Consider the following 57,219-nt stretch of genomic DNA (forward strand, 5'->3'; position numbering starts at 1 on the left):
GGTCGTACGACATCGATGGGGCGAAGCTTTCGAACCCGAAGAAGCTGATCGACATGACGCTCGACGGCAAATCAGGCTTCCCCGACGGCCTGCGCGTCGACACCGAAGGCAACATCTGGGTCGGCGCCGGCTGGGTCGGCCCCGGCTATGACGGCGTGCAGGTGTTCGCGCCAAACGACGGCGCGCGCATCGGGCAGATCCTGTTGCCCGAGACCTGCGCCAACGTCTGCTTCGGCGGCAAGAAGCGCAACCGCCTGTTCATGACCGCGAGCCAGTCGCTCTATGCGGTGTATGTGGAGACGCAGGGCGCGCATTTCTGTTGAGTGCAGCGAATGGTGAGTGGCGAATGGATTCCACTCGCCACTCACCATGTCTCTACCCCGTATTCCTCAATCCCGCCGAAATCCCGTTGATCGTCAGCTGAATCCCGCGCAGGACCTGCTCGTCCGGGTTCTGCGCGCGGTGCTCCTTCAGCAGCTCGACCTGCACGTGGTTCAGCGGGTCGAGATAGGGGAAGCGGTGGCGCACCGAGCGCTCCAGCAGCGGGTTGCCTTGCAGCAGGCGGTCCTGGCCCATGATGTCCAAGAGCGTCTCGATGCAGGAATGCCATTCGCGGCGGATGCGGCCGAATATCTTTTCCCGGAGCGCCTCGTCGGGCACGAGCTCGGCATAGCGCGACGCGATCGCGATCGAGCTTTTCGCCAGCACCATGTCCATGTTCGACAGCAGCATGCGGAAGAACGGCCATTCCTTGTAGAGCTCCTTGAGGAACGGCATGCCCTTGTCGGGATGCTCCGCGATCCATTGCTCGACGGCGCTGCCAAAGCCGTACCAACCGGGCAGCATCAGGCGGCATTGCGCCCAGGAGAACACCCAGGGGATCGCCCGCAAATCCTCGATCGCGCGGGTCTTCTTGCGCGAGGCCGGGCGGCTGCCGATGTTGAGCGTCGCGATCTCGTTGATGACGGTGGACGCCCAGAAATAATCGACGAAGCCGTCGGTCTCGTAGACGAGGCCGCGATAGGCCTTGAAGGCCAGGCTTGAAAGCTCGTCCATCGCGGTCAGATATTCGCGGCGCGGCGCGCTCTGGCGCGGATGCAACAGGCTCGCTTCCAGCGTCGCGGCTGCCAGGATCTCCAGATTGCTGCGGCCGACTTCGGCGTTGGAATATTTCGACGAGATGATCTCGCCCTGCTCGGTGATGCGGATCTGGCCGTTCACCGCGCCGCCGGGCTGGGCGATGATGGCATCGTAGCTCGGGCCGCCGCCGCGGCCGACCGAACCGCCGCGGCCATGGAACAGACGCAGGCGCACGCCGTGGCGCTCGAACACGTCGACGAGGCCGATCTCGGCCTTGTAGAGCTCCCAGCCCGAGGTGACGAAGCCGCCATCCTTGTTCGAGTCGGAATAGCCCAGCATGACCTCCTGCACGCTGCCGCGGCTGTCGACCAGCCGGCGGTAATCATGCAGCGAGAGCATGCGGTCCATGATGGTGGAAGACGCCTGCAGATCCTCGATGGTTTCGAACAGCGGCACGATGTTGATCGCGCTGCGCCCGGAGGGATGGACGAGACCGACCTCCTTCAGGAGCACCGCGACCTCGAGCATGTCGGACATGCCCTTGCACATCGAGATGATGCATTGGGGAATGGCGTCCGAGCCGAACTTCGCATGCGCTTCTGCTGCGGCATGGAAGACGTTGAGCTCGCCCATGGTCTCGTCGCTGTATTTGACGAATGGCGACACCAGCGAGCGCGTCGAGCGCAGCTCGTTGGTGAGCAGGGAGATGCGCGCGTCCTCGCCGAGCGCGAGATAGGACATGCCGGGGTTGGCGGCGTCCATCAGCTCGGCGATGGTGCGCTCGTGCACGGCCGAGTTCTGGCGGATGTCGAGCCGGGCCAGATGGAAGCCGAAGCAGTCCACCGCACGGCGCAGCAGCCGCAGCCGGCCGCGGGCGATGACGCCGGCGTTGTTGGAGATCAGAGAGCGGTGCAGCACGTCGAGATCGGCCTTGAGCTCCCCGACGCTGTCATACGGCGCGCCCTTGCCGACCGGCCGGCGCGTGATCTCGACCTGAAGCATTTCGGCCGTTGCAGTCAGGCGCGCATAGATGCCAGAGACCGCAAGACGATACGGCTCGCCGCTCCGGTGCGGCGAGGTATCGGGCGAGCGCTCCGCCAGCGTGCGCAGCTCCTCGGAGACGTCGGCGAGATGGGCCGCGATCGACAATTCCGAGCCGAGCACGTGCAGCTCATTCAGATAGAACTGCATCACCCGGCTCGACTGCAGCCGCAGCGTGCCGCGCATCACGTCGGCGGTGACGAAGGGATTGCCGTCGCGGTCGCCGCCGATCCAGCTGCCCATGCGCAGGAACGAGGCGAGCTCGCCGGCCGCCTGCTCGCCGCCCTCCTCCAGCCGGTCCTCCAGCGCGTTGACCAGCCGCGGCACCTCGCGGAGAAACGTGTAATCATAGAACGACAGGCCGTTGGCGACCTCGTCGAGCACGGTGAGCTTGGTCCGGCGCAGCAGATTGGTCTGCCACAGCGTCAGCACCTCGCGGCGGAGCTGCTCGTCGCTGGCGGCGGCCTCCTCCGCCGTCAGCGCGACGCGCTCGCGACGATCGAGCAGGCTAGCTACCTCCATCTCGCGGTCCATCGTGCTCTTGCGGCGGACCTCGGTCGGATGCGCCGTCAAAACCGGGCTGACCAGCGCGCTCTTGAAGAAGTTGCGCAGGGCATCGGCACCGATGCCCGCAGCCCTCGCATGGGCGAGCGTCTCGGCCAGCACGCCGGAGCCGCCGCCCTTGTTGGCGCGCATCTGGCGGATGTTGTTCTGGTCCTCGGCGATGTTGGCGAGGTGAGAGAAATAGCTGAAGGCGCGGACGATCCGCACCGTCTCGGAGGTCGACATGCTGTCGAGGATCTGCTCGAGCTCGTGGCGGGCGAGCCGGTCCTCGTCGCGGTGGAATCGGATCGAGGTCTGGCGGATGCGCTCGACCAGATCGAACAATTCCGGCCCCTCCTGGTCGCGCACCGTGTCGCCGAGAATGCGCCCGAGCAGGCGGATGTCGTCCCGCAGCCGCGCGTCCGCCTCCATCGCCTGGACGTGCTCGGGGCGGTTGGGGCGCTGATCGGCGGTGTCGGATGATATGGTCTGGAGGGACATTGGCTCGCTCCGCTGTTCGAGCTCGCTTGGCTGCCCGGCTCAGCCGAGTGTGCAAGTTTTTTGCCGCAGCGCAAGATGAAGTTGGGGGCGGCGCGGCAACATCACCGATCATGGGAGAAATGCGCCTTGCTGAACGGCGCGCGCACACGTCCGCGGTCTCGCGGCGCAGGGGCCCGAGTTTTGCTGTCCGTTTCGCCCTCATCGATAAGAAAGGGCGCAGGGAAGGCCGGGCGCCGGCTGGCACCCAGGGTCCGCACGCGAAAGACGCACGCGGGGGTGACCACAGGTGATGCCGGAACATCCCGGCCTTCCCTGCGCAATGGTTTACGGCTTATGGCGCGCTCTCCCCGGGGAGCGACGCACTATTGCCCCCGTCGCCTTGCAGATGATCGATGCGCGCACCCGGTCGGGCCGCACATCACCGCAAGCCTTGACGCACAGACCCCGGGCGTCAGGACCACACGCTTTTGCCGTCCGCGGACGTCCCTCCCCGGACATCCGGAAGCTCGCGCGTGCTCGCCCCCGAAGTCGAATAGAAACGCTGTGACCGCGCCGGGTCGTTCGCGCGGATCGCGATGGCTCACAGGCGTAGCCCGCCCTGCCACCTCGTCACGCGCCGGCGCTGCCGCGTCCATCGCATTCCGGCTCACGTATCGTGACGATCGCGAAACGCCCTTTTTAGCGGGCCGGAATATCTTGCGGTTTACCCGAAGACGCAAATTCGGTCAATCAGAATATTGGAGAACCGATCGATTGACCTGCATGTGGCGGGTTTTGCCCGTCGGGCAACGCGAGGGATTGTGGGTCGGAAGCATTGAGCGGCCACCCGACTCCAATCTCGGGACAATAGTGACGCTTACCAGTGGTGATGGTGCCGCCAGCCATAGTGATGGCCTCGGCCTCTGCCCCAGCCGTAATGATGACCACGGCCGCCGCGATGACCCCACCCGTGGCCACCGCCATGTCCGTGGCCGCCCTTGACCTCGATGGTGTCAGTCTGAAACGCGCCCAGTGTGTCCGGCTTGGCAACGGGCATCGCCGAAGCAGAAGGTGTGGGTGTCAAAGCAACGGCCCCCGCCACAAAGCCCACCAAGCAAAGCCACTTCATGCAATCGCCTCCCGATAAGAATGAACCAAGGGCCAGCCGCGGCACATTGCGGCCGCGTTCGCTCCCGCTCGTCAACAATGAAGCCGGGAAAAAGTTGCAATGAAATGTGACGCATTGCGGAGGCGTAGGATATCCTACGAGTTTGCCTTAAGCCGGCACGATCACCTTGCCGATCGGCCAGAGCGCGATGCCGGCGAGCTTGAGGTGGGCCCAGGCGAAGGGAATGCCGATGATGGTGATCGCGAGGGCCACGGCGGTGAAGAGGTGGCCGAGCGCCAACCACCAGCCGGCGAGCACGAACCAGATGATGTTGCCGATCACCCCGAGCGGGCCGGTGCCGACATCCTCGACACCGGTGACCTCATAGCGGCTGACCGCCCGCGAGCCGAACGGCATCAGCGTGTAGACGGCGATATTGAACGCCGCCCGCGCCCAGGGCAGGCCGATGATGGTGACCGCCATGATGACCGCGGCGACCAGCCAGCCGAGCGCCATCCAGGCGCCGCCAATGAGAATCCAGAGCAGGTTGAGCAGGATGGAAACGGGAGCCATGGGATGATCCGAAGGTCGATGATCCCGTGAGTATAGCACGATGCGCGAGGTTGCGATCGATAAAGCCGCTCACGTATTCGCGTGCTCGTGTAGCCCGGATGAGCGAAGCGACATCCGTTTCTTACTGGTTGTTATCCCGGGTATCGCTTCGCTCACCCGGGCTACGCACCGCTAGATCTTCCGCCCCGCCTGCTCCCAATAGGGATCGCGCAGGCGCCGCTTGAAGATCTTGCCGGAGTCTTCGCGCGGCAGCCCGGTGCGGATCTCGATGTGCTTTGGGACCTTGTAGTCGGCAAGCGAGGCCTTCAGGCGGGTGCGGATTTCGGCGGCATCCAGCGTAACGCCGGCTTGCGGCTCGACCACCGCCATCAGCGCTTCGCCGAACTCGGCATCGGGGATGCCGAACACCGCGCAATCATGCACGCCGGGCACCGCGTGCAGCACGGACTCGATCTCGGCCGGATAGATGTTGACGCCGCCCGAGATCACCATGTCGCGCTTGCGGTCGCAGATGAAGACGTAGCCCTCTTCGTCGATATAGCCGACGTCGCCGGAGGTGATGAAGCCGGCGCGATCGATTTCGGCGCGCTTCTCCGGCTTGTTGTGGTAGGTGAAATCGGCCATCCCGGCCATGCGCGAGTAGAGCTCGCCGATCTCGCCTACACCCAGCACGCGTCCGTCCTCACCGATGAAGCGCAGCTCGGCGCCGGGCGAAATCCTGCCGACGGTGCCGGGCTTCCTCAGCGCGTCCTCGGAGGTCGCGAAGGTGACGGCGCTGGATTCGGTCGAGCCGTAGAATTCATAGATCACCGGCCCCCACCATTCGATCATGGCGCGCTTGACGTCCGCCGGACAGGGTGCTGCGGCGTGAATGATGTGGCGGAGCGAGGAGACGTCGTATTGCTTGCGCACCTCCTCCGGCAGCTTCATCAGGCGGATGAACATGGTCGGCACCATGAAGATGGTGTCGATCTTGTAGCGCTCGATCAGCTCGAGAAATTCCTCGGGCTCGAAGCGGGGCATCAGCACCAGTGCGCCGCCGAGTTTTCCCGCGCGAATGCCGAACGAGTTCGGCGCGGAGTGATAGAGCGGGCCCGGCAGGATCGTGCGGGCGCCGGGCTTGAGCCCGTAGATCATCGCGCGCATGCGCTCGCCGGCAGCCGCCTGCTCCGGCGTCGGCGCGTTGCGCCGTACGCCCTTGGGGTGGCCTGTCGTGCCCGAGGTGTAGATCATGTTCATGGGCTGCGGCACGACCGGGCCGTCATAGGGCTGGTGCTCTGCGAGCCAGGATTCGAAATCGATCGCGAAGGCCGGCGTCTTCAGATGATCGGGATCGATCTTGTAGCTGGACAGGATCTCCGGCGGCGGCGGAACGCTGAGCACGGTGACGCCTTGGGGTATCGCATCGCGCAAGGCATGCAGCATGTCGGCATGGCCGATCAGCACGGAGGTGCCGGTGTCGTTCAGGATGTAGTTGATCTCTTCGGGCTTGAAGTGCCAGTTGATCGGCACGCCGTAGGCGCCCAGCCGCATGGCGGCATAGGCGGCTTCGATGAAGGCGATGTCGTTGCGCATCAGCATGCAGACGCAATCGCCCTGCCTGACGCCGATCTGGCTGAGACCGCTCGCGATGCGGTCGGCACGATCAGCGACCTCGGCATGGGAGCGGCTGCGCCCGCCGGAGACGATGCCGAGGAAATTTGAGGTTTCGCTCATTGTTGTTTTTCTTTGTTGTTGAAGTTGCCCCTCATGGTGAGGAGGCGCAAGGCGCCGTCTCGAACCATGAGAGCCCGTGGCCCATCCCTCGAGACGCCGCTTCGCGGCTCCTCGGGATGAGGTCTGCGCTAATCCGCAAACTTCGGGGCGCGCTTCTCGAGATTGGCACGCACCGCCTCGGTCTGGTTCGCGCTGCCGATCAACTTCTGCTGCTCGACGGACTCGGCGAGTAGCGCGGGGCCCGGATCGACCGAGAGATTGTTGAGCATGCGTTTCGCGGCGCGGATCGCATCGGGGCTTTTTCCCGCGATCTCGCGCGCGACGTCGAGCGCGGCAGCGCGCGGGTCGTCGCAGATGCGCGTGGCGAGACCGTAAGCCATCGCCTCCTGCGCGGAGAAGATGCGGCCGGTGTAGGTGAGATCGCGCAAGATGTCGTCGCGCACGAGCGAAGCCAGGATCGGCGTGCCCGCCATGTCGGGCACCAGGCCCCATTTGATTTCCATCACCGACATTCGCGCATCGGGCGTGAGGAAGCGCATGTCGGCGCCGAGTGCGAGCTGGAAGCCGCCGCCGAAGGCGACGCCCTGGATCGCCGCGATCACGGGGACCGGAAGCTGGCGCCAGCCCCACACGGCCTGTTGCGCAAAATTCGCCTGGCCGTGCGTGCGTTTGGTGAGGTCGCGATTTTCGCCACCCGGAATTCCATTACCCCCCTTTTCCTTCATGGCGGCAAAACGCCCCATGTCGAGACCGGCACAGAAGGCGCGGCCCTCGCCGGACAGCACCACGACGCGCACGCCTTTTTCCTTCGAAAGCCGATCCGTTGCGGCCACAAGGGCCTCGAACATGGCCTGATCCAGCGCATTCATCTTGTCCGCGCGCACCAGCCGCACGTCGGCGACGCCTTCCGAGATCGAGATCGAGACGCGCTCTTCCATGGATGAATTCTCCCCTGGTTCCCGGCTGTTCTTGTTCGGTGCCGCTTTACAGGAAGCCGGCGGCCGGATTTAGTCAATCGATCAATTAACCGACAATCGCGACGGGGGAAACAGCCATGTTCAAGGAAAATCTTCTGGCGGGGCGGCGCATCCTCGTGACCGGCGGCGGCACCGGGCTCGGCAAGTCGATGGCGGCGTGCTTTCTCCAGCTCGGCGCGGAAGTGCACATCTGCGGCCGGCGCAAGATCGTCTGCGACGAGACCGCGACCGAGCTGATGGCCGAGCATGGCGGCCGCGTCACCAGCCACGGCGTCGACATCCGCAACGCGCTCGCGGTCGAGGAGATGATCGAGACCATCTTTCGCGACGGCCCCCTCACCGACCTCATCAACAACGCCGCCGGCAATTTCATCTCGCGCAGCGAGGAGCTGTCGCCGCGCGGCTTTGACGCCGTCGCCAACATCGTCATGCACGGCACGTTTTACGTGACGCAGGCGGTCGGCAAGCGCTGGATCGCGTTGAAGCAGCCCGGCAACGTCGTCTCGATCACCACGACCTGGGTGCGCAACGGATCGCCTTACGTGGTGCCGTCGGCGATGAGCAAGTCGGCGATCCATGCCATGACGATGTCGCTCGCGACCGAATGGGGCCGCTACGGCATCCGGCTGAACACCATCGCGCCGGGCGAGATCCCGACCGAGGGCATGAGCAAGCGCATCAAGCCCGGCGACGAAGCCGGCGCGCGCACCAAGGCGATGAACCCGATGGGCCGCGTCGGCACCATGGAGGAATTGCAGAACGTCGCCGTGTTCCTGATCTCCGGCGGCTGCGACTGGATCAGCGGCGAGACCATCGCCATGGACGGCGCCCAGGCGCTCGCGATGGGCGGCAATTTCTACCAGCTCCGCGACTGGAGCGACGACGACTGGAAAACCGCGCGCGAGAGCATCATGGCGCAGAATGAAAAGGACCGTGCGAAGCGGGGCTGAGGCTCTCTCCGTAGTCGTCCTGGCGAAAGCCAGGACCCATTATCACCGAATGTTCTTTGGCGAAGATTGGCCATGGCCAGTCTTCGCCAAATTGCGTCTTGTGGCTATGGGTCCTGGCTTTCGCCAAGACGACGACGCTGAAGCCATGGCGTACCCTCTCCCATCTTGTCTTCGCCCGCGGATGACGCCACACTCCGCGGCATAAGAACAAGACGTCACGGGAGAGACATGTCCACCACACAGCCATTGGCTGACCTCGCCGACATGGTGCGCGAGCGCGCCAAGAGCCGCGGCAATGCCATCGCCTTCGAGTTCGAAGGTCGTGTCACCAGCTTCGCCGAGTTCGACATCAAGACGAATCGCGTCGCCAATGCGCTGATCGCGATGGGTGTGAACAAGGGCGAGCGCATCGCCTATCTCGGCAAGAACAGTGACATCTATTTCGAGCTGCTGATGGGTGCCATGAAGGCCGGCGTGGTGATGGCGCCCGTGAACTGGCGGCTCGCGGGCCCCGAGGTCGCCTTCATCGTGAGCGACTGCAAAGCGCCGGTGTTGTTCGTGGGACCCGAGTTCATCACCCAGGTCCGCCAGATCAAGGACCAGTTGCCGGGCGTGCGCAGCGTCATCACCACCGAAGGCGGCGCGCCGGAATGGCAGGATTTTACAGCCTGGCGCGATGCACAGAGTGGCGACGATCCCAAGGTGCCGATCGACACTAAGGACATCGCGATCCAGCTCTATACCTCGGGTACGACAGGCAAGCCGAAGGGCGCGATGCTGTCGCATGCGAACTTCCTCAACCTGGTGCAAACAGGCAATGCCGAGGACAAGCCGGAGTGGAACCGATGGTCGACCGACGACGTGTCGCTGGTCGCGATGCCGATCTTCCATATCGGCGGCTCCGGCTGGGGCGTGATGGGGCTCTACCACGGCGCCCGCGGCGTGATCGCGCGCGAGTTCGATCCGACCAAGGTGCTGGATTTCTTCGAGCAGTCCGGCATCACAAAGCTGTTCATGGTGCCGGCGGCGATGCAGTTCGTGGTGCGGCAGCCGCGCGCGAGGACTGTCGATTTCTCCCGGTTGAAATACATGCTGTACGGCGCCTCGCCGATACCGGCGGCGCTGCTGAAGGAATGCATCGAGATCTTCAAATGCGGGTTCGTGCAAATGTACGGCATGACCGAGACCACCGGCACCATCGTCGCGCTGCCGCCGGAGGATCATATCGAGGGCTTGGAGCGGATGCGCTCGGCCGGCAAGGCGCTGCCGGGCGTCGAGATCGCGATCCTAGACGTTGACGGCAAGCCGCTGCCGCCGCGCGAGGTCGGCGAGATCGCGACGCGCTCGGGCTCCAACATGGCCGGCTACTGGAACCTGCCGGAAGCGACCGCCGCGACGCTGCGCGGCGACGGCTGGCTGCGCACGGGTGATGCCGGCTACATGGACGAAGACGGTTATCTCTACATCCACGACCGCATCAAGGACATGATCATCTCCGGGGGCGAAAACATCTACCCGGCCGAGGTCGAGAGCGCGCTGTGCGATCATCCCGACGTCGCGGAAGCTGCCGTGATCGGCATACCCGACGACAAATGGGGCGAGGCGGTGAAGGCCGTTGTGGTGATGAAGCCCGGGAAGCAGGCGACCGCCACCGACATCATCAACTTCACGCGCGAGCGCATCGCCGGCTTCAAGACGCCGAAGAGCGTGGAGTTTTTGCCGGCGCTGCCGCGCAATTCCTCAGGCAAGATTTTGCGACGGCAGTTGCGGGAGCCGTATTGGGCGGGGAAGGATAGAAGGGTGAATTAGCACCACTCCAGCCACATCGTCGTCCCGGCGAAGGCCGGGAGGTGGATTCACACTCGAAGTGCAACAGTTGAGAGGAGAAGGCCTCTGCCGGGGTTCTGAAGTCAAGGCATTTGCGCGGGGTGTTGTTGTAGGCGGCAATGGACTGACGGAAGCGCCTGGTTGGGAGCTTTTCGAGGTCGGTCTTTCGGGGGATGAAGCGGCGCAAGCGGCCGATGGCGTTCTCGATGCCGCCCTTTTGCCACGGCGCGTGCGGGTCGCAGAAGAAGGTCTTCATCAAGAGGCTCTGCAAGGAAAGGTGGGCGGCGAACTCGGTGCCGTTGTCGAAGGTGACGGTACGGCGCAGTGCCTCCGGTACGGCTTTGAACAGGCGTACGAGATGGCTAGCGATACCGGCGGCGAACTTGCGTTCGATGGGAACGGCGAGCAGCAGGCGCGAGGTTCGCTCGTGGACGGCCAGGATGGCCTGCCGGTATTTGGAGAACATCATCAGATCGGCTTCCCAGTGGCCCGGGACTTTGCGATCGGCGACCTCGGCAGGCCGTTCTGCCAGCGAAACACGGCCTTCGATGAAGCTTGCGGGGCTCCCGCCTCGTTTGCCGCGGTGGCCTCGCTTGCTCTTGCCTCGAGGCAGATAGCGCCGCCAGGTGAAGTCCGTCGTGCGTGTGATCTGGGCGTAGATGAAGCGGTAGATGCTCTCGCAGGAGATCACCCTACGGCCACGTTCCCGGGCCAGCCTGCCTGCGACCTGTTCGGGTGACCAACCGCGGCTCAAGCCTGCCAAGACCTCGCGGCGCAAGCTGGCGTCCCGCTCGAGGCGAGAGCCCTTCCAGCGCCGCGCCCGGGTCTGCTGCTGAGCATAGCTTGGCTTGTAGCCGACTTGCCTGCCACGGTTCCGCCTCAGCTCCCGAGAGATCGTTGATGGCGGCCGATCCAAAGCTGCCGCGATTTGCCCGACCGAGCCGCCATTGGCCGAAAGGCGGGCAATCTCGCATCGATCGTCAAGGGAGAGCTGTTTGTAAGTCCGCCCCATGGCAACACCTCCAGATGGAAGTGTTGCACTTCGTTTGTGAACTCAGGGGACCCATAGCCACAGGATTGGGTTTTGCGAAAACTCGGAGTTGCCGTCTCGCGCAACGACTTCTCCGTGGGGTAATGGGTCCCGGCCTTCGCCGGGACGACTCCGGGGAGAGACTGCGCGCAACAATCCCTCAATGCTTCCCCGGCCCCATATAGCCGAACAAAAATCCCGCTACCTTGCGGATCTGGATCTCCTCGCTGCCCTCGGTGATGCGATAGCGGCGGTGATGGCGGTAAATGTGCTCGAACGGCTTGTGGCGTGAATAGCCCATGCCGCCGTGAACCTGCATGGCGCGGTCGGCAGACTCGCAACACAGGCGGTTTGCCCAGTAGTTGCACATCGAGACGCGGTCGGAGAGCGTGCGCTCGATCTGCTCCTCGGTGAGCTTGTCCATTTCCCAGGCGGTCTTGCGGATCAACAGGCGCAGCATCTCGGCCTGCGTCGCAAGCTCGACCAGCGGGAATTGGATCGCCTGGTTCTCGGCCAGCGCCTTGCCGAACGGTTTTCGCTCGCGCGCATACTTCACGCTCTCGTTGATGCAGTAGACCGCTGCCCCCAACGAACTCGCTGCCTGCCGGATGCGGTTTTGATGGACAAAACATTGCGCCAGCGACAGGCCGCGACCGTCCTCGCCGAACAGCGCATCCTCCGGCACGAACACGTCCGTAAAGCTGACGCGGGGATGATCGGTCGGCATGTTGAAGGTCCACATATACTCTTCGATCTTCACGCCATGGCTCGTGGCCGGCACCAGGAAGCAGGTGATGCCGCGGGCATCGCCGTCATTGCCTGACGTGCGCGCGAACAGCGCGCAATGCGTGGCGACGTGCATGCCGGTCGTCCACATCTTCTCGCCGTTGATGATCCAGCCCTTGACGTTGTCACGGGTCGCGGGCACCGCGCGCGCTTCCATATGGGTGGCGTCGGAGCCGTGATTTGGCTCGGTCAGGCCGAAGGTGATGCGGTACTTGCCCTTGATCGAGCCGTCGATCATCGCCTTCTGGTCGTCGCGTCCGTAGCGATCGAGCATGGTGGCGACGGGGAAGTTGCCGACGATGGAATGCTCGTTCTGGAGGTCGTTGTGCAGGCCGAGCCCCTTGGCGGCAAAGTGCTCGCGGATGACCGCCATCCAGAGGTTGGAGCCATTCTTGCCGCCATATTGCTTCGGCACCGCAAAACGCAAATGACCGGCGGCGTCTGCGAGATCCTTGGCCTTGCGCAGCAGCGCCTCCCATTCGTGGCGCGGCAGGCCGCCATTCTCGAAATCGGTGCGCGTCCATTCGCGGCGGTGATCGAAGAAGCGGATGTTATCGTCGACCGCCTCCAGCGGCTTGATCTCGCGTTCGATGAAAAGGTCGAGCTCTGCGAGATAGGCGACGAGATCGGCAGGCAGCGAGAAATCCACGGCTCTCTCCCGGATGATTTTTTCGTTTGCGTTAAGGCGCTGGGCGCAGCTTTGCTTCGCACGATTAAGGTGAGAAGAGCGCCGCCAAGTCAAGCAATGGGAGGCGTGCCGGATGCGCAAGGCGCATTGCGCAATTCGATGGTGCTCCAGCGCGGAGGCGCGGTAGTATTCCGGCAATATTCCTTCACGAGAAACTGCGGGAGCGCGCGATGGAGCTGAAATTTTCCAAGGTGGAACGCAAGGGGCCGATCACGATCGTGACGCTGTCGCGGCCCGAGGTCTACAACGCGCTGCACACCGACGCGCATTTCGAGCTGCAAAAGGTATTTGACGATTTCTCCGCCGACCCCGAGCAATGGATCGCGGTCGTCACCGGTAGCGGCGATAAGGCGTTCTGCGCCGGCAACGATCTGAAGTGGCAGGCGGCCGGCGGCAAGCGCGGCTGGGACAAGGGCGGCTTTGCCGGCCTCACTGCGCGCTTCGACTGCGACAAGCCGATCATCGCCGCGGTCAACGGCGTCGCCATGGGCGGCGGTTTCGAGATCGCGCTCGCCTGCGACCTCATCATCGCCTCGGAGAACGCGACCTTCGCCCTGCCCGAGCCCCGCGTGGGGCTGGCCGCACTCGCCGGAGGGCTGCATCGGCTGCCGCGGCAGATCGGACTCAAGCGCGCCATGGGCATGATCCTCACCGCGCGCCATGTCAGCGCCAAGGAGGGTCTCGAACTCGGCTTCGTCAACGAGGTGGTGCCGCAGGGCGAGGCGCTCACGGCCGCGCTGCGCTGGGCCGAGATGATCACCAAGAATTCGCCGATGTCGATCCGCGCCTCGAAGCAGGCGATCCAGAAGGGCCTCGGCGTGTCGCTGGAGCAGGCGATCGAGGAGCAGCGGGACTATCCGGCGGTGAAGGCGATGGTGGCCTCGCAGGATTACATCGAGGGACCGAAGGCGTTTGCGGAGAAGCGGCCGCCGAAATGGGTGGGGAAGTAGGGCGGTCTCTCTCCGCCAGTCACGACTCCCAACACCACCGGTGTCATGCCCCGGCTTGACCGGGGCATCCAGTACGCCGCGGCTTCTCGGCTCAATCAATGCCGTCTCTGGAATACTGGATCGCCCGCCTTCGCGGGCGATGACAGCAGAGAGTGTAGTACCGCCTACCCGCCACGCGAGAGTTCGCGTTTGTACGACGCGTAATTCGGCTGATCCACCGCAAGCTTGTCCATGGTCGTCGCCCACAGATGCTCGGCAAGGCCCGGCGTTGCCAGATCGACCTCGCCCTTGGCGATGCGCTCGGCGAGTGCGCGGTTGAGATCGGTCACCGAGCCGTCGGTGCCGAGCAGAGCACGCAGCCGCTCCACCTCCGCGGCGTCGCTCCCCTCCTCCCGCGTCAACTGCCTTGTCACGAGATCGAGGATGTTGATGGCCACGCGCAGCTTGAAGGCCTGGTGGCCGGAGATCAGCGGCGCGATGTCGTTGCGGAGGAAATCGGCGACCGACTTCGTCAGCTCGATCGGGGTCGGCTCGTCCTGCATGGTCAACTCCCCCGCGGCGCCAGCAGCCGCAACAGATCGATCTCGGTCTCGGAAGCGCGACGGCCGATCATGGCGCGTTCCATCGAATGGTCCGGACTTTCGCGAAAGCGCTGCATCATGCCGCCGCACATGATGCCCCAGCGCAGCGTGCCCATCACTTCCCAGAATTTGACACGCGATGGATCGACCTTGCGCCCAGCCGCCTCATAGCCGGTAAACAGCTCCTGACGCGAGCCAAAGCCGCCGACCGGCTTGTCGATCTCGCCAAAGCGCCAGGAGTTGACGCAGACCCAGCCGAGATCCTCCATGGGATCGCCGAGATGGGCGAGCTCCCAGTCCAGCACCGCGCGCACGCCGTCGGCGCCAATGATGAGATTGCCGTTGCGGAAATCGCCATGCACCAGCGTCGTCTCGGCCGAAGGGCCCGGATCGTGGTCGCGGAGCCAGCGCAGCGCCAGCTCGAAGACGGGTTTGGGCCAGTCCAGGCTGCGATAATCGCGTTCGAACTCAGAGATCTCCTCCGTCGCGGACCGGCTGCGCAGCTCGGGCAATTTGTCCCGCGGCAGCCCGTGCAGCTTCGCGAGCACGCCGCCGATCTGCCGTGCGAGACGCGGCCGCGCCGCCGCAAACTCGTCGTCGCGCAGAATCTTGCGCGCGATGGTTTCGCCCTCGACCCGCTGCATGATGAAGCCGGTGCCGAGATCGTCGTCCGGCGTGAGCACATGCATCACGCGCGGCGACGGCACGCCGGCCTCATAGGCAAGCTGCATCAGCTGCGCTTCCGCGTCGAGACCTGCCGCGCGCGTCGGCGCCGCGCCATACCCCTTCGGCGAGCGGCGCAGGATCGCACCGATCGGCCCGTCGGGATGCACGATGTCGAAGCGCCAGGTCTCCTGGCTGGCGCCGCCGGACAGCTTGGCCGCGCCGGTCACGCCGGTCGCCCCCTCGCACCAGCGCGCAACGCTGCGGGAAAGCTCAGCCTCGATCATTTGCCCTTGAACTGCGCCGGACGCTTCTCCAGGAAGGCGCCAACACCTTCGCGGAAATCATCCGTGTCGCCGGCACGGAGCTGGCACTGAAATTCGAGATTGAGCTGATCCTCGAAGGAATTCTCCGGGCTGTCCCAGTACAGCTTGCGGATCAGCGACAGCGCGACCGTCGGGCCGCTGGCGAGGTCGCGCGCAAGCTTCATCGCCTCCTCCATCAGCACGCCGTCATCATAGACGCGATTCACAAGGCCCCATTCCAGCGCCTTATCGGGCGGGAGCCGCTCGCCCATCAACGACAATTCGATCGAGCGTGCCTTGCCGATCAGCCGCGGCAAGAGCCAGGTCGAGCCGCAATCCGGCACCAGACCGATGCGGCGGAACGCTTGCAGGAAATAGGACGAGCGCGCGCACAGGATCATGTCGCCGAGCAGCGCGAAGCTCATGCCGGCGCCGGCCGCCGGGCCGTTGACCGCGGTCACGATCGGGCAATGCAGATTGCGGATGCGGCGCAGGAAGGGATGGAAGCCGGTCTCGAGCGTCAGGCCGGCCTTGGTCTTCTTCGACTGGTTGTTGCGGCCCTGGAGATTCGCCCCGGTGCAGAACGCCCGCCCTGCGCCCGTCAGCACCACGCAGCGCACCTCGTCCTTCTTCTCCTCGATCGTGTCGAGCGCTTCTGAGAGACCGCCCAGCATGTCCACGGAGACCGCGTTCATCACCTCCTGATGGTCGAGCTTGAGGATCGCGACCGAACCATCGAGATCGAGCGTGACGTGTTTGAACTGCATGGTTTCCTCGTGAGTTGCGGCCTGCACCAGTTTCGCAGACCGGAATTGCTTTTGCCGGGGCGCATATTTGATTTTTGGCGCGGTCTTGTCCATGGTGATCGGAGCATAGCAAGCAATCTTGCGCGCAGCGGCTGATGCGCACGAAGCAAAAAACAGGAAACGCGCCATGAACCTTTTCGACCTTTCGGGACGCGTCGCCGTGATCACCGGCGGCAATGGCGGCATCGGGCTGGGCATCGCGCAGGCGCTCGCCGGCCAGGGCTGCAACGTCTCGATCTGGGGCCGGAATGCTGACAAGAACAAGGCCGCTGCCGCGAGCCTGGCCGGGCTATCAGGCAAGGTCGACACGCGGGTCTGCGACGTCACCGACCCGACCTCGGTCAACGCCGCGATGAAGGCCACGCTCGACACATTCGGCCGGGTCGACGGCTGCTTCGCCAATGCCGGCATCGGCGGCGGCGGCCGGCGCTCCTTTATCGAACGCACCGAGGAAGAATGGCGCACGATGTTTGCGACCAATCTCGACGGCGTGTTCCACGCGTTCCAGGCTGCCGCAAAACACATGACCGCGCGCGCCGAGGCCGGCGATCGCTTCGGCCGGCTGGTGGCGACTTCGAGCCTCGCCTCGATCTTCGGCACCGCGCGCAACGAGCACTATGCCGCGACCAAGGCCGCGATCAACGCGCTGGTGCGTGCGCTCGGCGTCGAGCTGGCGCGTCACGGCGTCACCGCGAACGCGATCCTGCCGGGCTGGATCAAGAGCGACATGACCTCGGGCCTGATGGCCAACGAGAAATTCGTCGCCAACGTGATGCCGCGAATTCCGGTGCGGCGCTTCGGCGAGGCCAGCGACTTCGGCGGCATCGCGGTGTATCTGATGAGCAAGGCCTCGTCGTACCACACGGCGGATACGTTCGTGATCGACGGCGGTTATACGGCGTTCTGATTCTCGTAGCCCGGATGGAGCGCAGCGCAATCCGGGACCGCCAAAAGCAAACAAGACCCGGATTACGCTTCGCTCCATCCGGGCTACAAATCATAATGAGGGGAACGGCAAATGTTTTCACACGTGATGATCGGCACCAACGACCTCGACAAGGCCAAGACGTTCTACGACAATTTGCTGTCCACGCTCGAGGTGCGGCCGGCGCGGGTCGACGGCCATCGCATCTTCTACATTACCAAGACCGGCGTGTTCTCGGTCACAAAGCCGATCAACGGCGAAGCGGCGACGCCTGCGAATGGCGGCACCATCGGCTTTGCCGCCAACTCGCCGGAACAGGTCAATGCATGGCATACGGCCGGCATCGCCGCCGGCGGCGTTCCTTGCGAAGATCCTCCTGGTATCCGTCAAGGCCCGGGCGTCAACCTCTATATTGCCTATTTGCGTGACCTCGACGGCAACAAGATCTGCGCGATGCACCGGATGGCAAGCTAGGCCGGCCGCAACCACCGCTGTCATGCCCCGGCTTGACCGGGGCATCCAGTACGCCGCAGCTTCTCGATAGATCACATACGCCTCGGAGTACTGGATCGCCCGATCAAGTCGGGCGATGACAGCGAGAATGCCGCCCATTCAAACAACATTTCAAACGTCCGCGATATTCCATCGCATGGCATGGCTCGCGTTGGAAAAAATGCGCGCTCGCACTTTGGCGACGCTGCGACTATTCTCCGGCGCAACGCGATCTCAGCGACCCCGGGAGGAACAATGACAAAACACACCTATATTCCCCGCACCACCAACTACACCCTCAATCCCGGCGACGAGCTCAACGACCTCAGGATGTCGGACCAGATCCGGCCGCTCTACGATCACGTCAGGAAGTTCATCCGCGACACCGTCGAGCCGATGTCGACCGAATTCGCCAAGGCCGGCGAAGGCAAAGAGGATCGCTGGAGCTTCACGCCGAAGCAGCTCGAGGTGCTGGAGAAGGCCAAGAACAAGGCCAAGCAGGAAGGCCTCTGGAACTTCTTCCTGCCCGACGACGAGACCGGCCAGGGCCTGAAGAATCTCGACTACGCCTATATCGCATCCGAGCTCGGCAAGAGCCCACTGGCATCGGAGAGCATGAACTGCTCGGCGCCTGATACCGGCAACATGGAGGTGCTGGAGCGCGTCGGCACCAAGGAGCAGAAGGAGAAGTGGCTGAAGCCGCTGATGAACGGCGAGATCCGCTCCGCCTATGTCATGACCGAGCCGAACGTCGCCTCCTCCGATGCCAAGAACATCTCGACCAGCGCCAAGCTCGTCGGCGACGAATGGGTCATCAACGGCGAGAAATATTACATCTCCGGCGTCGGCGATCCCCGCTGCAAGATCCTCATCGTAATGGTGAAGACCAATCCGGACGCGGCGCCGAGCAAGCAGCAGTCGCAGATTCTGGTGCCGCGCGACACGCCCGGCGTCGAGGTGCTCGGTCCCATGTACGTGTTCGGCCAGGACCACGCGCCGCGCGGCCACATGCACATGCGCTTCAACAACGTGCGCGTGCCCAAGGAGAACATTCTGCTCGGCGAAGGCCGCGGCTTCGAGATCTCGCAGCTTCGGCTAGGCCCGGGCCGCATCCATCACTGCATGCGCACTATCGGCAAGGCCGAGAAGGCGCTCGATTTGATGGTGCAGCGTGGCCTCACCCGCGAAGCCTTCGGCAAGAAGATCGCCCATCTCGGCGGCAATATGCAGATCATCGCGCAGGCGCGCTGCGAGATCGAGGCGATGCGGCTGATGGTGCTGAAGGCCGCCAAGGCCATGGACGTGCTCGGCAACAAGGAGGCCCGCGTCTGGGTCTCCATGGTTAAGGCCATGGTGCCAGAGCGCGCCTGCAAGATCATCGACCAGTCGATCCAGATGCACGGCGCCACCGGTATCTCGCACTGGACCCCGCTCGCCGAAATGTACCAGGACGTCCGCCATCTCCGTTTCGCGGACGGCCCGGACGAGGTGCATTGGATGGTGGTGGGACGCCACGAGCTGAGCATGGCGTGAGGTCCTTCTTCCCCCTCTCCCCACTTGCGGGGAGAAGGTTGGGATGAAGGACTACGACGCGGCCACCTCGCCGATCTTGTCCTGCGTCTTGGTCTCGAAATCGCTGGCGTCATGCCGCTCGTGAAGCTGGCTGGCGGGATCTCCGGAGACACGGTTGACCATGCGGCCGCGCTTGACGGCCGGGCGCTTGGCGATCTGGTCGGTCCAGCGCTGCACGTGCTTGTAGTCCTGCACGGACAGGAATTCGCCGGCGCCGTAGACCAGCCCCTTGGCGAGCGCGCCGTACCAGGGCCACACCGCCATGTCGGCGATGGTGTATTCGCTGCCGGCGAGATATTCGTTGTCGGCGAGCCGGCGGTCGAGCACGTCGAGCTGGCGCTTGGTTTCCATCGCGAAACGGTCGATGGCATATTCGATCTTGGTCGGCGCGTAAGCGTAGAAATGGCCGAAGCCGCCGCCGAGATAGGGCGCGCTGCCCATCTGCCAGAACAGCCACGACATCGCTTCAGTGCGGCTCTTGATGTCCTTCGGCAGGAAGGCGCCGAACTTTTCGGCGAGGTAGAACAGGATAGAGCCGGACTCGAACACCCGGATCGGCTCCGGGCCGGAGCGGTCCATCAGCGCCGGGATCTTGGAATTCGGATTGATGTCGACAAAGCCGCTGCCGAACTGGTCGCCGTTACCGATTCTGATCAGCCAAGCGTCGTATTCCGCGCCCTTGTGGCCGAGCGCCAGAAGCTCCTCCAGCATCACGGTGACCTTGACGCCGTTCGGCGTCGCCAGCGAATAGAGCTGGAAGGGATGCTTGCCGACCGGCAGCTCCTTGTCATGGGTGGGACCGGCGATCGGGCGGTTGATGCTGGCGAACTGTCCGCCGTTCTCCTTGTTCCAGGTCCAGACCTTGGGCGGCACGTAGGCGGGGGTGTCGGTCATGCGAGGGCTCCGGCAAAAAGATGCGTCTGCATTAATTAGCCCGCGGACGGCGGATGGCAAGCCCTGCCGGCCCTGCGTCCTGCGCGGGCCTCGCGACCGCGTCATGCGTCCGACGTTGCCGAGGACGGCCATCACGAGAAGCCGCATCTGTCGAGCCGGGCGTACGGCTTCGCGCAACACGGCGTGTGCACGCAAGATGCGCCGCCAAATCCGGATTGGCATAGCGCAAGACGATGGTCTAGCGTCGATGAGCCTTCGCTCAAGATTGCGACAACAGCAACGCGAGGCCGCCGGGAGAGAACGATGAAATCGCCGATCTGCGACATGCTGGGCATCGATTTCCCGCTGCTCGCCTTCAGCCATTGCCGCGATGTCGTCGCGGCTGTCAGCCGCGCCGGTGGGTTTGGCGTGTTAGGTGCGACCGTGCACACGCCGGATACGCTCGAACGCGAGCTGAGATGGATCGACAAGCACGTTGACGGCAAGCCTTACGGCGTCGACGTGCTGATCCCCGAAAACATCTCGACTGCGGGCGAGAAGGACGTCACCTGGAAGAGCCTTGAGGCGCGCGTGCCACAGGAGCACCGCAACTACACGCGCAATCTCCTGAAGAAATACGACATCGAACTCACGACCACCGAGGTCGCCGACAACCAGCCGCAGCCGTTCGATGGCAGGACCGCGCTGGAGCTGCTGGAGGTCTCGTTCAACCACCCGATCCGCCTGATCGCCAATGCGCTCGGCGTGCCGCCGAAGGCCATGATCGAGATGGGCAGGAAGCACGGCGTGCCGGTCGCGGCCCTGGTCGGCGCCAAGGAGCACGCGCTGCGCCAGGTCGCGGCCGGCGTCGATATCCTCGTGGTCCAGGGCACCGAAGCTGGCGGCCATTGCGGCGAGGTCTCGACCATGGTGCTGGTGCCCGAGGTGATCAAGGCGATCAAGAATATCCGCGACGTGCCGGTGCTGGCGGCCGGCGGCATCATGACGGGACGACAGATGGCGGCCTGCATGGCGATGGGTGCCGCGGGCGCCTGGACCGGCTCGGTGTGGCTTGCGACCGTCGAGTCCGAGACCACGGAGATCTTTCGCGAGAAGATGATCGCGGCATCGTCGCGCGATGCGGTGCGCTCTAAGGGCCGCACTGGAAAGCCGGCACGGCAACTTCGTTCGGTCTGGACCGACGCCTGGGACCGCGCAGCCGAGAGCCCCGGCGCATTGCCGATGCCGCTGCAAAGTATCGTCAGCCGCGACGCCTTCAACTCGATCGACCGCGCCGCGGCGGGCGGCAACGCCAAGGCGCGCGATCTCGTGAGTTACTTCGTCGGCCAGGGCGTCGGGCTGATCGACAGCGTGAAGTCGGCCGGTGCGGTGGTGCAGGAGTTCAAGGAAGAGTTTGCCGAAGCCGTCGAGCACATGAATGCGCTGGTGGCGGAGTGATTGCCACACACCGTCATTGCGAGCGCAGCGAAGCAATCCAGACTACCATCGCGGAAAGACCCTGATTGCTTCGCTACGCGCGCAATGACAAAAAACTGACATCGTGAATTGAAGCATGACAGATAAGAAGCATACCCCCGAAGACCGCATCCCCGTCATCGTCGGCGTCGGCGAGATCGTCGACCGTCCCAAGGAGGTCACCGATGGCCTCGAGCCGCTCGACCTGCTCGAACAGGCGCTGCGGCGCGCGGAAGCAGATGCCGGCGCAAAGCTGCTCGACGAGGTGCAATCGCTCGATATCGTCAACTTCCTGAGCTGGCGCTATCGCGATCCGGAGCAGCTGCTGGCGCAACGGCTCGGCATCACGCCTTCGCATTGCTATTACGGCCCGGTCGGCGGCGAGAGCCCGATCCGCTACATCCACGAGGCAGCAAAGCGCATTGCGCGCGGCGAATGCAGCGTCGCCGCGGTTTGCGGCGCGGAGGCACAGTCGACGGCGACCAAGGCGGAGCGCGCCGGGGCAAAGCTGCCATGGACCCCGTTCGCCCATGACGTCGAGGAGCCGAAGCGCGGCGCGGCGTTCCAGAAGCCGCTGGCCGTGAAGCTCGGCGTGTTCCGCCCCGTCACCGTCTATCCGTTCTACGAAGCGGCATCGTCCGCCCATTGGGGACAGACGCCGCGCGAGGCGATGGCAGAGTCGGGTACACTATGGTCACGCTATTCCGAGGCCGCCGCGCAGAATCCCAACGCCTGGCTGAAGCGGCGCTATACGCCTGACGAAATCACGACGCCCACCGCGGACAACCGTCTCATCGCGTGGCCTTACAACAAGCTCATGGTTGCCAACCCGAGCGTCAACATGGGCGGCGCGCTGCTGCTGACCAGCCTCGCCAAAGCGCGTGCGGCCGGCATCGCCGATGACAGACTGGTCTATCCGCTCGGCGGCGCCTCGGCCGAGGAGCCGCGCGACTATCTCTTGCGCGACCACTTTTACGAGAGCCATCCGCAGAACGCCGTTTTGAAGGCCGTGATGGATCTCGCCGGCGGTGACAGCAAGACGTTCGACGCGCTCGAGCTCTATAGCTGCTTTCCGTGCGTGCCCAAGATGGCGCGGCGGACGCTGGGTCTAGGTGCGGACGTGCAGCCGACCGTAACAGGCGGCCTCACCTTCTTCGGCGCGCCGCTCAACACTTACATGACCCATGCGGCCTGCGCGATGGTGCGGCGTGTGCGGGACGGCGCAAAGCTCGGCCTGCTCTACGGCCAGGGCGGCTTCGTCACCAAGCATCATGCGCTGGTGGTGTCGAAGGCGCCGCCGCGTGAAGCATTGGCACAGGAGACGAGCGTGCAGGCGGCGGCGGACAGCAACAAGCGCGCGGTGCCGGAGTTCGTCACGGATGTCTCAGGCAAGGGCAAGGTGGAGAGCTTTACGGTGCTCTACGGCCGCGGCGGCGAGGTCGAACATGGCGTGGTGATGCTGCGGACGGAAAACGATAGGCGCACGCTGGCGCGAATTCCCGCGAGCGATGCGGCAACGCTGGCGCATCTGCTCGACATGGATCGCACGCCGGTGGGTTCGCTCGGCGAGATCACGATGACGGTAGATGGCGTGCCGGAATGGAGGGTGGCGTAGCTCTCGTAGGGTGGGCAAAGGCGCTCTTGCGCCGTGCCCACCAATCTTTTTTAGGATCGCAGAGAGATGGTGGGCACGCTTCGCTTTGCCCACCCTACGAAACCGAGGCTACCCCTTCGGCGCCTGCTTCTCCGACGCCGTCGCGGGCTTGCCCTTGGCGCCGGCGCCGGTCACGCGGACCTGGTCGCCGTCGGAGAGGCCGTCCGGTGGTGCCGTGATGACGCGGTCATCCGCTGCAATTCCCGAGGCGAGCTCGATCTCCTTGCCAAGATCGCGGGCGATGGTCACGGGCTTGAACAGGACCTTGTCGTCCGGACCGACGGTTGCGACGCGCAGGCCGCTGCCGTTGAAGATCAGCGCACTGGCGGGAATGCTGAGCGGCGCGGCGTCGCGCTGCAGGCTGAGCTTCACGCTAGCATAGCCGCCGGGCATCAGCTCGCCTGAGGAATTGTCGAGACCGAGCTGCATGCGCGTCGTGCCGGAGGCGACGTCAACCGCCTGCGAGGAGGCCTCCACCGTCGCCTGGAAGGTCCGGTTCGGATACTCCGGCAGCACGATGGCGGCCTTGGCGCCGATCTTGATCGCGGGCACGTAGTTCTGGGGCACGTTGATGTAGACGCGCAGCTTGGTGATGTCGGAGACCACGAACATTGCCGGGCCCGAGCCGCCGCCTGAATTGATCAGCGCACCGACGTCGGTGTCGCGCGCCGTGACCACACCGTCAAACGGAGCGGTGATCTTCTTGTAACCGGCCAGCGCTTCGAGGCGCTCGACGTTGGCCTGGCCCGAGCGAACCGCCGCGTTCTTGTTGGAGAGATCGGCGGTACGCTCGTCGATCTCCTGCGCGGAGACGAAGTTGGAGGCGACCAGCGTCTTGCGGCGGTTGAGGGTGGCTTCCGACAGCCTGGCGCTGGACTGCTGGCTGGCGAGGTCGGCGCGGGCCTGAAGCAGTTGCTGGTCGAGGTCGGGCGCCTCGATCTCGGCGATCACCTGACCGGCCTTCACCCGCGCACCGATGTCAGCGCTCCAGCTTTTGAGATAGCCGGGAACACGGGCAAAGATCGGCGCGCGATAATAGGCTTCGAGACGGCCCGGCAAGTCGATGGTCGCATTGAGAGCCTTGGCATTAGGCAGCGTCACCGCGACGCTGGGAACAGCCTGATCATCGGTCCATGCCTTCAATTTGGAGCCCTGCTCCTCGCGGGCGCGGATGCCGGTGCCCACGACCAAGCCGGCCGCGATTAGCGCCACCACGCCGAAAATGCCCAGTTTCCGGTGCGACACCGGGGAGCGGGGTTCAGTGGGCGACATGCGGGGGCTCCAGGGAGGCGGCGCCTTTGGCGCCTTGCTTCTTGTGTACCATACTGAACACCACGGGAACGAACATCAGCGTGGCGAAGGTTGCAAAGATCAGGCCGCCGATCACGGCACGGCCGAGCGGCGCATTCTGCTCGCCGCCCTCGCCGAGCCCCAGCGCCATGGGCGCCATGCCGATGATCATGGCGAGCGCGGTCATCAGCACCGGGCGGAACCGGACGAAGCCGGCTTCGAGCGCCGCGGCGATGGGATCGCCGAGCTCTTCGTAGCGCTCGCGGGCGAACGAGATCACGAGCACGCTGTTGGCGGTGGCAACGCCCATGCACATGATCGCGCCGGTCAGCGCCGGCACCGACAGCGTCGTCTCGGTGGCGAACAGCATCCAGACGATGCCGGCGAGTGCTGCGGGCAACGCCGTGATGATCACGAAGGGATCGGACCAGGACTGGAAGTTCACGACGATCAGGAAATAGATCAGGACGACCGCGCCAAGCAGGCCGAACAACAAGCCGGTGAAGGCGCTGTTCATGGTCTGCACCTGGCCGAGCAGCACCACGGAAGAGCCTTTCGGCACCTCCTTGGCGGTGTCGGCGATCACCTGGCGGATGTCGGTCGCGACCGCACCGAGATCGCGGCCCGAGGTCGTGGCGAAGATCTGCACCATCGACTGGATGTCGTATTGCGAGACCACCGCGCTCGAAGTCGATCGCTTGATATCGGCGATGCCGCCGAGGATCGGCGACTGCGAATTGCCGGCCGCCGTGATCGGCAACGTCTGAAGCGCGCTGAGCGAATCCATCTGGTATTGCGGCGTCTGCATCACGATCGAATAGGATACGCCGTTGTCCGGATTGAGGTAGTAGGTCGGCGCCACCTGCGAGGAGCCGGCAAGGTTGACCACGAGACTGTTGGTGACGTCACGCTCGGTCAGCCCGACATACTGCGCGCGGGTGCGGTCGACATCGATATTGAAGGTCGGATTGTTCGGTGACTGCTGGATGCGCGCATCGGCGACGCCGGGAATCCTGCGAACCTTGGCCAGCAGATTGTTGGCATAAACGAAGTTGGCGCTGATATTGGCGCCGCGGATCTGCAGGTCGATCGGCGCCGGCGCGCCGAAGTTCAGGATCTGGCTGACGATGTCGGCCGGCAGGAAGGCAAAGCTGACGCCGGGGAACAGCCGCGGCAATTGCTCACGCAGCACGCGCACATGCTCTTCGGTCGGCTTGTGGCCTTCCTTCAGCTTGATCTGGATGTCGCCATCCTGCGGGCCGATCACGCCGGTGTTGTTGTAGGTCATGTTGATGCCGGAGATCGGCATGCCGATGTTGTCGGTCAGCGTTTCGATCTCACCCGGGATCAGCTTGCGGATCGCCTTCTGCACGTCGGCGAGCTGGTTCGCTGTCTCCTCGACGCGGGTGCCGACCTGGGTGCGGACGTGCATCAGGATGTTGCCGGCATCGACCGCGGGGAAGAAGTTGCGTCCGAGGAACGGGACCAGCGCGAAGGACGCGCTGACCACGCAGAGGAAGCCGATCACGAACACCGGACGGTGCGCGAGCGCGAGCCCGAGGAAATTGTGGTAGCCGCCGCGAATGCGCTCGAAGCGAGCCTCGAAACCGCGCTGGAACCAGACCAGTGGATTGCGCGACTTCGGCGGACCGTTCTCGTGATGGACATGCGCCTGCAATAAATAGTTCGCCATGGTCGGCACCAGCGTGCGCGACAGCAGGAACGACCAGATCATCGCGAACATCACCGCTTCCGCCATCGGCACGAACAGGAAGCGCGCCACGCCGGTGAGGAAGAACATCGGCACGAACACGATGCAGATGCAGAGCAGCGAGACGAAGGCCGGCGTCACGATCTGGTTGGCGCCGTCGAGGATCGACTGCTCGACCGACTTGCCCTGCTCCAGATGGTAGTTGATGTTCTCGATCGTGACCGTGGCATCGTCGACGAGGATGCCGACCGCGAGCGCCAGGCCGCCGAGCGTCATGATGTTCAGCGTCTCCCCGATCGCCGACAGCATGATGATGGCGCCGAGCACCGAGAGCGGGATCGAGACCGCAATGATCACAGTCGAGCGCCAGCTGCCGAGGAACAGCAGGATCATGACGCTGGTGAGCAGCGCCGCGATCACGCCCTCGAACGCGACGCCTTCGATGGCGCCGCGGACGAACACCGACTGATCGCCGATGAAGCCGATCTTGAGCGCGTCCGGCAGCTGGTCCTTGACGTCGATCACCTTCTGCTTGATGCCCGCGATGATGTCGAGCGTCGAGGTCGCGCCCGCCTTCAGCACCATCATCAGCACCGAGCGGTTGCCGTCGACATGGACGATGTTGGTCTGCGGCGGGTTGCCGTCCCTGACGGTCGCGACGTCGCGCACATAGACCATCGCGCCGTTGACGGTCTTGATCGGCAGATTGCCGAGCTCCTCGATCTTCAGCGGCGAGTTGTTGAGCTGGATGATATATTCGAACTGCCCGATCTTCTGGGTGCCGACCGGCGTGATCAGGTTCTGGGCCGCGAGCGCGTTGGCGACGTCCTGGCCGGACAGGCCGCGGGCCTGGAGCGCGGTCGGGTCGAGGTCGATCTGGACCTGGCGCTGCTTGCCGCCGAACGGGTACGGGATCGCGGCGCCGGGCACGGTGACCAACGGCGTACGGAGCTGGTTGATGCCGATATCGGCGAGGTTCTGCTCGGTGAGGCCATCGCCCGAGAGCGCCACCTGGACGATCGGCACGGTGGAGGCGGAGTAGTTCAGGATCAGAGGGGGCGTCGCGCCCGGCGGCATCTGCTTGATCAGCGTCTGCGAGATCGCGGTGACCTGCGCGTTGGCGGTGCGGATGTCGACGTTCGGCTGGAAGAAGATCTTGATGATGCCAAAGCCGTTATAGGAATTGGCGGTGATGTGCTCGATGTCGTTGACCGTTGTCGTCAGCGCGCGCTGGAACGGCGTGGTGATGCGGCCCGACATCTGATCGGGCGGCAGGCCGGTGTATTGCCAGACCACGCCGATCACAGGGATGCGGATGTCCGGGAAGATGTCGGTCGGCGTCCGCAGCGCCGCCAGCGGTCCGATGATCAGGAGCAGGAGCGCGAGCACGACAAACGTGTAGGGCCGGCTCAGGGCAATACGGACCAGAGCAATCATTCGTTGGGCAATTCCAGATCAGGGACAGGAAACACCGCCCCCGCGGGTTCCTCGGCTGATTTACCTGAAGACCGCCCGAATGGCCAACGGCACTGCGTCACGAGCGGTCAATTCCCTGCTATCGCACTGCGAAATAGCATTCCAGATATGCACCTCGCGCCGAAAGATGACGGGAGACAGCTTTCATGTGCGCAAAAAAAGCGGCGCCCAAAGGCGCCGCTTTCGAACAATGCCGTGATTTTCAGCTTACGCCGTGCGGACGCAGTTACGCCGCGCGAACGTTGGTCAGGAACTTGCTGACCTCGGTCTTGAGCCGGCCGGAGTCGTTGGAGAGTATCTGTGCCGCCGACAGCACCTGCGAGGAGGCCGTGCCGGTCTCGGTTGCGCCGCGCTGCACGTCGGTGATGTTGGAGGAGACCTGCTGGGTGCCCTGCGCCGCCTGCTGGACATTGCGGGCAATCTCCTGGGTTGCCGCGCCCTGCTCTTCCACGGCCGCGGCGATCGCCGACGAGATCTCCGACAGACGCTCGATGGTCGAGGAGATCTCCTTGATGGCGCCGACCGAGTCGTTGGTCGCCGCCTGGATGCCGGAGATCTGCTGGCCGATCTCACCGGTCGCCTTCGCGGTCTGCTCGGCGAGCGCCTTCACCTCGGAGGCGACGACCGCAAAGCCGCGGCCGGCTTCGCCGGCACGTGCGGCTTCGATGGTCGCGTTCAGCGCCAGAAGGTTGGTCTGGCCGGCGATGGTGTTGATGAGCTCGACGACGTCGCCGATGCGCGAGGCCGCCTTCGAGAGCTCGCTGACGCGTTCGGTGGTGGCGCGGGCCTGGCCGACGGCATCGCCCGCCATGCGCGCCGATTCCTGGACCTGGCGGCTGATCTCGCCGACGGACGAGGCCATCTCCTCGGTCGCCGAGGCCACCGACTGCACGTTGGTCGAGGCTTCCTCCGACGCTCCGGCAACGGTGGTCGCCAGCCGCTGGGAGCGGTCGGCGGTCGAGGTCAGCGTCGAGGCCGAGGCTTCCAGCTGGGTCGAGGCCGACGACACGGTCTGGACGATCTCGCCGATCATCGTTTCGAATTCGCGGGTAATGTTGTCGACGCGGCGGCCGCGCTCGATCTTGGCTTCGGCATCGGCGGCGGCAGCCTCGTCGGCGGCCTTTTTGGCGATCAGCGCTTCCTTGAAGATCTGGAGCACGTCGGCCATGGCGCCGATCTCCGTCTTCTCACCGCGATGAGGGACTTCGGCGGAAAGGTCGCCCTTGCCCAGCGCCTGCATCGGCTCGGTAATCGAGTTGATGCCGTTCGAGACGTCCTGGACCAGGTAGAAGCCAACGCCGGAGCCGACAAGGACGGCGGCGCCGAGAATGATCGCGACCAGCATGAAGGCATAATAGTAGCTGTTGGCGGCATCCTGCGCGGCCTGGTCGCCACCTTTGGTGTTGAGCTCGATGTCCTTGCGCAGGACCTCGTCGGCCTGAAGCCCGATCTTGTTGACCGTCTTGGTGTTCAGATCATGCGCCTCGTGCGGGACCTTGCCGGCCTCCTTGCGCGACAGCGCCATGACCTCCTGGGTCCCCTTCTTGTACTCCTCCCAGAGCTTCGACCATTCACCGTAGAGTGCCCGTTCTTCAGGCGAGGTGATCATGTCCTCGTAAGTTTTGCGGAATTTGGCATTGGCCTCGATCACGGTCGCGAGCGTCTTTTCCATCGCGAGCTTCTCGTCCAGCGTTTCCGACAGCATGTGCTCTCGAATGACGTTGCGGTAAGTGATCACGCCGGCACGCAGGTCGCCGAGCACGCGCACGCTGGGCATCCAGCTCGTGGTGATGTCGACGGTGTTGGCATTCATCGACCGCATCTTCATGACGGCGAGCAGGCCCATGCCGGCCATCGCGACCAGCAGGAACGCCACGACACTGATGATCTTGGCACGAATGGAAATGGTGGCGAGCATAGACGAGTCTCTTTGTGCTGGAGCGGTGGCGCGCCCGGAGTTTTACGAATCAACCAAAGGGAGCAGCACCGACATCCAACACCTAGAGCACTTGAGCAGATGTAAACACGACTCCGTACAACTACGAAAGCCCGAAACAAATGAACATGGCGCTAAAAATGCCCTGCGTTCAGCGCATGAGCCTAAGCGCGTCGGAGAAAAACTCCGCGCCGCCGAAATTTCCGGACTTCAAGGCGAGCAGCATGTCGCTTTTTTCAGCACCGACCGCGCGCAGCACCGGGACGCCCGCCGCAATCTCTACTCCGACGAGAAATCCCGGAATCTTCAATCGGTCGACCACGGCGCCGGATGTCTCCCCGCCGGCAACGACCAGTCGCTTGACGCCGGCCCGCACCAGACCTTCGGCAATGTCGGCCATCGCCTGCTCGATGGCGTGACCGGCCGCGTCGCGACCACGGCGCGCCTGGAGCGCGGCGACCTGATCCGGCGTCGAGCTCGATGCGATCAGGACCGGACCCTCCGCCAGTCGGGGCTTCGCCCAGGCCAGAGCGCGCTGGGCCTCGTCCTCGCCCGTAGTAATACGGTCCGGATCGAGATGCAGCACCGGCATGACGCGCTCGGCATTGGCGATCTGCTGGAGCGTCGCCTGCGAGCAGCTTCCGGCAAGGCACGCCGCCGGTCCTCCGACCGCTGCCCCCGCCTCGCTGGTCGCCGCGGTCGATGTGACCTTGCCTGTCGACACCAGCGCCCGCGCCAGCCCAAGACCCATGCCGGAAGCGCCGACCGACAGCCGATGCTGGGCAGCGACGAGGCCGATGGTTTCGAGGTCGCGATCGAAGACGGCATCGATGATCGCCGCGCCAATGCCCTTGCCGGCGAGTTCGGCCAGCCGCGTCCGCACGGCATCCGCGCCGCGCGTGACGGTGGCGAGATCGACCAGGCCGATTTGCGTCTTGCTCTGGCGCGTCAGCACACGCACCAGGTTGGAATCGTGCATCGGGTTGAGCGGATGGTCCTTCAGCGGGCTCTCGTTCAGCGGCACGGCGCCCACGAACAGATTGCCCTGGTAGACGGTGCGGCCGGTCTCCGGGAAAGCCGGCGTCACCAGCACGGCCGTCTCGCCGCAATCGGCGCGCAGCGCGTCCATCACCGGGCCGATATTGCCCGCATCGGTGGAATCGAAGGTCGAGCAGATCTTGAACAGCACGTGGCTTGCGCCGCGGCCGCGCAGCCATGTCTCGGCCGCGCGCGAGCGCGACACGGCAAGGTTGGCCTCGATCGAACGGCTCTTCAAGGACACCACGACGGCGTCGACCTCGGGCAGCGCGAGATCGTCCGCGGGCACGCCGATGGTCTGCACCGTGCGCAGGCCGGCGCGCGTCAGCGTGTTGGCGAGGTCGGAGGCGCCGGTGTAGTCGTCGGCAATGCAGCCAAGAGATATTTTCGCTGCAAATGTCACGGCTTCACTCCCGCATAAGGCCTGAACCAGGCGAGGCCGTCGGTGGTCTTGCCTCGCGGATTATATTCGCAGCCGACGAAGCCGGCATAACCGAGCCGGTCGAGTTCGTCGAACAGGAACGGATAGTTCAGCTCCTCGCCGTCAGGCTCGTTGCGCGAGGGAATGCTGGCGATCTGGATGTGACCGATCACCGGCATCATCTCGCGCAGCCGCATCGTAACGTCGCCATGGATGATCTGGCAGTGATAAATGTCGAACTGGAGTTTCAGGTTCGGAAGCCGCAGCTCCTGGATCAGGTCGCGCGCGAAGCCGAAATCATTGAGGAAATAGCCGGGCACGTTGCGCGCATTGATCGGCTCGAGCACGATGTCGATGCCGTGCGGCGCAAAGAACTCGGCGGCCCACGCCACTGATTTGTAGAACGCCTCGATCGCGACGCGCTCGCCACGGTTGGCGATGCCCGCCATCAAATGCAGCCGCTTGACGCCGGTCGCCTTGGCGTAGGGCAGCGCAGTTTCCAGGCTCGCCTTCAGCTCGGGGAATCGCGACGGGAGCGCCGCAAAGCCCTTCTCGCCGGCATTCCAGTCGCCCGGTGGCAGGTTGAACAGCGCCTGAGTCAAGCCGTTGCGCTTGAGCCGCTCGCCGACCGCCTCGGCCGAATGCTCATAGGGAAAGAGAAACTCGACTGCGGTGAAGCCGGCTGCGGCAGCGGCGTCGAAGCGGTCGAGGAACGGCACCTCGGTGAACATCATCGAGAGATTGGCGGCAAAACGGGGCATCGGAATCCTCTTATCCTTTACTTGTCGCCGGGCAGTTTCACGCCGGTGACCCGCGCATACATCCGCGCCACCGACGCATCATCGTCGCGGCCCATGCCGGAGGCTGCCGTCATCAAGAACATCTGAAGTGCTGCGGCGGAGACCGGAACCGGGAATCTGGCACTGCGCGCCATATCCTGGATGATGCCGAGATCCTTGACGAAGATCTCGACCGCACTGCGCGGCGTGTAATCGCCGTCGAGCACGTGCGGCATGCGGTTCTCGAACATCCAGGAGTTTCCGGCGGACGCCGTGATCACCTCATAGACCTTGCGGATGTCGAGACCCTGCTTGGCCGCGAACGCGATCGCCTCGCTGGCAGCGGCGATATGCACGCCGGCGAGCAGCTGGTTGATCATCTTGAAGGCGGCGCCCTGGCCTGCGGCATCGCCAAGCTCGTAGAGCTTCGCGGCCATGGCATCGAGCGCGGGCCGCGCTTTCTCAAACGCAGCCGGACTGCCGGAGGCAAGGATCGTCAGCTCGCCCTGCGCTGCGCGCTGCGCCCCGCCGGAGATCGGTGCATCCAGATAGTGCTGGCCGGTCGCCTCCAGCTGCTTGGCGAGACGCCGAGCCACGTCGGGATCCATAGTCGCCGACGACAGGAAGACGCTGTCCTTCGCCATGGTTTCGGCGACGCCATCCTTGCCGAACAGGATCGTCTCGGTCTGCGCGGCATTGACGACGACGCTGACGACGATGTCGGCGCCCTTGGCAGCTTCGGCCGGCGTCTTGGCGCCGGCGCCGCCCTCCGTCACGAAGCGCGCGACCGCATCAGCCGAGACGTCGCAGCCGGTGACGACATGACCGGCGCGCTTCAGCGAGCTCGCCATGCCGAACCCCATCGAGCCGAGCCCGATGACGGCGATGCGCTGATTCTGTGACGTGGAGGCGGACATACAACTGATCCTTGCAACGTTTCCCGGACGGCCGCCTTTTGCGGCAGCTTGGCAACCGAATAACACGGCTTGGCCGCGCTGCCAAAGCGTGAGACAAACGGACATGACGGCCATGAGCAACGAGACATTGCTGCGCGAAGACATTTGCCGCTTCGGACGGTCCCTGTTCGAGCGTGGGCTGACGCCCGGCTCCTCCGGCAATATCAGCGCCAGGCTGGACGGCGGCGGCTGGCTGGTGACGCCGACCAATGCCTCGTTCGGCTTCCTCGATCCCGCAAAACTGTCGCGGCTGGACGATCAGGGCCGACTGGTTTCGGGCGATGCGCCGACCAAGGAAGTTCCGCTGCACAATGCACTCTACGCCACGCGCGGGAGCGCAAGGGCGATCGTGCATCTGCATTCCACCCATTCGGTCGCGCTGTCGATGCTGCCGGAGATTGACCCGCGCGCCGCGCTGCCGCCGATGACCGCTTATTATCTGATGAAATGCGGCGCCACCGCGCTCGTGCCTTATTACCGCCCTGGCGATCCCGCGGTCGCCGATGCGATCAGGGGTCTGGCGGGGGAATATTCGTCCGTGCTGCTCGCCAATCACGGTCCGGTCGTCGCGGGCGACACGCTGGAAGCAGCCGTGTTCGCAACCGAGGAGCTGGAAGAGACGGCGAAGCTGTACCTGCTGTTACGCGGGCTGAACCCACGGTATTTGTCGCCGGAGCAGGTGGCGGATCTGGTGAAGGTGTTCGGGGTGACACTTCCGGCGCACCGGCACGAGGAATGAGCCTCGTGCAGCCGCGGGCGAACTAACCCCCCCTACTCCGCTGTCATTCCCCGCGAAGGCGGGGAATCCAGTACGCCGCGGCTTCTCGGCTCAATCACAACGGCCTCTGGAATACTGGATCGCCCGCCTTTGCGGGCGATGACGCCGAGTGTGTTGCGCGAGTCGTGCCCAACGCTTCGCAACTACAGCCCCAAATACGCCTTGCGCACGTCCGGATTGCCCTTGATCTCGCTTGCGGCGCCCTGCATCAGCACGCGGCCGGTTTGCAGGATGTAGGCGCGGTCGGCGATCTCCAGGCACTCCGCCATGCGTTGCTCCACGATCAGCACGGTCATGCCGGCGTCGCGGATGCGCTTGACGGCCTGGAAGATCTCGTCGACCAGCTTCGGCATGATGCCCTGCGAGGGCTCGTCCAGCATCAACAGCCGCGGGCGCGTCATCAGCGCACGGCCGATCGCGAGCATCTGCTGCTCGCCGCCGCTTAGCGTCTCGGCGCGCTGCTCGAGGCGTTCGGAGAGGCGCGGAAATAGCTGGAACACGAGATCGAGCGGGCTCTCGCGGTCGGCCTCGCCGCGGTAGAGATAGCTGCCGAGGCGCAGATTGTCGCGCACGGAGAGGCGCGGAAACAAGCGGCGGTTCTCCGGCACATAGGCGATGCCGGTCGCCGTGATGTGGTGCTGCGCCATGCCGTCGAGGCGCTTGCCGTCGAACGTCACCGTGCCCGAGCGCGGGCGCTCGGCGCCGGCGATGGATTTCAGCAGCGTCGACTTGCCCGCGCCGTTGGCGCCGGCGACGCAGACGATCTCGCCCTTGGCGACTTCGATGCTGACCGCGAAGATCGCGACCAGGCCCTGATAGGCGGTCGTGACTTCACGCACCGACAGCATGACGATCTCCCAGATATGCGCTGATCACCTTGGGATCGCGGACGATTTCAGTGGGCTTGCCCTCGACCAGCACCTTGCCGAGGTCGAGCACGATGGCACGATCGACCAGCGGCATCACGATCTCCATGACGTGCTCGACCATCAGCACGGTGATGCCGGCGTCACGCACCTTGCGCACCAGCGCGACACCGGTCTGCGCCTCGGTCGGCGTAAGACCAGTGAGGACTTCGTCGAGCAGCAGCAGCTTTGGTTCAGTCGCAAGCGCGCGCGCGACTTCGAGGCGGCGCTTTTCGGCCGGCACGAGGTCGCTCGCGAGCACGTTGGCGCGCGCAGCAAGGCCGGTGAATTCGAGCACCTCATGCGCCTTGCGGCGTGCCTCGCGCATCACGGTGTTGCGCACCAGCGCACCGACGATGACGTTGTCGATCACCGTCATGGTCTCGAAGCTCTTGACGACCTGGAAGGTGCGCCCGATGCCGCGCTGGCAGCGCTCGGCGGCCGGCATGCTGGTGACATCCTCGCCGTCGAACCAGATCGAGCCTTGCGTCGGCGGCAGCACGCCGGCGATGAGATTGAACAGCGTCGACTTGCCGGCACCATTCGGGCCGATCAGGCCGACGATCTCGCCGCGACCCACAGAGATCGAGACGTCGCTGTTGGCGACGAGGCCGCCGAAACGCTGCCAGACGCCGCGGGTTTCAAGCAGCGGGGTCATCGCGTGGCTCCCTTCCGCTTCGCACGAGAGAACAGGCTCACCAGACCCTGCGGCAGGGCGAGCGAAATCAGCACGATCAGCGTGCCGTAGACAATGAGGTCGACGCCGCGGCCGGAGCCGCCGATATAGGAGCGCGTCAGCTCCGTCATCGGGATCAGGATGGCCGCCCCTAACACGGGTCCCCAGAGGGTGCCGATGCCGCCAAGCACGGCGGGCAACGCCATCAGCAGCGAGAACTGGAAGCCCATCACGCTTTCAGGATCGATATAGGCGAGAAACTGGGCATAGAAGGCGCCGCCGATGGCGACGAGGAAAGCGGAGACGGCGGCCGCGCCCATTTTGGAGTTGAACACGACGACACCGAGGCTCTCGGCCGCTTCCGCATTGTCCTTTACCGCGCGCCACCAGAAGCCCCATTTGGAGTCCTCCAGCCACCAGGTGACGAACCAGGCGAGGCTGCACAGCACCAGCGCGAAATAAAAGTAAGGCAGCTTGCTGCGCATGAACTGGAACTTCAGCCAGCTGTCGCCGCGCACCGGAATGGTGATTCCCATCGCAGCCCCCGCCCATTCCCAATTCTGGAACAACAGCAGCCCGATCTCGGCGATAACGATGGTCGCGATCACGAAGTAATGGCCGCGCAACCGAAAGAAGGGATAGCCGAGCCCCATCGCAATCGCGGCCGCGACCGCGCCGCCGGCGAGCATGCCGAACCATGGCAGCACGCCGAACTTGGTGAACAGGAGTTCGGTGGTGTAGGCGCCGATGCCGAAATAGAGCGCATGTCCCAGCGAGATCTGCCCGCAATAGCCAGAGAGAATGTTCCAGCTCTGCGACAGCGCCGCATACATCAAGGTCAGGATCAGGATGTTCTGGACGTAGACGTCCTTGATGAACAGCGGAGCGAGCGCCGCCAGGGCGGTCAGCACCGCGGCGATGATGAGGTCGCGGCGGCGCCGCGCGGCAAAATCCTTGTCCATCACATCGATCCGAACAGGCCACGCGGCCGGATGAAGACGACCAGCAGGTAGACGGCGTAGATGCCGACCGATTTCAGCGACGGCGGCAGCACCAGCGCGGTGGTGGCCTCGACGAGGCCCACGATGATCCCGCCGGCGAACGCGCCGAACACGCTGCCGAAGCCGCCGAGCGCGACCGTGACGTAGGCGATCAGCGCAAAGGACGCGCCGACGTCGGGATAGATATAGAAGAAGCTTGCCATGATCGCTCCGGCGAGGCCGACCAGCGCGGCACCAAGCCCCCAGCCGAGCGCGAACACGCGGTTCTTGTCGATGCCGACGAGGGCCACCGCGCCGGGATCTTCACGGGTGGCCTCCAGCGCGCGACCGAAATCGGTGCGATGGATGAAGAAGTAGAGGCCAGCAAAGGCCAGGATCGAAACCAGCGCACCCATGAGCTGCGGCTCCGGCAGGAAGACGCCGGCGATCGAGATCGTCTTGCCGCCGAGCCAGGACTGCGGAACGCTGCGATAGTCAGGCGTGAAGAAGAACTGCGCGAGGCCGCGCATCACGATGGCGAGGCCAAAGGTGGAGAAGATCTGCACCATGCCCGCGTTGGCCTTGGCCCGCATGGCGAAGCGCACGATCAACAGATAGACGACCGCTCCGAATACGAACAGCGCGGCGGCCACGAGCGGCGCCGACAGCAAGGGGTCGATGGCGAAGAACGTGAACAGGAAGAAGCTCACATACATCGCGATCATCAGGAACTCCCCGTCAGCGAAGTTCACGACGTCCATCAGGCCGAAGATCAGCGCGAGGCCGACGGCGATCAGTCCGTAGAGCAGGCCCATGAGGAGGCCGCTCGCGAGACTTTGGATAATGGTTTGGGCTGTCAAAAGTCTGTCCCCCGAACTACGTCCTCATCCTGAGGAGCGCGCACCGCGCGTCTCGAAGGATGGCCCAGCCCTCGTCCTTCGAGACGCGGGCTGCGCCCGCTCCTCAGGATGAGGGCGGGAGCTACGATCTGTGCTCCCGCTCGCCGTGTCTTACTTCATCGGCCAGATCGCCTCGGCGATCGCGGCCTGCGGCGGGAAGATGGTGACGAACTTGCCGCCGACATATTGCAGCAGCACCGGGTCGGCGTCGTTGTTCTGGCCCATCTCGTCGAACTTGACACGCTTCCAGGGCATGATGGTCTGCTCGCCCGGGATGTCGGTGGCGGCCAGCGCGTCGCGGATCTTCTCGCCGTCAGTCGACTTGGCGCGGCTGATGGCGTCGGCGAGGATGATCAGGCCCATGAACTGACGCGAGGTGAGGTCGTTGAAATCCTTGCCCGACCGCGTCTTGAACATCTCGTTGATCTTGCCAACCATCGGACGCTTCTGCGCGAGGTCGAGCGAGAAGGTGCCGCGCGAGATCACGCCTTCCAGCTTGTCGCCGACAGCGTCGTAGAGCGCCTTCTCGGAGAAACCGGCGTCCTGCGCCACGATCGCGTTCGGCTTGTAACCAAGCTCGCCCATGGTCTTCACCAGCAAGATGCCATCAGTGGTGTAGCTCGAGGGCATCAGCACGTCGGCGTTGGCGCTCTTGAGCTGCTGCACCTCGGCCGAGAGCGAGGGCGAGTTGGCGCGATACTTGATGTCGGAGACGATCTTGTAGCCGCGCTCGCCGGCGATCTTGGCCTGGGCGTTGCCGGAATCGGTGCCGAAGATGGTGTCCTCGTGGAACAGCGATAGCGTCTCGATCTTGGTGCCCTTCTTCTTCAAGGCATCGAAGAAGTCGAACATGGCGGCCGAGTACATCTCGTCATGCGGCGCGGCGCGGAAGTAATATTTCAGGCCACGGCGATGCAGGCTGGGCGAGGAGTTGTCGGCCGAGACGAACGGGATCTGGTAGCGCTCGCAGATCTGGCTGACGGTGACGGCGACCGCGCTCTGATAGGTGCCGATGATGGCGGAGACCTTCTCCTGCGTGATCAGGCGCTCGGCCTCGGCGCGGCCCTTCTGCGGATCGGCCTGGTGGTCGGCGAAAACGAGGCGGACCTTTGCGCCGCCGAGACCCGGCAGGCCCTCGCCCTTCGCCAGTGGCAGGTCGAAATCGGTGTCCTTGTTGATGACCTCGAGCGCGGTTTCATAGGCCTTCTGCGCGTCGACGCCCTGCTGTGCGCTGCCGCCGGAGAACGGATAGATCACGCCGATCACGACTTCCGAAGTCTGTGCGCGCGCTGCCAGCGGCACTAGCGCGGCCGTAGCGGTGGCTCCCAACAATACGTCGCGGCGAGTGATCGTCATGGCAAAGTCCCCTGTTACTGAATTTCAGCCGATCGAATGAAGCGATTGATGGATGCGGTAAAGCTCGAAGAAGCAGCAAACGCTGCCCACTAAATCACGGCCATGGTCCTGTTCTTGAGATCCGTCACCAGCATCAGGCCGGGCGAATGCGTGATCGCAAACGGCAGCTTGGCAGCGTTGATGACCGATTGCGGTGTCACGCCGCAGGCCCAGAACACCGGGATCTCGTCGTCGGCGACCGGCACCGGATCGCCGTAATCGGGCTTGGCGATGTCCTTGATGCCGATCAGGTGCGGATGGCCGAGATGCACGGGCGCGCCGTGCACGGCCGGATAGCGCGAGGTGATCTGCACCGCACGGATCGCATCCGCCGGCTTGAACGGACGCATCGACACCACCATGGGACCGGCAAAGGGACCGGACTCGCCGCAAGCGATGTTGGTGCGATACATCGGCACGCGCACATTGTGCTCGATGTGGCGGATCGGCATGCCCTCGTCGAGCAGCGCCTCTTCGAACGAGAACGAGCAGCCGAGCACGAAGGTCACGAGATCGTCGGGCCAGTATTTGGTGACATCGGTCGGCTCGTCCACGACTTCGCCGTCGCGCCAGACGCGATAGCGCGGCACGTCGGTGCGAATGTCGAGATCGGCGCCCAGCGCCGGGATGTGCGGACTGCCCACATCGGACATGCCGATGATCGGGCACGGCTTGGGATTGAGCTGGCAGAAGCGATGGAACGCCCCGGCATATTCCGCCGGCAAGATTGCCAGATTGCCCTGGACGAAGCCGGGGGCAACGCCGGCGGTGGAGGCGACCAGCCCCTCGCGGTAGGCAAGCCGCGCCTTGCGGCTCGGGAGCGTGTCGGGCGTTTCAGTTTGCTGCACTGCCACCAAAACAGTCATGGGATCGACCTGCCTATAAACTCGACAAAGACAAGCCAACACCACGCGTGCTATAAAGTCTAATCTTCCTTTCTAATCAATATCGATAAATTTCATTTATCGGACGGGAAAATCCTTCCAATGCTGGACTTCAGATCGATCGAGACGTTCCTTTGGGTTGTGAAGCTCGGCAGCTTTCGCGGCGCCGCAGCACGCCTCAACACGACTCAGCCGGCGATCTCCCAGCGCATCGCCCAGCTCGAGCGCGAGATGGGGGTGAAGCTCCTAAATCGCGACCACCGCGTGGCCTCGCCGACACCGAGCGGCCGACAGATGATGGTCTATGCGGAGAAGCTGATCGGCCTGCGCGCCGCGATGATCGCCGAGATCGGCGACCGCTCGGCGATGCGCGGCGTGATGCGACTCGGCGTCGCCGAAACCATCGTGCACACTTGGCTGCCGCGGCTGGTGAAGAGCATGAACGAGGTCTACCCAAACCTGTCGCTGGAGATCGAGGTCGACATCACGCCGAACCTGACCGCGCGCCTGCTTGCGCAGGAGATCGAGCTTGCCTTCGTCGTCGGTCCGCTCTCGGCCTCCGGGGTGCACAATCGCGTCCTCGCCGACTATCCGATCGGTTTTCTCGCCAGCCCCTCGCTCGGCCTCGGCGATGGACCGGTGACGCGGGCTGAGCTCGCGCGGTTTCCGATCATTACCTTCCCGCGGAAGACGCGTCCCTACGAGGTCGTGCGCGAAGTGTTCGACCGGCCGGAGCTGCCTCCGATCCGGCTGCACGCCTCCGCCTCGCTTGCGACCGTCATCCACATGGCGGTCGAGGGCCTCGGCATCGCCGTGATCCCCGACGCCATCGTCGAGAACGAGCTCGCAGACGGGCGGTTGCAACTGCTCGACACCGATCTCAAAATCGCGCCGCTGACATTCACCGCGAGCTGGCTCGCCTCGCCCGATGTCGTGGCGGTGGAGCGGGTCGCAGAGCTTGCATGTCAGATTGCGCAGAGCAGCCTCGCAGTTGACGCGCCCGCGCCGGCGCGTCATTGAAACAGGCGCCGGACAATTGAGAGACTGACCGCATGAGCCGAGCCGCCACCAATTTGCAAATCGATTCCGCCCGCCTCTGGGGCTCCATCCACGAGACCGCGCAGTTCGGCGCGACGGCCAAGGGCGGCGTGCGGCGGCTGACGCTGAGCGCGGAGGACAAGCTGGTACGCGACTGGTTCCGCAAGGCCTGCGAGGACGCCGGCTTGGAGGTGCACACCGATGCGCTCGGCTCGCAGTTCGGGCTGCGCAAGGGACGCGACATGTCGAAGCCGCCCGTCGGCATCGGCTCGCATCTCGACACGCAACCGACCGGCGGCAAGTATGACGGCATTCTGGGAACGCTCGGTGCGCTCGAAGTGATCCGCACGCTGAACGACGCCGGGATCGAAACCGAGGCGCCGATCTGCGTCGTCAACTGGACCAACGAAGAGGGTTCGCGCTTCGCTCCCGCGATGATGGCCTCCGCTGCCTATGTCGGCGACTTCACCACCGATGACATCTTGTCGCGCAAGGACGCTGATGGCACCACCGTCGGCCAGGCGCTCGATGGCATCGGTTATCGCGGCGACAAGCCGGTCGGGTTCCAGAAGCTCGGTTCCTTCGTCGAATTGCACATCGAGCAGGGCCCGATCCTGGAGGCCGAAGGCAAGACCATCGGCGTGGTCGATTCCGGCCAGGGCGTGCTTTGGTACGACGGCAAGATTTCCGGCTTCGAGAGCCATGCCGGATCGACGCCGATGCCGCTGCGGCGCGACGCGTTGGCGACGCTGTCCGAGATCGTGCTGGCGATGGAGGCCATTGCGAGGAAGTACGGGCCGAAGGCCGTCGGTACCATCGGCGAGGCCGTGATCGCAAACCCCTCGCGCAACGTCATTCCCGGCGAGATCGCCTTCACGATGGATTGCCGCAGTGCGGATGGCGCGATCATGGATGCGCTCGATCGCGATCTGCGCAGCGCGATTGCCGAGATCGCCGCACGCCGCAAGGTCGAGGTGAAGATCGACCTGGTCTGGCGCAAGCCGCCGACGCATTTCGATCCCAAATTGATTGCCGCAGTCGAGAACGCGGCGAAGACGCTCGGCTACTCCTCTCGCCGCATCACCTCCGGCGCCGGCCACGACGCCTGCAATCTCAACACAATCATGCCGGCCGCAATGGTGTTCGTGCCCTGCAAGGACGGCATCAGCCACAACGAGCTGGAAGACGCCACGCAGCCCGATTGCGCCGCGGGCACCAACGTCCTCATGCACACGGTGCTGGCGATCGCCGGCGTCGCATCCTGACCGGAGAGAACCATGCGCGGAGTTTTCGTCGACGCCAATGAAACTCTCGCCGTGATCATGGAGCGGCTGGAGCAGCCCGGCGATCCCAAGGTGCGGATCCACAGGGATCCCGACATCAAACCCGAACAATATCCTGAAATCCTCGACGGCGCCGAGATCGCGATCGTCGACCACACCGCGCTGCCTACCGACGTCGCAAAGAAGTGCACAGGGTTGAAGCATGTCGTGTTCCTCGGCACCGGCGCGCGCAGCTACATGAACCCGGAGGAGCTCGCTGAGCTCGGCATCTCCGTGCACCTGATCAAGGGCTATGGCGACACGGCGGTCGCGGAATGCGCGATCACGCTGATGTGGGCTTCGGCCCGCGTCATCGCGATGATGGACCGCGAGATGCGCGGCGGAAACTGGCTCCGCGAAGACGGCATGCAACTCACTGGCAAGACGCTCGGCCTGATCGGCTTCGGCGGTATTGCCGCGGAGGTCGCGCGCATTGCCTTGGGCAGCGGCATGAAGGTGATCGCCTGGAACCGCTCGCCGAAGAGCTATCCGGGCGTGGAATTCGCCGATCTCGACACGGTGTTGGCGAGAGCAGACGTCGTATCGCTGCATCTGCTGCTCAACGACGAGACGCGCGGCATGATCACCCGCGAGATGATCGCGAAGATGAAGCCGGGCGTCATCCTCATCAACACCGCCCGCGCCGCCGTCGTCGACGAGGCCGCCATGATCGATGCCCTGAAGTCGGGCCACATCCGCCATGCCGGCCTCGACGTGTTCAATATCGAGCCATTGCCCGGCGATCATCCGCTGACAAAACTGCCGAACGTGACGTTGTCGGCGCATTCGGCGTTCCGGACCCCGGAGGCGAGCGAGAACCTGATTGGCGCGGCATGGGAGCACTGCCGCCGGATCGTGAAGGAATAAGAGCAACAACAATGGCCGATTACCGCACCATCAAGGCACAGCCGCTCATCGAAGCTATCAGCGCCATCGTCAAGGCCGGCGGGTCTACGGACCGCGAGGCCGAGCTCGTGTCCACCAATCTGGTCGAGGCCAACCTCAAGGGACACGATTCGCACGGCGTCGGCATGATCCCGCGCTATGTCCAGAGCGTCACCACGGGCGGCCTCGCCGTGAACCAGCACGTCAAGGTCGTGCTCGACACCGGTCCGCTTCTCACCCTCGACGGGCTCACCGGCTACGGCCAAGTGATCGGCCATGAAGCGATGGAGCTGGCAGCCGAGCGCGCCAAGCGCAACGGCGTGTGTCTCGTCGGCCTCTCAAACTCGCACCATATCGGCCGCATCGGCCACTGGGCCGAGCAGTGCATCGACCATGGGCTGGTCTCGATCCACTTCGTCAACGTGATCTCGCGTCCCATCGTGGCGCCCTGGGGCGGCAGCGATGCGCGCCACGGCACCAACCCGTTCTGCGTCGGCATCCCGCGCGCGGGCAAGGACCCCATCGTGCTCGACTTCGCCACCAGCAGGATCGCGCAGGGCAAGACCCGCGTCGCCCACAACAAGGGCGTCGAGCTGGAGCCCGGCACGATCATCGACAATGAGGGCAAGCCGACCACCAACCCGCGCTACACCGTGATCCCGCCATACGGCGCCATCCTGCCGTTCGGCGAGCACAAGGGTTCAGGGCTCGCGCTGGTTTGCGAAATCCTCGGCGGCGCGCTCTCCGGCGGGCAGGTGGTCAAGGGTCCGTCCGATGGCAAGCACAACGTCCTCAACGGCATGCTCTCGATCATCATCGACCCCGGCAAGCTCGGCACCGCGGAGAATCTCGCGCGCGAAGTCGAGAGCTTCGTCGCCTGGCACACCGGCTCACCTCCGGCCCCAGGCGTCGACAAGGTGAAGATCGCGGGTGAGCCCGAGCGCGCGACGAAGAAGAAGCGGCTCGCGGAAGGCATTCCTGTCGATCCGACCACCTGGCAGGAGATTCTGGAGGCCGGAAAGAAGTTCGGGCTGGATCAGGCGGCGATCGAGAAGATCGCGGGGTAGTGAGGCGGAGCACGGTGCTCTTCCCTTCTCCCCTTGTGGGAGAAGGTGGCGCGAAGCGCCGGATGAGGGGTTCTGTCCGCGAAGGGAAATGCACAATTGAGAGGTCTGTCTCCGCGGAGACAACCCCTCACCCGTCTTCGATGCTTCGCATCGAAGCCACCCTCCCCCACAAGGGGGGAGGGAAAGCAGCGCTCTAATCCACCATATCCGCGACCGCCTTGCCGCAAGCCGTAGTGTCGGCATTGCCGCCGAGATCCTTGGTGCGGAGCGTGCGCTCTGCCAGCGTGCGCTCGATCGCATCGACGATCGACTTGCCGGCTTTCTTCTCGCCGAGATGCTCGAGCATCATCGCGCCGGACCAGATTGCGCCGATCGGATTGGCGATGCCCTGCCCCGCGATGTCGGGCGCCGAGCCGTGCACCGGCTCGAACACCGACGGGAAATTGCCGTCGGGGTTGATGTTGCCGGACGGCGCGATGCCGATGGTGCCGGTGCAGGCCGGGCCGAGATCCGACAGGATGTCACCGAACAAATTGGAGCCGACCACGACGTCGAACCAATCCGGATGCAGCACGAAGTTCGCGGTCAGGATGTCGATGTGATACTTGTCCCACTTCACGCTTGGATACTTCTTCGCCATCGCCTCCACGCGCTCGTCCCAATAGGGCATGGTGATGGAGATGCCGTTCGACTTGGTCGCCGAGGTCAGGTGCTTCTTCGGCCGCGACTGCGCGAGCTCGAATGCGAACTTCAGGATGCGATCGACGCCGATGCGGGTCATCACCGTCTGCTGCGTCACGAATTCACGGTCGGTGTCCGGGAACATGCGGCCGCCGACGGAGGAATATTCGCCTTCGGTGTTCTCGCGCACGACCCAGAAATCAATGTCGCCGGGCTTGCGGTTGGCCAGCGGCGACGGCACGCCCGGCATCAGCCGCACCGGGCGCAAATTCACATATTGGTCGAACTCGCGGCGGAATTTGATCAGTGAACCCCAGAGCGAGACGTGATCCGGAATCTTGGCCGGCCAGCCGACCGCGCCGAAATAGATCGCATCGTGCTTGCCGATCTGATCCTTCCAATCGTCCGGCATCATCTGGCCGTGCTTCTCGTAATAGTCCCACGACGAGAAGTCGAAATGATCGAAATGAAGGGACACGCCGTGCTTCTTCGCCGCGGTCTCCAGAACGCGCAGGCCCTCGGGCATCACTTCCTTGCCGATGCCGTCGCCGGGAATGACCGCGATCCGGTATTGTTTCTTGCTCATCGAGAACGTCCTTGATTGGTCCGGCAGCCGCCGTCTTTTTGACCGCACTGCAATGGACCAAACGCGACGGCAGTGCAACGCTGCACTGCAATGTTGACCATGGCGCGGCCGACCGCCTACTGATTTTATTCCCGTTCCTCTCCTGCGAGTAACTCCCATGGATCTGCACCTGCGTGGCAAGCGCGTCCTGATCACGGGCGCGTCCAAGGGTATCGGCGCAGCCGCCGCCGAGGCCTTTGCCGAGGAAGGCTGTCATCTCCTCCTCGCCGCCCGCAATGGCGATCAGCTCAAGGCTTTGGCCGAGCGCTTGCGCTCGGCGCACCAGATCGATGCCGCCACGAGCATTGTGGATTTGCGCAGGAGCGAGGATTTGACGCGGCTCGCCAAGGAAGCCGCCGACATCGACGTGCTCGTCAACAATGCCGGCGACATTCCCGCCGGCTCCATTGACAAGATCGACGAGGCCACCTGGCGGCACGCCTGGGAATTGAAAGTGTTCGGCTACATCAACCTCACGCGTATGATCTATGCGCAGATGAAGGCGAAGGGCGGCGGCGTGATCGTCAACGACATCGGCGCCGCCGGCGAGAAATTCGACGCCAACTACATCTGCGGCAGCGCCGGCAATGCCGCGCTGATGGCCTTCACCCGCGCGCTCGGGGGCAAGAGCCTCGCCGACAACATCCGTGTGGTCGGCATCAATCCCGGCCCGGTTGGCACTGACCGTCACGTCACCCTGCTGAAGATGCGGGCAAACCACCAGTTCGGCGACGAGAGCCGCTACAAGGAATTCCAGAAGAGCCTGCCGCTCGGCAGGCCTGCGCATGCGCGCGAGATCGGCGATCTCATGGCGTTCCTGGCGTCGGATCGCGCGGGCTATACGTCGGGGGTCATCTATACGGTGGATGGCGGAATCAGCGCAGGATGGGGTTAACTTTATCCTCGTCATTGCGAGCGCAGCGACTTGTCCGCCGAAGCTTTAGCGAAGGCGGAAGCGATCCAGGAATGTATCTGCGGCAAAAGTCTGGATTGTTTCGTCGCTTCGCTCCTCGGCAATGACGGAGCCTAAAACAAGCACAGGAGTAGAATAGTTGTCTCAGGACCTGATCCGCGAATCCGCTTGCGCCGTCGTCGACAAGCTGCGCTCCGGCGACGTCTCGCCGCTGGAGCTCTTGGATGTGCTGCAGAAGCGCATCACCGAAGTCGATGGCAAGGTCAACGCGCTGCCGACGCTGTGCTTCGATCGCGCGCGGGATAGCGCAAAGGCGCTGATGCGGAAGCCGGCCGGTGCGCGCGGATTGCTCGCAGGCCTGCCGGTGCCGATCAAGGATCTGACCGATGTTGCAGGTGTGCTGAACACTCAGGGCTCGCCGATCTTCAAGGACAACATCCCTGCGACGTCCGACATCCTGGTCGAAAATCTCGAGGCCAACGGCGCGGTCGTCTATGCCAAGTCGAACACGCCGGAATTCGGTGCGGGCGCCAACACCTTCAACGAGGTCTTCGGCGCAACCCTCAATCCCTGGGATACATCCAAATCGGCAGCCGGCTCGTCAGGCGGAGCGGCGGTGGCGCTCGCGACCGGCATGGCCTGGCTCGCGCAAGGCTCCGACATGGGCGGCAGTCTGCGCAGTCCGGCAGCTTTCTGCGGCGTCGTGGGCATGCGGCCGAGCATCGGCCGCGTCGCGCACACGCCGAAAGCGGCCATCGATCGCAACCTCGGCGTCGTCGGTCCGATGGCACGCAACGTCGAGGATCTCGCGCTGCTGCTCGACGCCATGAGCGGCGACTATGCCGCCGACCCGCTGTCGCTGCCGACGCCCTTGACGTCGTTTCTCTCGGCGGCGCAGTCAGGCAGCAAACCGAAGCGCATCGCCTATTCGGCGGATCTCGGCATCACACCGGTCGATCCCGAAGTCAAAGCGCTCACGCGGAAAGCGGCGGAACGCTTTGCCGAAGCCGGCGCCATCGTCGAGGAGGCGCATCCGGATTGGCGCGATGCGCATGAGTGCTTCCACGTGCTGCGCGCGTTCGACTTCGCGATCAGCAAGGCGCAGCTGCTGCGCACCAAGCGCGACCTGCTCAAGCCCGAGGTGATCTGGAACATCGAGGAAGGCCTCAAGCTCACGATCGAGCAGCTCGAACGCGCCGAGGCGCAGCGCGTCGGCATGACCGCGCGTGCGATCGAGTTCTTCAAGAGCTACGATCTGCTGCTGGTACCGACCACGATCGTGCCGCCCTTCCCGATCGAGCACCGTTATGTCGCCGAATGCGCCGGCAAGAAGTTCGACAATTACGTCGAGTGGCTCGGCATCGTCTATGCCATCACGCTCGCCTGCTGTCCCGCGCTGTCGTTGCCGTGCGGCTTCACCGCATCGGGACTTCCGGTCGGCCTGCAGGTCGTCGGGGCTCCGCGCGCGGATGCGCAGGTGATCGCCGGCGCGAAGACGCTGGAGGATATTTTGGGCGTGCGTGGCACGACGCCGATTGATCCGCGGGTGAAGAACTAGGTTCCCGCTCTCGTGCCCCGCACGCGGCGCAGCGCCTCTTCGGCGGTGCGCTGCAGAGCCGGGGCCCAAGTCTCCAGGACTTCCCGTGTATCCCTGGGTCCCGGCTCTGCGGTGCAGCGCTTTGCGCCGCACCTTGTCCGGAACACGCGCGGCCTTCACCTTCCGCTCGTCGCCTCCAGGCTCCGGCTATACCGCGACATCGCGAAGCAGAAGACAAAATAGATCACGGCGACGAAGATGTAGACTTCGACGGAGAATTGCTGCCACGCCGGATCGATGATCGCGGTCTTGGCCGTGGTGAGCAGGTCGAAGATACCGATGATCAGAACGAGGCTGGTGTCCTTGAAGAAGGCGATGAAGGTGTTGACCAGCGGCGGGATGACGTGACGGATCGCCTGCGGCAGGACGATCAGCCGGTTCTTGCGCCAGTAGGACAGGCCGAGCGCCTCGGCGGCCTCGTATTGCCCGCGGGGCACGGCCTGGAGGCCGCCGCGGATGACTTCGGCAAGATAGGCACCCGCGAACAGGATGATCGCGACCTGCGCGCGCAAGAGCTTGTCGATGTTGAATCCGTTCGGCATGAACAGCGGAAACATCACGCTCGCCATGAACAGCAGACTGACCAGCGGCACGCCGCGGATCAGCTCGACATAGAGCACGCTGAGCGAGCGGATCGCCGGCAGTTTTGAGCGCCGGCCTAGTGCGACGAGGATGCCGAGCGGGAAGCCGAAGGCCAGACCAAAGGTCGCCAGGATCAGCGTCACCGGCAAACCACCCCAACGGTCCTGCGAGACGAACGACAGACCGAGTATGCCACCCCACATCAGCATACTGATCAGCGCGAGCGCTCCGATCCAGAGATAGGCCAGTTCGCGCCGCCATAAGGCGCGGCGGCTGGAGAGATAGAACAGGGCGATGAACAGCAGCACCGCCAGTGCCGGCCGCCACTGCTCGTCGAACGGATAGGTGCCAAACAGGATGAAGCGGTATTTTTCGGGGATGATTGCCCAGCATGCACCGAGGCCGCGTACCGCGCGGCAGGCGCTGGAATCGTTCGCCGGGGTGACCCAGACCGCATTGGCGATACCCCATTGCACGAAGCTGAAGAGGCCCTTTGCAAGCACCGCCAGCAACACGACCGAGAGGATGCCGTTCGGGATCGACGAGAACAGATTGGTGCGCAGCCAGCGCAGCACCGGGTTACCAATCTGCGGGCGGCGGGCGGCGCGCGATGCTTCCGGAATGTCGGCGATCGCCGTCATGGTCAGCGCTCCACCAGCGCGATGCGCGAATTGTACCAGTTCATGAAAAAGCTGATGCCGAGGCTGATGGTGAGAAACACCGCCATGATCAAGGCAATGGCCTCGATCGCCTGCCCGGTCTGGTTCAATGTCGTGTTGGCGATCGAGACCACGTCCTGATAGCCGATCGCCACCGCGAGCGAAGAGTTCTTGGTCAGGTTGAGGTACTGGCTCGTCATTGGCGGCACGATGACGCGTAGCGCCTGTGGCAGGATGATCTGCCGCAGCATGAAGCTGCGGCGCAGTCCCAGCGCGTTGGCGGCATCCCACTGGCCGCGCGGCACCGACTGGATGCCGCTGCGCACAATCTCGGCGATGAAGGCCGAGGTGTAGGTGACGAGCGCGATCAGCAGCGCGAAATATTCCGGCGCGAGCGTCAGTCCGCCGACGAAGTTGAAGCCGCGCAACTCAGGCCATTCGATCGTCCAGGCCACGCCCAGCAGCACGGACACCGCCGCAGGCAGCACAACGAGCAAGCCGAGTGCAAAAGGCCAGGCCGGCCGCGGCTTGCCGTCGCGCATTTGCTGCGCGATGAGCCGCCGCCGGATCACATAGAACACGACAAGTCCGAGCACTGCCGTGCCGAGCACCCAAAGCTGCGGCGTCCCGATGGGAATCGCCGGCAGGATCAACCCGCGATTGGACAGGAACACGCCCTCAATCGCCCGCCATGCCGCGCGCGCGGCCGGGAGCGCCTGCATCAGCACGTACCAGAACAGGAGCTGGAGCAGCAGCGGGATGTCGCGGAGCGTCTCGACATACACCGCGGCGAGCCGCGACAGCAGCCAATTGGCCGACAGCCGCGAGATGCCGATCACCGTGCCCAGGATCGTTGCAAGCACGATTCCGATCACGGCGACGCGCAGGGTATTGGCGATGCTGACGACAAAGGCCCAGAGATATGAGTCCCTCGGATTGTAGGCGAGCAGGCTGTCGGCGATGGGCATCCCGGCCTCACGGCCGAGGAAGGCAAAACCGGTCGTGATGCGGCGCACGGAGAGATTGGTGACCGTGTTGGACCAGAGGAACACGATGACCGCGACTACGATCCCCACCACCAGAACCTGCCAGAACAGGCCTTTCAGCTCGCGCTGCCCGAAGGCGCCGAAGAAGCGACGGCGCGGCGGCGGTCTCGGACCGTCTGACGTCACAGCACAAAAATCCTTCTCAAGACGGCGATTTCCGGCAGCGCACGTCAACTGTTGCACCAAACTCAGCTTCGTGCAACAAATGTTTCATGGCCGAGCCTGCGAAATCCTCGCCACTGAGCGAACTGCGCATTGCATTGCCATCGCTTCCGATGCGGTTGCAGGAGGTCGGGCGTTTCGTTGCAGCCAACGATTACGACGCCACCACGCGTTCGATGCGCGATCTCGCAGCGGTTGCCGGCGCCGATCCCGCCGCGTTCACGCGGCTTGCCAAGGCGATCGGCTATTCGGGTTGGGATGAATTGCGCGCGGCGTTGACGGAGGCGCGGCGGCCCTCGCAGCTAGCGCCTTTCTCCGGCCGCGCCAAGGGCCGCCGCCACGGCCCGAACGCCGATGTCGCGCTCATCACCGACAAGCTGGAGGCCGAGGCCGCCGGCCTTCCGCGCATCCCGGCCCGGCCGATCGCGGAGGCGGCGCGCGCACTCCACCACGCCAAGCGGATCTGGATCACCGGCTACCGAAGCTGCCGCAGCGTCGCGGAATTGCTGAACTACGAGCTCCGGCTGTTTCGTCCCGAACAGGTGCAGCTCGTCGGCGCGTCCGGCCCCGACGATCTCGATATGGGCGCGTTCCGGCCCGGCGAGGCCGTCATCGTCATCGGCTTCATGCCCTACACCCACGCGAGCGTCCGGGTCGCGCAGGCCGCCTATCGCGCCGGCGCGGCCCTGATCGCGATCGCCGATAGCCCATCGGCGCCGATGGCTGAAGGTGCCGACCACGTGCTGCTGTTCGAGGCGGCCTCCTCTCCCGGCTTTTTCCCGAGCCTCACCGGCGCCATCGCGATCGCGCAATCGCTCGCCGCCGTGACGTTTTCGCTCGGCGGCACGGCCGCGAAAAAGCGCCTGGAGAATACCGAGGCCCGGCTGGCCGCGGCTTCAACTTACGTATCAGAGAAAGGTTGACCCATGGCCGCCCGCACCAGCCGCGTGCTGCATCGCTCGCTGCGCGAAACGCCGCCCAAGGCAATCGGCGGCGAAGGCGTCTATCTCTTTGCCGAGGACGGACGCCGCGTGATCGACGCCTCCGGCGGCGCGGCGGTCTCTTGCCTCGGCCACCAGCATCCACGCGTGATCGCAGCGATCACGAAGCAGGCTTCGACCCTCGCTTATGCCCACACAGCCTTCTTCTCGTCGGAGCCGGCGGAGGCGCTTGCCGAGACGCTGGTCGGCCACGAGCCCGGTGGCCTCGCCTACGCCTATTTCGTCAGCGGCGGATCGGAAGCGATCGAGGCCAGCATCAAGCTCGCGCGGCAATTTTTCATCGAACGCGGCGAGCCGCAGCGGCAGCATTTCATCGCTCGGCGCCAGAGCTATCACGGCAACACGCTTGGCGCACTGGCCGCCGGCGGCAATGCCTGGCGGCGTGCGCCCTATGCGCCGCTGCTCTCCGACGCCTTCAGCCATGTGACCCCGGCCTTCGCCTATCACGAGAAGCACGATGGTGAATCGGACGCGCAGTTCGTGGCGCGGCTCGCCGCCGAACTCGAAGCCGAGTTTCAGCGGCTTGGCCCCGACACCGTCGCCGCGTTCCTCGCAGAGCCCGTCGTCGGCGCCACCGCAGGTGCCGTCACGGCGCCGGACGGCTACTTCAGGGCGGTGCGCGAGATCTGCGACCGACACGGCGCGCTGCTCATTCTCGACGAGGTCATGAGCGGCATGGGCCGCACCGGCACCACGCACGCCTGGGAGCAGGAAGGCGTGGCACCCGACATCCAGGCGATCGCCAAGGGTCTCGGCGGCGGCTACCAGCCGATCGGTGCAATGCTCGCGAGCGGCAGGATCATCGACACAATCCGCTCAGGTTCGGGCGCCTTCCTGCACGGCCACACGTATCTGGCGCACCCTCTCGCTTGCGCCGCCGCGCTCGCGGTGCAGGACGTGATCCGCGAGGACGGCCTGCTCGACCGGGTCAAGCAGCGCGGCAAGCAGCTCGAGCAGCGGCTCACCGAGCGCTTCGGCAATCACCGCCATATCGGCGACATCAGGGGCCGCGGCCTGTTCTGGGCGATCGAGCTCGTCGCCGATCGCGCCAGCCGAACCTCGTTTGATCCCGCGCTGAAGCTGAATCAGAAGATCAAGGCGGAGGCCTTCGCCAACGGCCTCGGCTGCTATCCCGGCGGCGGCACCGCAGACGGCATCCGTGGCGACCACGTGCTGCTGGCGCCGCCCTATATCACCTCCGCGGAGGAGATCGATCTGATCGTCGACAAGCTCGGCACGGCCGTCGACAGCGTATTGCGTCGTGTCAATCACTGAGGGGAGAAAAGCATGATGAGGAAAGTGGTTATCATAGCCGGCGTGCTCGCGGCGTCGACGGTGGTGGCGTCGGCGGCAACGCTCGACACGGTGAAGAGCCGCGGCACGCTGATATGCGGCGTCAGCGCCGGTTTCGCCGGCTTCTCCGCACCGGATTCGCAAGGCAACTACAAGGGTCTCGACGTCGATTATTGCCGCGCGCTCGCCGCCGGCGTGCTCGGCGATGCCATCAAGGTGCGTTACGTCTCGCTGACCGCGCAGAACCGCTTCACCGCGCTCCAGTCCGGCGAGATCGACGTGCTCTACCGCAACTCGACGCAGACCTATCTGCGCGGTGTCACGCTGGGCCTGCGGCAAGGTCCAATCAACTTCTACGACGGTCAGGGCTTTGTCGTGAAGAAAGACCTCGGCGTGAAGGAGATCAAGGACCTCAAGGGCGCCACCGTCTGCGTCGCGCAGGGTACCACGCATGAGGTCACGCTCGGCGATTACGGCCGCGCCAACGGCATCGATTGGAAGCCGTTGGTGTTCGACCGCGTCGACACCATGTACCAGACCTTCTTCGGCGGCCGCTGCGATGCCATGACCCAGGACGCTTCCGCGCTTGCTGGCGCCGTGACGACCGCGGCGCCGAACGCGGCCGACTACGTCGTGCTGCCGCAGACCATCAGCAAGGAGCCGCTCGGCCCCTTCACCCGCAATGGCGACGAGGTCTGGAGCGACATCATCACCTGGCTGCACTACGGCTTGATCGAGGCCGAAGAGCTCGGCGTCACACAGGGCAATGTCGATGAGATGGCGAAGTCGCAGACGCCCGCGATCCAACGCCTGCTCGGTGCCTCCGGCGATCTCGGCTCGCGGCTCGGGCTCGACAACAAATGGCTGGTCACGGCCATCAAGGCCACCGGCAATTACGGCGAGATCTACGAGCGCAATGTCGGCAAGGCGAGCCCGCTCAAGCTCGAGCGCGGCCTCAACGGTCTCTGGAGCAAAGGCGGCTTGATGTACGCGGTGCCGTTTAAGTAAACGTTTTGCGTGTCCCGGACGCGTTGCGTCCGGGGCTCGCGACCTTCCATCAGGTAACGTTCAATGACGAAGTCTCCTCGCATCGCGCTGATCCACGCCCTCAAGCATTCCATCGCCCCGATCGAAGCTGCGTTCGCGAAGGTGTGGCCGGAAGCGCGGCTGATGAACCTGCTCGACGACAGCCTGTCGTCGGATCTGGCGCGTGACGGCAAGCTCAACGATGCCATGACCGAACGCTTTCTTGCGCTCGGCCACTACGCCGCGGCGACAGGCGCGGACGCGATCCTGTTCACCTGCTCGGCCTTCGGTTCCTGCATCGAGGCGGTTGCGCGCGCACATGCGCCGATGCCGGTGCTCAAGCCGAACGAAGCCATGATCGAGCGCGCGATGACGATGGGCCGGCGGATCGGCCTGCTCTCGACCTTCCCGCCGACGCTGGCTTCGATGCCGCCGGAATTTCCGGCCTCCGTCCAGATCGTGCCGAAACTCGCCGAAGGCGTGCTGGCCGCGCTCGACCGTGGCGACCGCGCTACGCATGACCGGCTGATCGTGGAAGCCGCACGCGATTTGCGCGATTGCGACGTCGTCGCGCTCGCGCAGTTCAGCATCGCGGCAACCGCGCCTCTCGTGGCAGAAGCCACCGGCCGCCCTGTCGTGACCACGCCCGACAGCGCCGTCGAGAAGCTGATGAAGCTGTTGGCGGCGAGGGCTTAAGCGCCAGCCTGTTTCCGGCGCCGCGCGCCTTTGATCGCCGCCGCAAGCGCGGCCTTGGTTTCACTGACAAAATCCTCGACCAGGTCTTCGCGCGTGGCATGGGCCGCCTCGCCGGTGAACAGTCCCTGCTCAGCCAGCATCACCACGCCGTGCACCGCCGCCCAGATCTTGAGCGCCTGCCGCTCGCGCAGATAATCAACGGCCGGGGCTTCCAATGCGTCGACCACGAGCGCAAAGGTTTCGCGGGTCGCTTCGTGCAGCTCGCTGCCTTTCGCCGCACACGACACCGTGCGCGAGGCGAACATCAAGCGGTAGATGCCATTGCGGCGTAAGCCGAAATCCAGCGTCGCCTGCGCCAGCAGCGACAGCTTCGACCGCTTCGACGGCTTTGCCATCGCCGCCCGCAATATCCCGTTGAGCTGCCGGAACGCCTCCGCCGTCACCGCCGCAAGCAGCGCCTCGCGATCGGCGAAATGCCGGTAGGGCGCCGGCTGCGAAACACCCAGCTGCTTTGCCAGCGCCTTGATGCTGATCGCCTCCGTCCCGCCCTGCTCGGCTTCGCGCAGCGCGGCCTTGATCAAGGCGTCGCGGAGATCGCCGTGGTGGTAGGTATTCTCGGGCTTGCGGGCAAGTTGTGAACGCATGTTGCGCAGAGCCTATAAGTTTGCGCTTGACAGGGGAAGCCTGCCGCGAATGTAATAGCCTATAACTTGAACAAAAACTCAAATGGGAGCGCGCGCCGCCTTCGGGCCGGAGTGCACACCATCGAGGAAGCCGCCATGACAGAGCGACTGAGGGTTCACGTTGATCCCGACAAATGCCAGGGGCACGCGCGCTGCAAGGCGCTGGCGCCGGAGCTGTTCGAGCTGGACGAATACGGCAACGCCCACGAAGCCGGCGACGGCACGGTCCCGCCCGGCCTCGAAGACAAGGCCTGGCTCGCCAAGTCCAATTGCCCGGAAATCGCGATCGACGTGATCGAGGAGTAGCGCGCCCGCTTCTGCCCGCGTGCCTTCCGCGACCACGAGCCCCCAAGGGATTTCGAGGGATTTCGAGATGTCCGACATCAGCCAGCCCACCGCCCATCCGCCCGTGACCGACTGGGTCCATGATTTCGACCACACCGATCCGCAATGGACGGAAGATCCCTTCCCGATTTGGGACGAGCTGCGCGCCGCAAGCCCGGTCGTGCATACCGAACGCTTCCTCGGCTGCTACATGCCGACGACCTATGAGGCAGTGCGCGAGATCGCCAACGACAGCGAGCATTTCTCCTCACGTCGCATCATCGTCCGCGACGTTCGCCCGGAGATCACCAGCAGAAACTCCGCCCCGCCGATCACGTCCGATCCGCCGGTGCACAAGCCAGCCAAGCAATTGCTGCTGCCGCCGTTCACGCCGGACGCGATGAAGAAGCTGGAGCCGCGGGTGCGCGCGATCTGCAACGAGTTGATCGACGGTTTCATCACCGAAGGCCGACTGGACGCGGCAGAGCGCTACACCAAGCACATTCCGGTTCGCGCGATCGCACACATGCTCGGCATCCCCGAGACGGACAGCGATCTCTTCATCCGATGGATCCACATGATCCTGGAACTTGGCATCAAGGACGAAAACACGTTGCTCCAGGCGGTGCACGAGATGAGCGCCTATTTCAGCGCCCATATCGAAGCGCGCAAGAACAAGCCAACCGACGACCTCATCTCCTACCTGATGAATGCCAGGGACAAGGACGGCAATCCGCTCGAGGATTCGCATGTGCTGGGCTCGCTGCGCCTGCTCCTGATCGCCGGCATCGACACTACCTGGAGCGCGATCGGCTCCTCGCTCTGGCACCTTGCCCGGACGCCCGCCGACCGCGAGCGCCTGGTTGCCGAGCCCGAGCTGATCCCGACCGCGGTGGAGGAGCTGCTGCGCGCCTATTCGCCGGTGACGATGGCGCGCGAAGTGGTCAAGGAGACCACGATTTCGGGCTGCCCGGTTAAGGCAGGCAACATGGTGCTGCTGTCCTTCCCGGCCGCCAACCGGGATCCGAAAATGTTTCCGGATGCTGACAAGGTCGTAATTGACCGCCGCGAGAACCGCCACGCCGCCTTCGGCCTCGGCATCCACCGCTGCGTCGGCTCGAACCTTGCGCGCATGGAGATGCAGGTTGCGCTGGAGGAATGGCTGAAGCGCATTCCGGACTTCGCCCTCGATCCGGCAGGCACGGTGACCTGGTCCCAAGGAACCGTCAGAGGCCCCCGCCAGTTGCCATTTTTGCTTGGAAAGGCAATGTAGACCTCTCCAAACAGTGATACGGAGAGGCCGGACTTGCACCGCCACGAGTAGCCGATGGCCGAAGACAACGAGCCGCCCGACAGCAAGCTGACGCGCACCAAGGAAAAATGGGCGCGCGAGGGCCGCTTTTTGACAGGCAAGATCACGCGCCCGGAAGATCAGCGCCTGCCGCCCGGTCAGCATCTGACAAAGGACTGGCCGGTGCTCGATCTCGGAGTCGTACCGCCGATTTCGCGCGAGCACTGGCGGCTCGACGTCTACGGCGCGATCGAGAACCCCGTGTTCTGGACCTTTGCCGAGTTCGCCGCCCAGAAGCAGGCGCAGTTCATCTCCGACATCCACTGCGTCACCACCTGGTCGCGCTACGACAATGAGTGGGAGGGGCTCGCCACGCGCGAGCTGCTCGCGGCCTGCCAGCCGCACCCGGACGCGCGCTTCGTCGTGTTGCATTCCCATGATGGCTACACCACCAACCTCGCGCTGGACGACTTTGCCGCCGAGGACGCATTGCTCGCCCATAGCTGGTCCGGTGAGCCATTGTCGGCCGAACATGGCGGCCCGGTACGGCTGGTCGTGCCGCATCTGTATTTCTGGAAGAGCGCCAAATGGGTTCAGTCGATCGAATTCCTGACCGAGGACGCGCCGGGCTTCTGGGAAGTCCGTGGCTACCATAACCGCGGCGATCCCTGGGCAGAGCAACGCTATTCGGGCGACTAGGTTCAGCAAGGAACGGGGGAAACCCATGCCGACAGAGCGCTTTCAATTCACCGGCGAAGGCGGCCATCAGCTTTCGGCCGCGCTGGAGCTACCCGACGGCGAGCCCGGGGCCTTCGCGCTGTTCGCGCATTGCTTCACCTGCGGCAAGGACACGCTGGCCGCCAAACGCATCTCGGTCGCGCTGGCCGCCAAGGGCATCGCGGTGCTGCGCTTCGACTTCACCGGGCTCGGCTCCAGCGAGGGGGATTTTGCCAATTCGACGTTTTCCTCCAACGTTGCCGATCTCGTGCGCGCCGCCGATCATCTGCGTAGCGTCCGCAAGGCGCCGTCGATTCTGATCGGTCACAGCCTCGGCGGCGCCGCGATCCTTGCGGCAGCAGAACGAATCCCGGAAGCCAAGGCGGTTGTG

General features: G+C 64.5%; 50 protein-coding genes (2 of these 50 running past the window's edge). 24 read left to right on the forward strand and 26 right to left on the reverse strand.

Features of this window, described 5'->3' with window-relative positions; all coding sequences use genetic code 11:
- Positions 1-323 carry the 3' end of an SMP-30/gluconolactonase/LRE family protein gene (locus IVB07_RS26405; protein ID WP_026233273.1) on the forward strand. It extends 790 nt beyond the left edge of the window, so 323 of the gene's 1,113 nt are visible here — the last part of the coding sequence; its start codon lies off the left edge, out of view; its stop codon occupies positions 321-323.
- A gap of 52 nt (positions 324-375) precedes the next feature.
- Here IVB07_RS26405 and ppc read toward each other — a convergent pair whose 3' ends face one another.
- The 4 genes from ppc to IVB07_RS26425 form a co-directional block, all read right to left on the reverse strand.
- Positions 376-3,096, reverse strand: coding sequence for a phosphoenolpyruvate carboxylase (gene ppc, locus IVB07_RS26410; protein ID WP_247767809.1), 2,721 nt, complete (start codon positions 3,094-3,096; stop codon positions 376-378).
- A 1,324-nt stretch (positions 3,097-4,420) separates the two neighbouring features.
- Positions 4,421-4,825 (reverse strand): YccF domain-containing protein, encoded by a 405-nt coding sequence (locus tag IVB07_RS26415; protein WP_018456965.1) that lies wholly within the window; start codon positions 4,823-4,825, stop codon positions 4,421-4,423.
- Between the two features lie 171 nt (positions 4,826-4,996).
- The gene (locus IVB07_RS26420; protein WP_247363451.1) at positions 4,997-6,541 is read right to left on the reverse strand and encodes an acyl-CoA synthetase; all 1,545 of its coding nucleotides are present in this window, start codon (positions 6,539-6,541) and stop codon (positions 4,997-4,999) included.
- 128 nt (positions 6,542-6,669) lie between these two features.
- Positions 6,670-7,479 (reverse strand): crotonase/enoyl-CoA hydratase family protein, encoded by an 810-nt coding sequence (locus IVB07_RS26425; protein WP_018456967.1) that lies wholly within the window; start codon positions 7,477-7,479, stop codon positions 6,670-6,672.
- A gap of 116 nt (positions 7,480-7,595) precedes the next feature.
- On the opposite strand from IVB07_RS26425, the gene IVB07_RS26430 reads away from it, so the two are divergent.
- Positions 7,596-8,468, forward strand: a complete 873-nt coding sequence (locus IVB07_RS26430) for an SDR family oxidoreductase (RefSeq protein ID WP_247363452.1) — start codon at positions 7,596-7,598, stop codon at positions 8,466-8,468.
- A 228-nt stretch (positions 8,469-8,696) separates the two neighbouring features.
- Positions 8,697-10,277, forward strand: a complete 1,581-nt coding sequence (locus IVB07_RS26435; protein WP_247371169.1) for a fatty acid--CoA ligase — start codon at positions 8,697-8,699, stop codon at positions 10,275-10,277.
- On the opposite strand, the gene IVB07_RS26440 is transcribed toward IVB07_RS26435, so the two are convergent.
- Both IVB07_RS26440 and IVB07_RS26445 read right to left on the reverse strand, forming a co-directional pair.
- The gene (locus tag IVB07_RS26440) at positions 10,159-11,307 is read right to left on the reverse strand and encodes an IS30 family transposase (RefSeq protein WP_247363454.1); all 1,149 of its coding nucleotides are present in this window, start codon (positions 11,305-11,307) and stop codon (positions 10,159-10,161) included. The genes IVB07_RS26435 and IVB07_RS26440 overlap by 119 nt on opposite strands.
- A gap of 178 nt (positions 11,308-11,485) precedes the next feature.
- The gene (locus tag IVB07_RS26445) at positions 11,486-12,760 is read right to left on the reverse strand and encodes an acyl-CoA dehydrogenase family protein (RefSeq protein WP_247363455.1); all 1,275 of its coding nucleotides are present in this window, start codon (positions 12,758-12,760) and stop codon (positions 11,486-11,488) included.
- A 209-nt stretch (positions 12,761-12,969) separates the two neighbouring features.
- Between IVB07_RS26445 and IVB07_RS26450 the strand changes: the two genes are divergently transcribed.
- Positions 12,970-13,749 carry an enoyl-CoA hydratase-related protein gene (locus tag IVB07_RS26450; protein WP_247363456.1) on the forward strand — a complete coding sequence of 260 codons (780 nt, stop codon included), beginning with the start codon at positions 12,970-12,972 and terminating at the stop codon, positions 13,747-13,749.
- A gap of 164 nt (positions 13,750-13,913) precedes the next feature.
- Here the strand turns inward: IVB07_RS26450 and IVB07_RS26455 are convergent, their stop codons facing one another.
- From IVB07_RS26455 to IVB07_RS26465, 3 genes are read right to left on the reverse strand one after another with little or no spacing between them, the layout of a single operon-like run.
- On the reverse strand, positions 13,914-14,291 hold the full coding sequence (locus IVB07_RS26455; RefSeq protein ID WP_247363457.1) for a DUF6285 domain-containing protein: 378 nt from the start codon (positions 14,289-14,291) through the stop codon (positions 13,914-13,916).
- Positions 14,292-14,293: 2 nt separating this feature from the next.
- Positions 14,294-15,280, reverse strand: a complete 987-nt coding sequence (locus tag IVB07_RS26460) for a phosphotransferase family protein (protein WP_247363458.1) — start codon at positions 15,278-15,280, stop codon at positions 14,294-14,296.
- Positions 15,277-16,065, reverse strand: a complete 789-nt coding sequence (locus IVB07_RS26465) for an enoyl-CoA hydratase/isomerase (protein WP_247363459.1) — start codon at positions 16,063-16,065, stop codon at positions 15,277-15,279. The genes IVB07_RS26460 and IVB07_RS26465 overlap by 4 nt, the downstream gene beginning before the upstream one ends.
- Positions 16,066-16,231: 166 nt before the next feature.
- On the opposite strand from IVB07_RS26465, the gene IVB07_RS26470 reads away from it, so the two are divergent.
- The 3 genes from IVB07_RS26470 to IVB07_RS26480 all read left to right on the forward strand — a co-directional run bounded on the left by IVB07_RS26470 (position 16,232) and on the right by IVB07_RS26480 (position 19,054).
- On the forward strand, positions 16,232-17,011 hold the full coding sequence (locus IVB07_RS26470) for an SDR family oxidoreductase (RefSeq protein WP_204510639.1): 780 nt from the start codon (positions 16,232-16,234) through the stop codon (positions 17,009-17,011).
- Between the two features lie 111 nt (positions 17,012-17,122).
- A complete protein-coding gene (locus IVB07_RS26475; protein ID WP_247363460.1) occupies positions 17,123-17,503 on the forward strand; it encodes a VOC family protein in 381 nt (126 codons plus the stop codon).
- 273 nt (positions 17,504-17,776) lie between these two features.
- Positions 17,777-19,054: an acyl-CoA dehydrogenase family protein gene (locus IVB07_RS26480; protein ID WP_247363461.1), complete on the forward strand. Its 1,278-nt coding sequence runs from the start codon at positions 17,777-17,779 to the stop codon at positions 19,052-19,054.
- A gap of 51 nt (positions 19,055-19,105) precedes the next feature.
- Here IVB07_RS26480 and yghU read toward each other — a convergent pair whose 3' ends face one another.
- Positions 19,106-19,987 carry a glutathione-dependent disulfide-bond oxidoreductase gene (yghU, locus tag IVB07_RS26485; RefSeq protein ID WP_085362319.1) on the reverse strand — a complete coding sequence of 294 codons (882 nt, stop codon included), beginning with the start codon at positions 19,985-19,987 and terminating at the stop codon, positions 19,106-19,108.
- A 303-nt stretch (positions 19,988-20,290) separates the two neighbouring features.
- Between yghU and IVB07_RS26490 the strand changes: the two genes are divergently transcribed.
- Both IVB07_RS26490 and IVB07_RS26495 read left to right on the forward strand, forming a co-directional pair.
- Complete coding sequence (locus IVB07_RS26490; RefSeq protein ID WP_018456978.1) at positions 20,291-21,424, forward strand: nitronate monooxygenase; 1,134 nt, start codon at positions 20,291-20,293, stop codon at positions 21,422-21,424.
- 115 nt (positions 21,425-21,539) lie between these two features.
- Entirely contained in the window at positions 21,540-23,057 is a 1,518-nt protein-coding gene (locus tag IVB07_RS26495; RefSeq protein ID WP_247363462.1) for an acetyl-CoA acetyltransferase, read from the forward strand.
- 108 nt (positions 23,058-23,165) lie between these two features.
- Here IVB07_RS26495 and IVB07_RS26500 read toward each other — a convergent pair whose 3' ends face one another.
- The 6 genes from IVB07_RS26500 to ltnD all read right to left on the reverse strand — a co-directional run bounded on the left by IVB07_RS26500 (position 23,166) and on the right by ltnD (position 32,664).
- On the reverse strand, positions 23,166-24,368 hold the full coding sequence (locus tag IVB07_RS26500; protein WP_247363463.1) for an efflux RND transporter periplasmic adaptor subunit: 1,203 nt from the start codon (positions 24,366-24,368) through the stop codon (positions 23,166-23,168).
- On the reverse strand, positions 24,355-27,534 hold the full coding sequence (locus tag IVB07_RS26505; RefSeq protein WP_247375564.1) for an efflux RND transporter permease subunit: 3,180 nt from the start codon (positions 27,532-27,534) through the stop codon (positions 24,355-24,357). Before IVB07_RS26505 ends, IVB07_RS26500 begins: the two co-directional genes overlap by 14 nt.
- Positions 27,535-27,799: 265 nt before the next feature.
- Positions 27,800-29,491, reverse strand: coding sequence for a methyl-accepting chemotaxis protein (locus IVB07_RS26510; protein ID WP_247363465.1), 1,692 nt, complete (start codon positions 29,489-29,491; stop codon positions 27,800-27,802).
- Positions 29,492-29,660: 169 nt separating this feature from the next.
- Positions 29,661-30,950, reverse strand: a complete 1,290-nt coding sequence (gene otnK / locus IVB07_RS26515; RefSeq protein WP_247363466.1) for a 3-oxo-tetronate kinase — start codon at positions 30,948-30,950, stop codon at positions 29,661-29,663.
- A complete protein-coding gene (gene otnI, locus IVB07_RS26520; protein ID WP_085352176.1) occupies positions 30,947-31,729 on the reverse strand; it encodes a 2-oxo-tetronate isomerase in 783 nt (260 codons plus the stop codon). Before otnI ends, otnK begins: the two co-directional genes overlap by 4 nt.
- A 17-nt stretch (positions 31,730-31,746) precedes the next feature.
- On the reverse strand, positions 31,747-32,664 hold the full coding sequence (gene ltnD / locus IVB07_RS26525; protein WP_247363467.1) for an L-threonate dehydrogenase: 918 nt from the start codon (positions 32,662-32,664) through the stop codon (positions 31,747-31,749).
- 103 nt (positions 32,665-32,767) lie between these two features.
- Between ltnD and IVB07_RS26530 the strand changes: the two genes are divergently transcribed.
- On the forward strand, positions 32,768-33,442 hold the full coding sequence (locus tag IVB07_RS26530; protein ID WP_247363468.1) for an aldolase: 675 nt from the start codon (positions 32,768-32,770) through the stop codon (positions 33,440-33,442).
- Positions 33,443-33,624: 182 nt separating this feature from the next.
- Here IVB07_RS26530 and IVB07_RS26535 read toward each other — a convergent pair whose 3' ends face one another.
- The 6 genes from IVB07_RS26535 to IVB07_RS26560 form a co-directional block, all read right to left on the reverse strand.
- Positions 33,625-34,329: an ABC transporter ATP-binding protein gene (locus IVB07_RS26535; RefSeq protein ID WP_018456987.1), complete on the reverse strand. Its 705-nt coding sequence runs from the start codon at positions 34,327-34,329 to the stop codon at positions 33,625-33,627.
- Positions 34,313-35,044: an ABC transporter ATP-binding protein gene (locus IVB07_RS26540; protein WP_018456988.1), complete on the reverse strand. Its 732-nt coding sequence runs from the start codon at positions 35,042-35,044 to the stop codon at positions 34,313-34,315. Before IVB07_RS26540 ends, IVB07_RS26535 begins: the two co-directional genes overlap by 17 nt.
- Entirely contained in the window at positions 35,041-36,024 is a 984-nt protein-coding gene (locus IVB07_RS26545; RefSeq protein ID WP_018456989.1) for a branched-chain amino acid ABC transporter permease, read from the reverse strand. The genes IVB07_RS26540 and IVB07_RS26545 overlap by 4 nt, the downstream gene beginning before the upstream one ends.
- The gene (locus IVB07_RS26550) at positions 36,024-36,902 is read right to left on the reverse strand and encodes a branched-chain amino acid ABC transporter permease (RefSeq protein WP_256470628.1); all 879 of its coding nucleotides are present in this window, start codon (positions 36,900-36,902) and stop codon (positions 36,024-36,026) included. The genes IVB07_RS26545 and IVB07_RS26550 overlap by 1 nt, the downstream gene beginning before the upstream one ends.
- A 150-nt stretch (positions 36,903-37,052) precedes the next feature.
- On the reverse strand, positions 37,053-38,297 hold the full coding sequence (locus IVB07_RS26555) for an ABC transporter substrate-binding protein (protein WP_018456991.1): 1,245 nt from the start codon (positions 38,295-38,297) through the stop codon (positions 37,053-37,055).
- Positions 38,298-38,386: 89 nt separating this feature from the next.
- Complete coding sequence (locus IVB07_RS26560; protein ID WP_247363469.1) at positions 38,387-39,202, reverse strand: putative hydro-lyase; 816 nt, start codon at positions 39,200-39,202, stop codon at positions 38,387-38,389.
- Positions 39,203-39,322: 120 nt separating this feature from the next.
- On the opposite strand from IVB07_RS26560, the gene IVB07_RS26565 reads away from it, so the two are divergent.
- From IVB07_RS26565 to IVB07_RS26580, 4 genes are read left to right on the forward strand one after another with little or no spacing between them, the layout of a single operon-like run.
- A complete protein-coding gene (locus tag IVB07_RS26565; RefSeq protein ID WP_018456993.1) occupies positions 39,323-40,240 on the forward strand; it encodes a LysR family transcriptional regulator in 918 nt (305 codons plus the stop codon).
- A gap of 32 nt (positions 40,241-40,272) precedes the next feature.
- The gene (locus IVB07_RS26570) at positions 40,273-41,523 is read left to right on the forward strand and encodes a Zn-dependent hydrolase (RefSeq protein WP_018456994.1); all 1,251 of its coding nucleotides are present in this window, start codon (positions 40,273-40,275) and stop codon (positions 41,521-41,523) included.
- Positions 41,524-41,535: 12 nt separating this feature from the next.
- Positions 41,536-42,447, forward strand: coding sequence for an NAD(P)-dependent oxidoreductase (locus IVB07_RS26575; RefSeq protein ID WP_018456995.1), 912 nt, complete (start codon positions 41,536-41,538; stop codon positions 42,445-42,447).
- 11 nt (positions 42,448-42,458) lie between these two features.
- Positions 42,459-43,532: a malate/lactate/ureidoglycolate dehydrogenase gene (locus IVB07_RS26580; RefSeq protein ID WP_018456996.1), complete on the forward strand. Its 1,074-nt coding sequence runs from the start codon at positions 42,459-42,461 to the stop codon at positions 43,530-43,532.
- A gap of 193 nt (positions 43,533-43,725) precedes the next feature.
- On the opposite strand, the gene IVB07_RS26585 is transcribed toward IVB07_RS26580, so the two are convergent.
- Entirely contained in the window at positions 43,726-44,799 is a 1,074-nt protein-coding gene (locus IVB07_RS26585) for a tartrate dehydrogenase (RefSeq protein WP_085362309.1), read from the reverse strand.
- A 157-nt stretch (positions 44,800-44,956) separates the two neighbouring features.
- On the opposite strand from IVB07_RS26585, the gene IVB07_RS26590 reads away from it, so the two are divergent.
- Together IVB07_RS26590 and IVB07_RS26595 are read left to right on the forward strand one after the other, a co-directional pair.
- A complete protein-coding gene (locus IVB07_RS26590; protein ID WP_018456998.1) occupies positions 44,957-45,733 on the forward strand; it encodes an SDR family oxidoreductase in 777 nt (258 codons plus the stop codon).
- A gap of 157 nt (positions 45,734-45,890) precedes the next feature.
- Positions 45,891-47,309 (forward strand): amidase family protein, encoded by a 1,419-nt coding sequence (locus IVB07_RS26595; protein WP_085385873.1) that lies wholly within the window; start codon positions 45,891-45,893, stop codon positions 47,307-47,309.
- Positions 47,310-47,464: 155 nt separating this feature from the next.
- Here the strand turns inward: IVB07_RS26595 and IVB07_RS26600 are convergent, their stop codons facing one another.
- Together IVB07_RS26600 and IVB07_RS26605 are read right to left on the reverse strand one after the other, a co-directional pair.
- Positions 47,465-48,571 (reverse strand): amino acid ABC transporter permease, encoded by a 1,107-nt coding sequence (locus IVB07_RS26600; protein WP_247363470.1) that lies wholly within the window; start codon positions 48,569-48,571, stop codon positions 47,465-47,467.
- 2 nt (positions 48,572-48,573) lie between these two features.
- Complete coding sequence (locus IVB07_RS26605) at positions 48,574-49,761, reverse strand: ABC transporter permease subunit (RefSeq protein WP_247766754.1); 1,188 nt, start codon at positions 49,759-49,761, stop codon at positions 48,574-48,576.
- Positions 49,762-49,847: 86 nt separating this feature from the next.
- Here IVB07_RS26605 and IVB07_RS26610 point away from each other — a divergent pair, with 86 nt between their 5' ends.
- From IVB07_RS26610 to IVB07_RS26625, 4 genes are all read left to right on the forward strand, one after another.
- Positions 49,848-50,720, forward strand: coding sequence for an SIS domain-containing protein (locus IVB07_RS26610; RefSeq protein ID WP_204510624.1), 873 nt, complete (start codon positions 49,848-49,850; stop codon positions 50,718-50,720).
- Between the two features lie 3 nt (positions 50,721-50,723).
- The gene (locus IVB07_RS26615) at positions 50,724-52,073 is read left to right on the forward strand and encodes an aspartate aminotransferase family protein (protein WP_247363472.1); all 1,350 of its coding nucleotides are present in this window, start codon (positions 50,724-50,726) and stop codon (positions 52,071-52,073) included.
- A 12-nt stretch (positions 52,074-52,085) separates the two neighbouring features.
- The gene (locus IVB07_RS26620; protein ID WP_247368203.1) at positions 52,086-53,099 is read left to right on the forward strand and encodes an amino acid ABC transporter substrate-binding protein; all 1,014 of its coding nucleotides are present in this window, start codon (positions 52,086-52,088) and stop codon (positions 53,097-53,099) included.
- Positions 53,100-53,162: 63 nt separating this feature from the next.
- Entirely contained in the window at positions 53,163-53,813 is a 651-nt protein-coding gene (locus IVB07_RS26625; RefSeq protein WP_247766762.1) for an aspartate/glutamate racemase family protein, read from the forward strand.
- Here IVB07_RS26625 and IVB07_RS26630 read toward each other — a convergent pair.
- Complete coding sequence (locus IVB07_RS26630) at positions 53,810-54,457, reverse strand: TetR/AcrR family transcriptional regulator (RefSeq protein ID WP_018457006.1); 648 nt, start codon at positions 54,455-54,457, stop codon at positions 53,810-53,812. The genes IVB07_RS26625 and IVB07_RS26630 overlap by 4 nt on opposite strands.
- 135 nt (positions 54,458-54,592) lie before the next feature.
- On the opposite strand from IVB07_RS26630, the gene IVB07_RS26635 reads away from it, so the two are divergent.
- The 4 genes from IVB07_RS26635 to IVB07_RS26650 all read left to right on the forward strand — a co-directional run.
- The gene (locus IVB07_RS26635) at positions 54,593-54,802 is read left to right on the forward strand and encodes a ferredoxin (RefSeq protein ID WP_007607931.1); all 210 of its coding nucleotides are present in this window, start codon (positions 54,593-54,595) and stop codon (positions 54,800-54,802) included.
- Between the two features lie 67 nt (positions 54,803-54,869).
- Positions 54,870-56,093: a cytochrome P450 gene (locus IVB07_RS26640; RefSeq protein WP_018457008.1), complete on the forward strand. Its 1,224-nt coding sequence runs from the start codon at positions 54,870-54,872 to the stop codon at positions 56,091-56,093.
- Between the two features lie 54 nt (positions 56,094-56,147).
- Positions 56,148-56,810 (forward strand): sulfite oxidase-like oxidoreductase, encoded by a 663-nt coding sequence (locus tag IVB07_RS26645; RefSeq protein ID WP_247363474.1) that lies wholly within the window; start codon positions 56,148-56,150, stop codon positions 56,808-56,810.
- Between the two features lie 25 nt (positions 56,811-56,835).
- Positions 56,836-57,219, forward strand: partial view of a bifunctional alpha/beta hydrolase/OsmC family protein gene (locus tag IVB07_RS26650; RefSeq protein ID WP_247363475.1) — the start only. The gene runs 840 nt beyond the window's last position; the window shows 384 of its 1,224 coding nt (coding positions 1-384); the start codon lies at positions 56,836-56,838; the stop codon falls past the right edge of the window.

It is taken from the genome of Bradyrhizobium sp. 172, from assembly GCF_023101065.1.
In the GTDB taxonomy this organism is placed as follows: Bacteria; Pseudomonadota; Alphaproteobacteria; order Rhizobiales; family Xanthobacteraceae; genus Bradyrhizobium; species Bradyrhizobium canariense_D.

Bases quoted from the DNA above. Each gene is read 5' to 3' on its own strand.
- ppc (WP_247767809.1), bottom strand. From the start codon at position 3,096: ATGGAGGCGGACGCGCGGCTGCGGGACGACATCCGCCTGCTCGGGCGC.
- IVB07_RS26415 (WP_018456965.1), bottom strand. From the start codon at position 4,825: ATGGCTCCCGTTTCCATCCTGCTCAACCTGCTCTGGATTCTCATTGGC.
- IVB07_RS26420 (WP_247363451.1), bottom strand. From the start codon at position 6,541: ATGAGCGAAACCTCAAATTTCCTCGGCATCGTCTCCGGCGGGCGCAGC.
- IVB07_RS26425 (WP_018456967.1), bottom strand. From the start codon at position 7,479: ATGGAAGAGCGCGTCTCGATCTCGATCTCGGAAGGCGTCGCCGACGTG.
- IVB07_RS26430 (WP_247363452.1), top strand. From the start codon at position 7,596: ATGTTCAAGGAAAATCTTCTGGCGGGGCGGCGCATCCTCGTGACCGGC.
- IVB07_RS26435 (WP_247371169.1), top strand. From the start codon at position 8,697: ATGTCCACCACACAGCCATTGGCTGACCTCGCCGACATGGTGCGCGAG.
- IVB07_RS26440 (WP_247363454.1), bottom strand. From the start codon at position 11,307: ATGGGGCGGACTTACAAACAGCTCTCCCTTGACGATCGATGCGAGATT.
- IVB07_RS26450 (WP_247363456.1), top strand. From the start codon at position 12,970: ATGGAGCTGAAATTTTCCAAGGTGGAACGCAAGGGGCCGATCACGATC.
- IVB07_RS26455 (WP_247363457.1), bottom strand. From the start codon at position 14,291: ATGCAGGACGAGCCGACCCCGATCGAGCTGACGAAGTCGGTCGCCGAT.
- IVB07_RS26460 (WP_247363458.1), bottom strand. From the start codon at position 15,280: ATGATCGAGGCTGAGCTTTCCCGCAGCGTTGCGCGCTGGTGCGAGGGG.
- IVB07_RS26465 (WP_247363459.1), bottom strand. From the start codon at position 16,065: ATGCAGTTCAAACACGTCACGCTCGATCTCGATGGTTCGGTCGCGATC.
- IVB07_RS26470 (WP_204510639.1), top strand. From the start codon at position 16,232: ATGAACCTTTTCGACCTTTCGGGACGCGTCGCCGTGATCACCGGCGGC.
- IVB07_RS26475 (WP_247363460.1), top strand. From the start codon at position 17,123: ATGTTTTCACACGTGATGATCGGCACCAACGACCTCGACAAGGCCAAG.
- IVB07_RS26480 (WP_247363461.1), top strand. From the start codon at position 17,777: ATGACAAAACACACCTATATTCCCCGCACCACCAACTACACCCTCAAT.
- yghU (WP_085362319.1), bottom strand. From the start codon at position 19,987: ATGACCGACACCCCCGCCTACGTGCCGCCCAAGGTCTGGACCTGGAAC.
- IVB07_RS26490 (WP_018456978.1), top strand. From the start codon at position 20,291: ATGAAATCGCCGATCTGCGACATGCTGGGCATCGATTTCCCGCTGCTC.
- IVB07_RS26495 (WP_247363462.1), top strand. From the start codon at position 21,540: ATGACAGATAAGAAGCATACCCCCGAAGACCGCATCCCCGTCATCGTC.
- IVB07_RS26500 (WP_247363463.1), bottom strand. From the start codon at position 24,368: ATGTCGCCCACTGAACCCCGCTCCCCGGTGTCGCACCGGAAACTGGGC.
- IVB07_RS26505 (WP_247375564.1), bottom strand. From the start codon at position 27,534: ATGATTGCTCTGGTCCGTATTGCCCTGAGCCGGCCCTACACGTTTGTC.
- IVB07_RS26510 (WP_247363465.1), bottom strand. From the start codon at position 29,491: ATGCTCGCCACCATTTCCATTCGTGCCAAGATCATCAGTGTCGTGGCG.
- otnI (WP_085352176.1), bottom strand. From the start codon at position 31,729: ATGCCCCGTTTTGCCGCCAATCTCTCGATGATGTTCACCGAGGTGCCG.
- ltnD (WP_247363467.1), bottom strand. From the start codon at position 32,664: ATGTCCGCCTCCACGTCACAGAATCAGCGCATCGCCGTCATCGGGCTC.
- IVB07_RS26530 (WP_247363468.1), top strand. From the start codon at position 32,768: ATGACGGCCATGAGCAACGAGACATTGCTGCGCGAAGACATTTGCCGC.
- IVB07_RS26535 (WP_018456987.1), bottom strand. From the start codon at position 34,329: ATGCTGTCGGTGCGTGAAGTCACGACCGCCTATCAGGGCCTGGTCGCG.
- IVB07_RS26540 (WP_018456988.1), bottom strand. From the start codon at position 35,044: ATGACCCCGCTGCTTGAAACCCGCGGCGTCTGGCAGCGTTTCGGCGGC.
- IVB07_RS26545 (WP_018456989.1), bottom strand. From the start codon at position 36,024: ATGGACAAGGATTTTGCCGCGCGGCGCCGCCGCGACCTCATCATCGCC.
- IVB07_RS26555 (WP_018456991.1), bottom strand. From the start codon at position 38,297: ATGACGATCACTCGCCGCGACGTATTGTTGGGAGCCACCGCTACGGCC.
- IVB07_RS26560 (WP_247363469.1), bottom strand. From the start codon at position 39,202: ATGACTGTTTTGGTGGCAGTGCAGCAAACTGAAACGCCCGACACGCTC.
- IVB07_RS26565 (WP_018456993.1), top strand. From the start codon at position 39,323: ATGCTGGACTTCAGATCGATCGAGACGTTCCTTTGGGTTGTGAAGCTC.
- IVB07_RS26570 (WP_018456994.1), top strand. From the start codon at position 40,273: ATGAGCCGAGCCGCCACCAATTTGCAAATCGATTCCGCCCGCCTCTGG.
- IVB07_RS26575 (WP_018456995.1), top strand. From the start codon at position 41,536: ATGCGCGGAGTTTTCGTCGACGCCAATGAAACTCTCGCCGTGATCATG.
- IVB07_RS26580 (WP_018456996.1), top strand. From the start codon at position 42,459: ATGGCCGATTACCGCACCATCAAGGCACAGCCGCTCATCGAAGCTATC.
- IVB07_RS26585 (WP_085362309.1), bottom strand. From the start codon at position 44,799: ATGAGCAAGAAACAATACCGGATCGCGGTCATTCCCGGCGACGGCATC.
- IVB07_RS26590 (WP_018456998.1), top strand. From the start codon at position 44,957: ATGGATCTGCACCTGCGTGGCAAGCGCGTCCTGATCACGGGCGCGTCC.
- IVB07_RS26600 (WP_247363470.1), bottom strand. From the start codon at position 48,571: ATGACGGCGATCGCCGACATTCCGGAAGCATCGCGCGCCGCCCGCCGC.
- IVB07_RS26610 (WP_204510624.1), top strand. From the start codon at position 49,848: ATGGCCGAGCCTGCGAAATCCTCGCCACTGAGCGAACTGCGCATTGCA.
- IVB07_RS26615 (WP_247363472.1), top strand. From the start codon at position 50,724: ATGGCCGCCCGCACCAGCCGCGTGCTGCATCGCTCGCTGCGCGAAACG.
- IVB07_RS26620 (WP_247368203.1), top strand. From the start codon at position 52,086: ATGATGAGGAAAGTGGTTATCATAGCCGGCGTGCTCGCGGCGTCGACG.
- IVB07_RS26625 (WP_247766762.1), top strand. From the start codon at position 53,163: ATGACGAAGTCTCCTCGCATCGCGCTGATCCACGCCCTCAAGCATTCC.
- IVB07_RS26630 (WP_018457006.1), bottom strand. From the start codon at position 54,457: ATGCGTTCACAACTTGCCCGCAAGCCCGAGAATACCTACCACCACGGC.
- IVB07_RS26635 (WP_007607931.1), top strand. From the start codon at position 54,593: ATGACAGAGCGACTGAGGGTTCACGTTGATCCCGACAAATGCCAGGGG.
- IVB07_RS26640 (WP_018457008.1), top strand. From the start codon at position 54,870: ATGTCCGACATCAGCCAGCCCACCGCCCATCCGCCCGTGACCGACTGG.
- IVB07_RS26645 (WP_247363474.1), top strand. From the start codon at position 56,148: ATGGCCGAAGACAACGAGCCGCCCGACAGCAAGCTGACGCGCACCAAG.